This window comes from Calyptranema fuscum S582 (genome assembly GCF_055793305.1).
Window position 1 is genome coordinate 230,144 of record NZ_JBSLYH010000002.1, and the last position, 57,671, is coordinate 287,814.

Genomic DNA, 57,671 nt, shown 5'->3' on the forward strand with positions numbered 1-57,671 from the left:
GAGGAAGGATAAATTGGTTGTGATATGAAAGCTCTGCTTTCATATCACAACGTATACTCTCTATTGCTGTGGTAGTGGTATTCATATGATAATTTTTTGTGGCGCGGGCGTCGCCCGCGCCATAAAAAATTATTACTTTTTTAGGATTATCCCGTCGCTATATCAATGATTGAAAATTTGAAGCTAACTATGAGTATTCTGGATATTTTAAGAGCAGATTACGATCGCTTTCCTAAAGATCAAACCTATAGCATTTATGCCACAGATGTTTACTTCAAAGACCCGATGAATGAGTTTCGGGGGTGCGATCGCTATCAAAAAATGATTCATTTTATTGATACCTGGTTTCTCAATCCCCACATGCAGGTGCATGATATGCAACAACAGGGCAATCACATCCGCACCGATTGGACACTCAGCTGGAACACACCTCTTCCCTGGCAACCTCGTATTCATATTCCGGGCTGGAGTGAAATGACTCTGAATGATGCAGGGCAAATCATCACTCATCTTGATTTTTGGCACTGCACCAAACTGGACGTGATCAAGCAACATATCCCTGGCAGAAAACCATCATCGGAACCTGATTGACTGACAAACGTTCTGATGTAGATTGGTGTTGAATAGCGTGAAACCCAATATTCACAATGATTTTGATGGGTTACGCTAACGCTAACCCATCCGACGACAAGACTACGTCCTGATAGGTCAGATAGCTTCGACGTAAAATCTATCAAAATCAGCAAATGTTAATGGGACTTACGTGCTGATTGCAATACATCCAATAGCTGCATTACTTGCTTGGGTGACACCAGCGTATTCGCGCAGAGAATTCCAGAGGCTGCCACGGCAGGTACCCCAATTCCGGGAAGGGTGCTATCACCAACCCGATATAAGCCTGCAATCGGTGTTTGGGTGTTGGGAAACATACCTTGTCCGGCAGCGATCGCCGGACCATAGGTACCTTGATAGCGGCGCAAATAATGGGCATGGGTCAAGGGGGTACCAATCAGTTCTAAAACAATGCGCGATCGAATATCTGGAATCACCCGTTCCAGGGCACGGAATAAAGGTTCTGCCCGTTCTCGCTTGCGGGTTTCATAGTCTTGATCTCGATGCCACCCGGCATAGGCTTCCAGAGTATACGCATGAATGCTGTGATGTCCAGGCGGTGCTAAATTAGCATCCCAAACCGATGGAATCGAAATCATGCACGTATTTCCTGGCACGGTAATATCTTGGTCGGCATCATGGACGACAACATGATGGCCCGTCAGTCCCTCTAACCCATCGGCACGAATCCCCAGATGCACATGCATAAAGCTATCGACTGCGGGGGTTTGCAGTGCCGTTTGGCGATAGCTTGAAGGTAAGTCGTCGGGTTGCAGCAGGTGGGTGTAAGTGTCCCAAATGGTCGCATTGGAAATGACAATAGGAGCTTTCAACACATCACCATTTCGCAACCGGACACCGATCGCTTTACCGTGCACTACTAAAATTTGCTCGACATGGGCATTGAGACGTAAGCTGCCCCCCCATTTTTTTAAGCCCCGGACGAGGGCTTGCACGATCGCATCACTGCCACCCATGGGATAATCAACGACGGAATGCGATCGCTCTCCCATCATAAATGCCATTTCTGGGGCAACAGTACCCTGTGCTTTTAAGCCAGACAACAAAAAACATTCCAGATCAATCAGCCGTCGAACCCACGGATCACTCACCTCCTGGTCGAGCAAGGTGCCGACTGACGCTTGAATCAACCCGAGTTGGGGTAAGAGTTTGAGCATGGCTAACGGATAGCGGCTCAGGATCAGGTGTAACGCTTGCCTATCCGATCGCAATGCCAGGGTTGGGATCTGGCGTAAGCCGTCATAGAGTTTGAGTAATCGCCGTTCTAGTCGTTCGAATTGTTGCGCACCCTGAGGAGTAAACTGGGCGATCGCCGCTCGATAGGCGTCAGCATTCCCATAAACCGGCAACATACCATCCGGGAAATGGTAGTGTCCTAGAGGATCATAGGCGATCGCTTTGACCTCTTCGCCTAATACGTTTAAGACTTGCTGCACAGGATTGAGAGACTGGCGATCGCTCAATCCACAGTAAAAAGAAGGTCCCGAATCAAACTGAAACCCCTTGCGCGAAAACCCATGAGCCGCACCACCAGGGATACTATGACTTTCGCAAACCACCACCGATTGCCCATAGCGTGCCAATAATGCGGCTGCTACTAACCCCCCAATGCCACTACCAATGGCGATCGCATCTACGTCTTGCTCAGTCATTGTTATCCCCGTTGCATGGTGTGAGGTTGGTAGTCCTAAAAAAGGAATGATTTTTTGTGGCGCGGGCGACGCCCGCGCCACAAAAAATCATTACATGAATACCACGACCTGTGAGGTTCTTAACGTTGTTTTCGAGTTTAGACTAAACCCAGGGTCTGTTTTAAAAGTTGTTTTTTCGTGCGCTTTGCGCACGAAAAAACAACCCTCTTAGCGAGTTTTAAAACATGCCCTGGAGTAGTTTGAGGTCACATACAATGTTAGATCCCTTGGCAATAGGTACAGAAGGCGCAAGCCATCAGGTCACGGCTATTATTTCTCATACTGTCCGACCGGGACGTGAGCAAGGATATGAGGAATGGTTGCATGGTATTGCGGCAGCTGCCCACCAATTTAAAGGTCACATCGGAGTCAATGTCATTCGTCCATTGGATCATACACATCCCGAATATGTAGCCATTCTCAAATTTGATCATTACAACAACCTCAAAACCTGGCTGGAATCGAGTGTGCGGCAAGACTGGATAGAACGGTTGCAGCCTTTGATTGAAAAGCCAGAAGCGATTCAAACCTTGACTGGTCTAGAAACCTGGTTCACCCTTCCCAGCAAGCCGATGAAAGCGCCACCGCCTCGCTACAAAATGGCGATCGTGACCTGGCTGGGAGTATTTTGTACGATATCACTGCTCAATCAGTGGCTGGTGCCCCTACTTGCAGGGTTACCTGCAGTACTCAGAACCTTGATGGTTACAGGACTTACGGTTGTCTTGCTGACCTACGTGATCATGCCCCGCCTCACACAACTCTTACGCAAATGGCTGTACCCCATCTGATAACGCCCATTTCCTCTCCGAATCTTGTCTCAATGGCGTGAACTACAAGGTGTTGTGAGAGAACCGTAATCTATCCGGGCGCAAAGCGCCATATAATCCTCCAACCGCTAGATGCGCACTTCTAAACCTGGGGCGTAAACTAATCGCATTCCTAATTACAGACGAGCATCTGGAGGAAAGATGGATCTCATCACCTGGCTGATTGTCGGTCTCATTGCAGGCATACTGTCTAGTGTCGTAGCAGGTGGCATTGGCTACGGCATTGTTGGAGACATCGTTGTGGGCATTGTGGGTTCTTTTGTTGGTAGCTGGCTCTTTACCCAGATGGGACTCGCCTCACCGTTTCCTGGACTGGCTGGCACAATCTTTGTCGCCTTTGTTGGAGCTGTTGTGTTATTGCTGATTCTGCATTTGATTCAACGGGGGCGTACTGCCTGAAGTCTGAAGCGATCGCCATGAAGTGCCGGGTACTTGGCTGAGATGATTAAAGCCATGCATCTTTGAAGCGCAAGACCTGAGACATATCAATCCTCATGCAAACCTTGCTCAGGTAGTGTTTGAAGTTGAGAGGATGCTGTTGGCTGAGACTTTCCTGTTTGCTACGTGAAGGATCTGATTCATTCGATCCAGCACGTCAGAGTATGAAACATGAATTAGCACGACTCGCTTACAGCCATTTTCAATTACTTGAGCCACAGATTTTTTGAGGTGTGCCGCGTGGAGCGCGGTACACCTCAAAAAATCTAAACATATGCAAGCGCGAAGCGCTGTAATACATGAACGAAGTTAAAGGTGATGGGTTGAAAGGCGACGCTTTTCAACCCATCACTTTTGCGTCTGATATATAACACGGTAGATGAATGCTGTATATCGCTTTTCAATGGCGTGAAGCACAAGGTATTGAGAGCCGCGCAGAGTGCGGCTCTCAATACCCATAATTTATCCAGGTGCGAAGCCCTGGATTATGAAGCTTTGAGAGAATTTGTTAAAACTGAGGTATAAATTTATTCAAGTCGTGTGTGTGTTACGGACTTTGATGGCGATCGCCTCGGCAGCGCGAGTGATTGGAAAAAAGGTGCATCGATACCGTTTTAGCCATGTTGATGGCAGTGCATAAACCTGAAGTTTCCCCCACAAACCTATGTCGTTTCTGAAAGATTTAGTCACACCCGACACCATTGACCTGACCGCTCAATCTAGAGCTTTACTCGAAGTCATCGCCTTTCTATGGATTGTTCACCTGATTAATTGGTGTATTTGTCGAGGAGGTTTGAATGTAGTCTTCGGCATTCGTCCCCGCGAATTTTTAGCATTACCCGGTATCGTAACTGCCCACTTTTTACATAGCGCAGACCCTGATGAGCAAGATCTTGAGGGCATGAATGCTCATTTAGTGGGCAATACGTTGGTTTTTGCCCCTTTAGCATTGTTAATTATCCTGAATGGCATCGACTTGTTTTATTTTGTTACCCTTGCCATTGCATTGATTTGTGGGCTGGGTACCTGGTTGTTTGGACGTGAAAGCACCTGTCATGTGGGATCAAGTGGTATAGTCTACGGTTATTTTGGCTTCATTTTGTTGTATAGCCTCTTATCAGGTAGCCTGCTGCGATTTATCTTGGCTATTGTCGTGGGGATCTTTTATCGCAGAATGATTGAGACGATTGCAGGTGTTGATATCAGAGGGTGGCTCGTATACATCCTTTTTGCTCCAGTTTATATCTTTATTCCGGTTACAATCCGCTCCAATACTTCGTGGGAAATGCACTTGTTCGGTTTGCTTGGGGGCGTGTTTATGGCGTATCTTGTCAGCTATGCCCAGGTCACGGCTTGAGGCGAAAGTCCAGCCTTTTTGTTTAAAAAGAATAACAGAGAGTTAGTTTCTCAAAATCCACTGATATATCTATAACCATCACGCAATCTGGCATTGCTTACAGCGTTTGCGCTTGAGTAAGCCATCGTTATTTTTGTGAGAACCGCGCTGCGCGTGGCTCTCACAAAAATAGCCTGGTTTTACGCAATTGAAAATCGCTGCAATAACGAGACAAATTTAAATGTGAAACCAAAGATTTCACGTTCAAATTTGTCTTCAAAATCAGCCATGCCCGACATCTCGTAGGGGGTACGACAACAGGGTTTCCCTGCCATCCTCCGCTTCAGAGACGTGTGCAAAGCCTTTCCAGGGGTACGAGACTATCAACAGGTAACAACAAGATGCGCAATTCTCCATCCGGACAACATACCGTGGGATTCATCCATGCGATCGCCCCTCGTGTGGTTTTCTTATTCATGGCGGTTTATGGCGGATTGCCCGGTGCTGCACTGGCACAATCGGTCACCGCTGAACCCAACGGAGCAGGAACCGTTGTCCATCAGACGGGCAACACTATTACCATCCGGGGAGGGACTCGATCTGGGTCAAACCTGTTTCATAGTTTTGAGCAATTTGGGCTGAGTGCTAATGAAATTGCCGACTTTCGCTCTCGACCCAATATCGAAAATATCCTGGCACGGGTGATGGGGGGCGATGCTTCTTACATCAACGGATTACTAAGGGTAACGGGGGGCGATGCCAATCTATACTTGCTCAATCCGGCAGGCATTTTGTTTGGGGCAAATGCGCGTCTGGATCTACCTGCTTCTTTCTATGCCACTACTGCTACAGGCATTGGGTTAGGCGATCGCACCTTCAACGCTTTTGGTTCCAACAATTACGCCAACTTAACGGCACATCCCGATAGCTTTGCCTTTACCCTGGCGCAACCAGGGGCGATCGTGAATGCAGGCAATCTCACGGTCAACCCCGGCGAAAATCTATTTCTTGTCGCTGGCACGGTGATTAACACAGGCACCTTATCAGTCCGGGGAGGCACCCTGACGATCGCCGCCATTCCGGGAGTGAATCGGGTGCGGGTCAGTCAAGCAGGCAATTTGCTCAGCCTGGAATTACAGCCACCCAACGGCGGCTGGGATCAACGGGTGCATCCTATCCCCTTTGAACCGCTGTCCCTGCCAGCACTGTTGACAGGTGGGGAACTGGACAATGCTAACACGATCACAGTGAACCCAGATGGCACAATTCGTCTGGGTGGCTCAACCATTGCCATTCAACCTGGAACAGCGATCGCCTCTGGCACCCTGAATACGGCTACAGCCCGATCCTTTACGCCTGAAATTAATCTTTTGGGCGATCGCGTTGCTGTCATCGGTGCCGATCTGAATGCGTCTGCTGGTACTGACGGCGGAACAGTTCGCATTGGGGGCGACTATCACGGCGAGGGCACGGTGTTTAATGCCTCCCAGACCTTTGTCAGCGATGATTCCGGGATCACGGCGGATGCCTTGCGCCGAGGCAATGGCGGACGTGTTGTTGTCTGGGCAGATGATACAACTCAGTTTCTTGGCACGATTTCGGCACAAGGGGGGACACGATCGGGGGATGGTGGCTTTGTTGAAGTATCGGGTGCCCAAAACTTGTTATTTGACGGTCGTGTAAATCTGGCTGCCAGCCAGGGGCAACTGGGAACGCTGTTGCTCGACCCCACCAATATCACCATCTGGGATAGTCCAGACAGTGCGGGGGTTACAACTTCCCTCCCCACCATTTTTGCGTCGGATTTGTCTGGGGACATTTTCATCAATAGCTCGACCCTCTACTCTCAAACAGGAAATGTGGTGCTGGAAGCTACCAACGACATCACCGTGGACTCCAATGTTACGGTCGCTTTTCCGGTAGGCGGTGGCTCGATTACCTTGACGGCTGATGCCGATGCATCTGGAGAAGGGGATTTTGTTATGAATTCCGGCAGTCGGATATTGACCTCTGGGCGTAATCTCACCATTTCTGGACAAAATATTACAGTCACCGACATCAGTACGACCCATACCGTGCCTTCAGCAAATTCAGGGTCGTTGACACTCGCCGCAGAAGCCAGTATTGTAACGGGCGATTTGGAGTCGTTCTCGTCTTCAAGTTATGGAGATGCTGGTAATGGAGGAGCCGTTACTATCACTGCCGGGGGCGCTATTGAGACAGGTAACATCGACTCATCCTCATTCTCCTCTTTGGGAGATGCCGGGGATGGCGGTGCAATCAGGCTCTCCGCAGGAGACAGCATTATCACAGGAACTTTAGATTCATCATCGTCCTCAGACTTAGGCGATGTTGGCAATGGGGGAGTCATTACCATTGCCACAGACAGCACTATTACAACAGGCAATTTAGATTCATCTTCATCTTCTCTGGCAAATACTGGCAATGGAGGAACGATCGCCCTTACATCTGGGGGTGATATGGAAATAGGTAATGTGGACTCATTCTCGTCCTCATCCTCTGGTGGAGATACGGGGGATGGCGGTGCGATCGCTATCACCACAGATAGCAGTATGATAACGGGTAATTTAGATTCATCTTCGTCCTCCTCTAATGGCGATGCTGGAGATGGAGGCGGAATCACCTTATCTGCCGTGGATGATATAGAAACGGCAGATCTAGACTCGTCCTCGTTCGCTAATGGAGATGCTGGGAATGGTGGTGCAATCAGGCTTTCCACAGACGGCAGTATGCTCACAGGTAATTTAGACTCATCTTCGTCGTCTTCACATAGCGATGCTGGGGATGGAGGACGGGTCAGCTTATCCGCTGTGGGCGAGGTTGAAACAGGTAATCTAGACTCATTCTCATCCTCATTTTCGGATGGAGATGCGGGCGATGGTGGTGCGATCGCTATCACTACTTCGGGCAGTATTGTCATAGGAGATTTAAACTCGTCTTCGTCCTCTGAGGGCGGAGGTACGGGCAACGGCGGCGCGGTCAGGCTGAATGCAGAGGGTGATATCGAAACAGGTGACTTAATTTCGTCTTCTGGCTCTGGTTCTTCCACTACCGTATCTGGCTCTTCCTCCTCTTCTACTACGTTCGATGCTGGGGATGGCGGCGCGATCGCTATCACTACATCGGGCAGTATTGTCATAGGAGATTTAAACTCGTCTTCGTTCTCTGAGGGCGGAGGTACGGGCAATGGCGGCGCGGTCAGGCTGAATGCAGAGGGTGATATCGAAACAGGTGACTTAATTTCGTCTTCTGGCTCTGGTTCTTCCACTACCGTATCTGGCTCTTCCTCCTCCTCTACTACGTTCGATGCTGGGGATGGCGGCGCGATTGCCATTACGACATCGGGCAATATTGTCACAGGAGCGTTAGACGCGTCCTCATTCTCTGAAGGTGAAGATGCTGGGGATGGCGGTAGGATAGCTCTTACAGCCAGTAGTGGGTCTATTGAGTCGGGTGATCTGAATAGTTCCGGCAATAACGGTGGCAATATCATCGTCACGGCTGATAGTGCCATTACTCTGGGGGTCATCGATGCCAGCGGCTCCAGCCAAAATGGTGGCAATGTTACGCTTGACCCCAGCGGTGATGTTGAGGTGGCTTCGATCAATACCGAGGGGGGCGACGATGGTACAGGCGGTACCGTCGATATCACGGCGGGTGGGTTCTTCCGGGCAACCGATACATTTACCAACCGTGATGGCACAGACGCCAGCATTTCAACGGCTGGCGGACAGGGGGGTGGTGCCGTCATCATTCGGCACGGCGGCAATGGCGAAACTCCCTTTGTGATTGGCGAACCCTTTGGCAATAACGGTAGCCTGGGCGCGATTACGGATGGTGAATCAACCTTCAATGTGGGTGAATCGTTTGAAGGTAGTATTACTCGTGGCAATCTGCAACTGATTACGGAAGCAGAATCGGTTGATCCGTCAGGATGTGAACCCGGTGCAGGTTGTACGCCCGACGAAGATGTAGATGAGTCAGGATGCGAACTTGATGAAGATTGCATTCATGAGGATGAGGATGACGAGTTTGATGAAGATGATGAGTTTAGCGAGGGCGGAGAAGACTTCATAGAGATTCCAGATGAAACCTTTGCCCAACGTCCATTGCTTGCCATCCAAAGCCAAACTGGGGTGCAACCGGCACTGGTCTACGTCAGTTTTGTCTCACCGGATATCCCCGTCAGCATAGATTTGGGGCAACGTGATGCGATCGCCACGCAAGAGATGACTGATTTTCTCAATCGCCCAAACCCGACTGAATCCGTTCTACTAACCGCTCAACGACGCGAGGATGATGAACTAGAGTTATTGCTCGTGCCACCCAACGGAAAGATCATTCGCTATCGGGTTCCGGGTGTGACGCGGGCGATGGTGACTCAGACCAATCAGGAGTTGGTGCGAAATATTAGCCGTTATCGTTACTATCCCAACCTCTATCTAGAGCCAGCCCAACAGCTCTATCAATGGTTGATTGCACCGCTAGAAGCAGACTTGGCTGAGGAAAACATCCAGAATGTATCGTTTATCGTCGATACAGGCTTAAGAACCATGCCGATGGCAGTGCTGCATGATGGCAATCAGTTCCTCATAGAAAAATATAGCCTTGGGTTAATGCCCAGCCTTAGCCTTACCGATACCCAACATCGAGATATTCGTAATTTACCTGTATTGGCGATGGGTGCATCGGACTTTGCGGAGCTAGATGACCTTCCGGCAGTGCCATTAGAACTTAGCACCATTGCATCAGAAGTGCGCAATAGTGTGGCATTCCTCAACCAGGAGTTTACCGTTGCCAATTTGCTGAATCAGCGCTGGCTGACCCCTTATGGCATTGTGCATCTGGCAACCCATGCAACATTCCGTCCGGGTGCCCCACAAAACTCTTATATTCAATTTGGCGATCGCCAGTTGCCCTTTGATCAACTGCGACAGTTGCAACTCAACGATCCACCTGTCGAACTTTTGGTTCTAAGTGCCTGTCAGACTGCCGTTGGCGATACCTCGTCTGAGTTAGGATTTGGCGGGTTAGCAGTGCAGGCAGGGGTGCGATCGGTATTGGCGAGTCTGTGGTCGGTGAGCGACGTCGGGACTTTAGGATTCATGAGTGAGTTTTATCAACAATTGCAGCAAGCTCCGATCCGCTCTGAAGCTTTACGGCAAACCCAACTGGCGCTGTTGCATGGAGAGGTTCGCATTCAAGATGGACAGTTACTCTTGCCCAATAACGAAGCGATCGCCTTGCCGCCAGAGCTAGCAGAAGCCGACACCATAAACTTCTCCCATCCCTACTTTTGGGCATCCTTTACGATGATTGGTAATCCCTGGTAAAACGGGGGGACTAATCTGGTGGATAAATTTGAACGTGAACCCTTCGGGTTCACGTTCAAATTTATCCGATTATGAAGCAATGCCATAAAACGACGTGTTGCTGCCTGGGCTTGCCCAGGCAGCAACACAGGATGAGGGACTGAGAATAACCCAATTTATCTTCAAAACCAGAGTCTACTGAACGGGCGGGACGGTGTCGGTTTGCGGTTGCAATTCTAAGACAGGGGTTTGAGCCATTTCTTGCAAATGAAACAACCCCAAGAGTCCAATCCATTCCTGAGGATGCTCCGTCCGATGGAGTGCCAACTGGGTCAGCATTTCTTGCCAGATATCGTGATTCGCATAGATCATGTATTGATCAGAGGCAGGTGTAACAGCCAGTTGCTGACTGAGTTCGGCATCGGTTGCCACCCGCTCGACCCATCCCGACACAGCGTTGTCGTCGGATGGCATATCGGGGTTGACTACGACCGAAAAGATCCATTGATATTGCCGACCAACCTCTAAACCGGGTTGATTGGTTGGCACCTGAAAGCGAACAATTCCTGCGGTTTCCGGTAGCGCAACGGCGATCGGTTGTTCTAAAACCGGCATTTGGTTGTCATCCAGTAAGATGAACTCGGCAGAAAGAGGGGCTGAAGTGCGATCGCCTGTTGAAATGGCATCGGGTGACCAATAAAACCAGAAGCTGGGATACGCTTCTACCGTTGTCCCTAAAGAACTAGAGGGAACTAACGGAATCAAACCGCCTGATTGGGTGGTTTCACTGCGAATCGCACCTCCTCTAGATCGTCCCGACGCATTACCTTCAGACCGTTCTCGGCTAAAAATTCCTTGAATCCGTTCAGAGAAAGATTGGGCAGTGGCAGGCTGCGGCAGAGCAATAGTCAGGCATGTAGCAGAGCCCAGCAGTGCCAGAAGGACGATTCGGAAAACGTGACGATTTAACATTGTTTTATAAATGAGGCTGGGGAAATTAATCTAACGACGGCTGTAGCATCATATTGAGATCAGGCGGCTGGGGACTTGTAAACCAGTAATGTTTGCCTTTGAGGGTGTGTTAGGCGATCGCCGTAACGCACCGCAGGCATTTCCATGCTGACGCAAGTCCCACATGGGTATGGCGTTAAACGTAAAACTTGGAGTTTCCCGTTCAGCCATACTCATATCTGTGATGATAGCAATTACACTTACGATCTCCCAACCTGACTCGGTTGTATCAGGTTAGATTCTTTAAGATCACTGATTAGTTCACCGATGCTTCTTTTGGTGTTGCTGATGGTGGGGATGACGTTAAACGTAAAATGCATTCTTTTTGTGGCAGTGATAGCTTCGCTATCGCTGCCACAAAAAGAATGTATTTGATTCAATCCCTAGACCAAAACCGTACTTCAACAGCAGGCAATAGTATTAGATTCAAAATTAGATTCAAGCTGGCGATCGCACACAAAAAAGGGATGCAGTCAATACCTACATCCCCCTCTTCTATACCCCAAAAACTATGCTGAAAACACCCTGATTACACGGCTGTCCGTCGGGTAAACAGACCCCACAGGAAGATTGCGATAATGGCACCGATGATGGCAACAAACAGACCTGGCAAGCTAAATCCTACCGCTGTTAGTTGGAGTGACCCTGTAGACAAAAGTGTAAACAGAGAGCCACCGACGAAAGCGCCGATAATTCCCAATATCATGGTTCCTAAGATACCGCCACCTTGATGACCTGGGTAAATCGCCTTTGCGATCGCACCTGCAACCAGACCTAAAACAATCCAAGCTAAAATATTCATGGTTGAAATCCTTCTGAAGACCTCACGTTTATGTCCTTAATTTATCAATCAGCCTTGTTGGAACCTTCCATCGTGAGAGATAGTTGTTCAATTCAAAAGGTAGAGAAGAAAGGATATTACTTGATCTCGCACTTAAAATCAGATTGATGATGGGTCAAAAGCCTTTCAGAGCATGGCTTTCAACCTATTACCTGGTCTACTCAAGTGCGTCCGACACCAGGGGTGGCATCCCATAGCATTTGTCTCAACTATTGCCCGATCAAACGCCCAATCTAGAATTGCCCGATTGGCGAACACAATCAGTCTGCAAAGCCTACCTTTTTGGGTGTAGCAACTTCTGATTGCATCAAGTACAAGTAGCCGCGCAGAGCGCGACTCTCTCTCAATACCCCCCTACTCCATTGTTTCTTCATTGTTGGTCTATAGCGCTATGCAAGTTTGTTCAGTACTCCGCGCCCCACAACACTGACTGAATCAACCCGTACAGCGCTATATCGGTGAAACTCTGCGGTTAAAAATCCGTCGGTAGAAAAAGGAATCTGATAACTGCTCGTTCAACATGGCAAAATTTTAGATAACGTAGAACACAACCCCGTGACAATTAATGACGCGGGAGCGATGCTCTCGTCGATCTCATTATTTTTTCTCGTGGTTCCAGTCCTTCGGGCACGACACAACGTGCGTCTGTCCTGTAACGTTAAAAAGGGCATTGCGTCATCAGTCAGATAGGGTTGAGCAAAAAACCTGAGGGTTCCCGTTCCAATCTATCTGCCAAGGCAGCATTGCCTGAGAGCCATCTAAACCGTGATTAGAAGAGTTGAATTTCCTGGCATGACTGCAACTATCCCAACACTGCCCAGCCAATACGATCCCTCTACAACCGAAATCAAGTGGCAAAAGTATTGGGAATCCAAACAATGCTTCAGGGCAGACCCCAACGCAGGTGGAGAGCCTTTCTGTGTGGTCATTCCGCCGCCCAATGTCACGGGCAGCTTGCACATGGGGCACGCCTTTGAGAATGCCTTGATCGATGTTCTGGTTCGCTATCACCGGATGAAAGGGCGGAACACATTGTGGCTACCGGGAACAGATCATGCCAGCATTGCCGTGCAAACGATTCTAGAGCGAGAACTGCGTCAGCAGGGCAAAACCCGTGACCAGGTCGGGCGTGAGGCGTTTTTAGAACGGGCATGGCAGTGGAAGGAAGAATCAGGCGGCACCATTGTTGGGCAGTTGCGCCGCTTAGGTGTGTCGGTAGATTGGACTCGCGAACGCTTCACCATGGATGAAGGCTTGTCTAAGGCCGTTCTCACAGCCTTTACTCAGCTGTATAAAGAGGGGCTAATCTATCGAGGCAAATATATGGTCAACTGGTGCCCCGCCAGCCAGTCGGCTGTATCGGATCTGGAAGTAGAAAATGTCGAAGTCACTGGTAATCTCTGGCATTTTCGCTACCCTCTGACCGATGGATCGGGATATGTAGAAGTCGCCACCACACGCCCAGAAACCATGCTGGGTGATACGGCGGTTGCCGTGAACCCCAACGACGATCGCTACAGAGATTTGGTGGGCAAAACGCTGATGCTGCCGATTATGCAGCGCGAAATCCCCATCATTGCAGATGAGTATGTCGATGCGTCCTTTGGTACAGGGTGTGTTAAAGTCACGCCTGCTCATGATCCCAATGACTTTGACATGGGTCAACGGCACAATCTGCCGTTCATTAACCTGTTGCACAAAGACGGCACCTTAAATGAAAATGCAGGTCCATTTGCAGGGCAAGACCGCTTTGTGGCTCGCAAAAATGTGGTGCAACGGTTAGAAGAAGATGGCGTCCTGGTGCGAGTTGAAGAATATAAGCACACGGTGCCCTATAGCGATCGCGGCAAAGTTCCGGTAGAACCGCTGTTATCCACTCAATGGTTCGTCAAAATTCGCCCCATGGCAGACCGGGCACTTGAGTTTCTCGACCAAAAAAATGAACCCGTTTTCGTTCCCGATCGGTGGACGAAAGTGTATCGGGATTGGCTGGTAAGCTTGCGAGATTGGTGCATTTCACGTCAGCTGTGGTGGGGGCATCAGATCCCGGCCTGGTATGCCGTTAGCGAAACGGGCGGCGAAATAACGGATCATACTCCCTTCTTTGTTGCACCCAGTCTGGCAGAAGCCCGAGAACAGGCGATCGCCCAATTTGGTGAGAGCGTTCAGCTCGAACAAGATCCCGATGTGCTGGATACCTGGTTTTCTTCTGGTTTATGGCCCTTTTCAACGATGGGTTGGCCCCAAGAAACAGAAGACTTAGCGTTTTACTATCCCACCACCACCCTGGTAACAGGCTTTGACATCATTTTCTTCTGGGTTGCCCGCATGACAATGATGGCAGGGCATTTTATGGGCAATATGCCATTCCAGACGGTTTATATCCACGGTCTGGTGCGGGATGAAAACAATAAGAAGATGTCCAAGTCTTCTAACAATGGTATTGATCCCTTGATTTTGATCGACAAATATGGCACAGATGCCCTGCGCTATACGTTGATCCGGGAAGTTGTCGGAGCCGGACAAGATGTTCGGCTGGAATATAACCGCAAAACTGATGAATCTGTTTCCGTAGAAGCGTCGCGCAACTTTACCAATAAGCTGTGGAATGCTGCCCGGTTTGTAATGATGAACCTGGATGGGCAAACGCCTGGTCAATTGGGTCAGCCCGATGTGGATGCGTTGGAATTGAGCGATCGCTGGATTTTGTCGCGGTATCATCAGGTCGTCCAATCGGTCGAACATCACCTGGATCACTACGGCATGGGCGAATCGGCGAAAGAACTCTATGAGTTCATTTGGGGTGACTTCTGCGACTGGTATATCGAACTGGCAAAATCTAGACTCCAGCAAGACTCCCCGTCTCGCCGCGTAGCGCAGCAAACCCTGGCGCATGTGCTGGAGGGCATTTTGCGCTTGCTCCATCCCTTTACCCCTCACATTACCGAAGAAATTTGGCATACCCTCAACCAAATTGGCGAAGAACAAACGCTGGCATTGCAAGCCTACCCAACTGCCGACTCGTCGTTCATCAATCTGGATTTAGAGCAACGGTTTGAATTAATCATCGGCACTATCCGTACCATTCGCAATCTCCGGGCAGAAGCCGACATTAAACCGGGGATCAAGATTCAGACGTTATTACAAACCGAAAGCGATCGCGAACGTCAGATTCTTACGGCAGGTCAGTTCTATATCAAAGATCTGGCAAAGGTAGAACAGTTGACCATTGTCGAACCGGCTACCGCTGGTACAACCAGTAGCCCATCGTTGAGTGAATTCGGTGAGCAATTTCTCAGAGTGGTGCAGCAGTCTAAATCCTGGTTAAAAGACTACCGCAAGCCAGTTGTCAATCTGGCACTGCTGTTTCTGGTTTTGGTGGGTGCCAAGCTTACGATCGATATTTTATGGGCGATCGATAGCGTGCCAGTGTTACCCATCCTACTCAAACTGATTGGGTTGGTTTATACTCTCTGGTTTGTCTATCGCTATTTACTCAACTCCACCAGTCGTCAGGAGTTTGTTGCCAAGTTCAACACCCTTAAAGAAGAATTGGTGGGTCAGCCAGAAATGCCTTCAGCAGAGGTAATTCACCAGACAATGCCGAAAATGGCTAGTGCTGCCGTGGTTGAATCTGAGGCGATCAACCCCGAACCCCCCGCCACCCGTCAACAAATGGTTGCCGGGGTCGTCGGTACCGTTCAAGTTCTCATCCCTCTGGCAGGGGTCGTTGATGTCGATGCATTGCGGGGTAAGTTGCTTAAAGATTTAGCCAAGGTTGAGGCAGAGATTAAATCTCTAGGCGATCGCCTCAACAATCCCAAATTTGTTGAGAAAGCACCGGCTGATGTCGTTCAATCGGCAAGGGATACGCTTACCGAGGCAGAAAAACAGGCAGAAATTCTGCGGAGCAGACTGCAACAACTTTAGAATGAGGTAAAGTGTTCGTGTAGTCATCAGTCACCCGTTTACAGGAATGTCGAGGTCAAGGTCAATGATTTCGAGATGAGTCTCAAGGTTTGATTAATACCTGTGGATCTATCGAAATGACGAAGCTGAAAGCAAATTGATGACCCGTGTATCTAGCTTTGACTCTCCAGCTTTTCAGATGAAAAGCTCCTGGGTTTATCTACCAACTAACATATCTTTATAGAATCAAGACAGAGATGACCCTGTCTCTTAAAAGATATGCGAATATACTTTTTTTCAAGGATTCGTAATCTTTTGTGGCGATGCTACATCTGGCTCAGGTAGAAAAACGAGATCCTGAGGGCAAGGTTGAGTTTAAACTACTTGCCCAACAAAAGTCTGAGTATACTTGGACAGTCATTACTGATGCAGAATATGTTTTTGCCTCAGAAGGCGGGGACGACTGCAAAGAAGGCAGTTTGGTTCTCTTAGAACTTTCTAACACCCGGCAAGTTAAGCATATTCAAGATGCAACCGCCTGGGTACTTGCCCTGGTGGATCAATTTTTAGTCAGCGGCATTACGCCTGCAACCTTGCAGGAAGAAACAGAACGCGCCGAGCAGTGGCGTCAGGCACTCACCCTGCAAAGTCAAGAATTGGGTCGGCGCGCCTTAGAAATGGAAGCCCGTCGAGACCAAATTCAAGAGCTAGAAGAAAATTTAAAACGAGAGAAAAAACAACTTGAGCTGTTAGCAACCGAACTCAAGACGGACGAACAAGAATTAGATCAGCGGGCACTAGAGTTGGAGGCTCGCCAAGATCAAATTCAGCAGCTAGAAGAAAATTTAAGGCGAGAGAAAAAAAGGCTGGAATTACTGGCAGCCGAGCTGAAAACGAACATTAACATGAACCCGTAAGGATCTGCGGTTCAATAAAATTCCAGTTTGGGTGCGGCATGGCTTCGCCATGCCGCACCCAAACTGGAATTTTATTTGTATTTCTAGTCTCTAAACAGTCCCCAAAGGTTGCAAAACTCAGAGTCCGCATAGAATAGATGTTATTAACCAACATCATGGGGTGCGACTGAGTCGCACCCCATGATGTTGCTCGCTTAGTGCTGTCGGTTGGGTGATGCTACTGTGATTCAGCTATTTCTGTATGCCATCTATCGTCTGATCCACTGGATTCAGCCTGTTATTGTTCCTTTGTGCTTTGTGGTTGCCTGGGGCATGATTTTTATGGCAGTCTGGAGCCTTTGGGTAACGACGCAAGAGAGCGTTGCCAGGGCAAAACAGATGCATCAAGTCCCCTGTGCAAACTGTAAATATTTCACCAGAGACTATCACCTCAAATGTCCAATTCACCCCAGTCATGCTCTTTCGGAGATGGCGATCAATTGTCCTGACTATGAAACTACTCATCCAGCAGGATATTTCTAGAACATTCAGCCATGAAACACCTCTTCATTGGATTCATTCGCCTGTATCGCGTACTGATATCCCCGCTCTACCCGCCCGTCTGTCGTTTTCAGCCTACCTGCTCTCAATATGCCATTGAGGCGATCGCTCGTTTTGGACCGTGGCGCGGAAGCTTCATGGCAATTCGGCGCGTCTCTAAGTGCCATCCGTTTCATCCGGGTGGCTATGATCCTGTGCCCCCTCTGGCCACGGCAGGCGAACAGGGTGGCGATCGCCCAGACTCCGATGGGTCAAGTGAGACATAAATTAATTCAAAATATAGTGGTGGTATTCATCTAATGATTTTTTGTGGCGCGGGCGATGCCCGCGCCACAAAAAATCATTACTTTTTTAGGATTACCCAAACTATTAAGTGAGACCCAGGGCGATCGCCCTGCAAGTCTACACAGTTCCTTCTCCGGATAGCTGAACGAATTGCATTGCTCCCCCGAGGGGATAGATTCGACGCTTAAACTAAATCTGTATCAAACTCTTCATCTGCCTCTGAGTCTTCCATATCCTCATCATCCAGATCGTCTGAATCTTGATCTTCTGGGTCACCCACCATATTGGGGCTGATCAGCGTGATATCAAACTCATCGGGCGGCACTGTGGCAACAGCATCCCGTTTTAGTAAGTAATACAGCGCATGAACTTGAGGTCCAAAGACGATCTTGTCTTCATCTTGAAGGTCGTGAGCCTGTAGCTTGCGCCCATTGATTAGCAGCCCATTGGCGCTGGGCTTTCCTTTTAAATTACCGTCTACGATGCGGTAATAATAGCTGCCATCTTCATTGGGAAGCTGAACCAGGGTGGCGTGGCGACGAGAGACAAATTGAGAAATCAAGCGAATATCACACTTAGGATCTCTGCCAATAGAGTAAACAGGACTGTCTAGGATGAACTCTCGACGTCCCTTATTGTCTTCAATAATGAGCAGATGATTTTGTTGGGGTTCTGAGGTAGCCATCAATAAATCAGCGATACGACTACAACAACAGCCTATGGAAGCTGTCTGTCAAATGGTCGAGGCTATGGGTTAACAATGCAGTTTCCAGCCCAAAGCAAAAGGATCAAGATTCTGCCCAAAGCCGCTCAAACTTATGCTCGCTTAAGTATTAACTCAATTTAAGCGTTTCTCACTCTGAGAGCCTAACTGGGTTCCTAAAGTTCCAGATTTGATTTAAATCTACACCCTTCAATCTTGCTATTTCAAGAGTAGCACTCAACGAATCAAACACCACTGGAAAGGCGGATTGGGGGAAGATACCGATCAAAATTTAGACGGAGGAAATCGTCTGAGTAAGAGGGAGTTGGTGACAACACTGACTGAGCTAAACGCCATCAGTGCGCCTGCGGTTGCAGGGCTAAGAGTAATTCCTAAGGTCGGAACCAGGAACCCGGCTGCCGCAGGAATCCCTACGATATTGTATGCCAGTGCCCAAAAGAGATTTTGTCGAATCTTAGCAAAGGTTGCTTGACTCAGCCTGATTGATTCTACGACACCCAGGAGCCGATCGCGCATCAGAACAATTTCGGCAGTCTCAATCGCAGCGGCTGTGCCAGAGTGGAGAGAAATACTGACGTTCGCCTGAGCCAGTGCCGGAGAGTCGTTAATGCCATCGCCTACCATGGCAACATAGTTGCCTTGCTGCTGGAGTTGGGCGATCGCTTCTACTTTGCCATCGGGCCGTACATCCGATAAGACCTGCTCTGGCGATAACCCTAATGATTGGGCAATATGGTGCGCTGCTGCCGGGTGATCCCCAGTCAACAACATAATGTTCAACCCCATCTGGCGTAGTTGTGCGATCGTTGCTTTGGCATCGCTGCGTAAGGTATCTAAAACCGCGATGAGTCCGATTAGTACCTGATCCGCCGCTACATAAACGACGGTTTTACCGGCGTTTGTCAGGGTTTTAGCCGTTTGTAATGCCGCATCCTCGATGGCAATATGGTTTTGCTGCAACCATGCAGATGTCCCCAGCCATACAGTGTGTCCGGCAACCGATGCCGAAACACCAAACCCGGCTTGGGTCGCGAAACTGTGCGCTGTTAGCAACGGCAACTGTTTTTGCTGTGCCTGACTCAGGATCGCAGCCGAGAGCGGATGGCGAGTTCCACTTTCTACAGTTGCAGCCAGTTGCAACAGGTCTGATGCCGAAATGTGTGGGACTAAGGGAATACAATCTGTCACCGCCGGTTGTCCGGTGGTCAGGGTGCCCGTTTTATCAAACACAACGGTGGTCAGTCGATGCACTTTTTCTAAAACATCCCCCCCCCGAATCAAGATGCCACGTTCGGCTCCCAGGCTAGAGCCAACCAAAATAGCAGTGGGCGTCGCTAAACCCAGGGCACAGGGACAGGCAACGACCAGTACAGCGATCGCCAGTTTGAGGCTGAGCAATAGCCGAGGGTAGCTCGGTGCAATCTGCCCTGCATCCATGCCAGCCATCGCCTGGGTTGCCACGGTCACATCCTGACCCTGCATTCCAGAACCCTGCATTCCAGACATAGCGTGTTCTGCATGGGTTAGCATCTCTGTCCAGAGATTCGCGCCAACAAAATACCAAAAGACAAATGTCAGCAGGGCGATCGCCAATACGATGTAAGTAAAATAGCCTGCCACTGTATCTGCCAGTTTTTGCACAGGGGCTTTGCGGGTTTGCGCTGCTTCAACCAGGGCAATAATTTGCGAGAGGGTAGTATCTTTGCCCGTGCGCGTCGCTTGCATGGCGATCGCCCCCGATTGGTTAAGACTGCCTGCCGATAGCCAGTCCCCCGGTTGCTTTAATACGGGCATCGATTCTCCCGTTAGCATCGACTCATTGACTGTGGTTTCGCCTCGTTTTACCTGACCATCGACCGGAATTTTGTCGCCGGGTAAGACCTGTAACCATTCACCCACCTTCACCCGATCGGCAGGTAATTCAATAACGGTGCCCTGTTCATCCTGGATCAGACGGGCTAAATCTGGTTGTAAGCTGAGGAGTGACTGAAACGCAGCAGCAGCTTGCCCTCGGGCTCGTTGTTCTAGCGCCCGTCCCAGCAAGATAAAGCCCATGAGCATGACAGGCTCATCAAAGAAACAGTCCCAGCCCAACTGCGGTAATGCTAAGGCAACAACGCTCGTCGCATAGGATGCTAACGTGCCTAAGCCAACGAGGGTATTCATATTGGGCATGTTGTGCCGCAAGCCCTGCCACCCGGCTACCAAGATGGGACGACCGGGAACGATGAATGTGAGGGTCGCCAGTGCCCAGTGAAACCAGATGTCGCTGAGAATGGGCACGCCCCAGCCAAAATGTTTGAGATGCCCGATGGTGGAGAGGATCAGGAGAATCGCCGCGATCGCAACCTGACGAAACTGTTTTTGGGTTTCTTGCTGTTGTTTTTCGGCAGGGCTGAGAAGCGAGTGTTGTTCGACGGCGATCGCTTCGTCAGATGCCCACCGGACTTTGCTGGGAAATCCGCCGGTTGTTAGCGACTGAGCCAGAGTTGTAGCGTCGATCAGTTGGGGTTGGTATTCAACCATTGCCACTTCCGTGACCAAATTGACGGTTGCGGAGAGTACCCCAGCCTGCTCGCTCAATCGATTTTCAACCGCCTTAACACACCCTGCACACTTCATGCCACCGACATCTAAAGCAAGCGTTGCTGGAGAAGATGAAGAGGAGACGGGTGCCTTTTCTTCAGAAATGGTTTGCATACACAAGAGATAATGGTGGATTTAATAAACCCGGACGTTTATGTTTGGCAGCGCGGCGACGCCGCGCTGCCAAACATAAACGTCCGGATTTTAATTAATTTGTGATCCTAAGGTGAGGAACTGATTCTCATCACGGTTTGGATAGGCTCTTATTCAATATAAAGGGATTGCTGGGTCTGAGAATGGTTTTGCCTGGGAAACCTTCGGTTTTCTAGACAAAACTATTCCCGTATAGCAATCCTATTTGATTTGCGAAAATGATCAGTTGTGAAAGCGCCCGCCCTTCGGGCGGGCGCTTTCACAACTGACTCAGGATCACGATATCGGGCAATGCGCCATATCCTGTTTCATTGTGCTGTAGATGGAGATTGCCTGCGCTTGATTTTGCGACTGCTGCCAATTTGCTCAATCGTGCTCAATAGATTTGGTTCGAGTCGATAGTATATTGTTGTTTCTAGAAATGCAGCGTTTTGGGCAGATTTTTTTAAGTTTGGATGCGGAATTATGGAAATTATCCCAGCAATTGATTTGCTTGGCGGGCAGTGTGTGCGTCTATATCAGGGCGATTATCAGCGATCGCAGGTATTTGACGAAAATCCGGTCGCTGTTGCCCAGCAGTGGGTCGAGCAGGGAGCAACACGGCTGCATCTGGTCGATTTAGACGGTGCTAAAGCTGGACACCCGGTTAACCAATCGGTCATTGCCGCGATTACCCAGGCTGTCAATGTGCCCGTTCAGGTTGGGGGTGGGTTACGCGATCGCCAGAGTGTAGCAGAGTTGATCAGCCTGGGGGTGCAACGAGTGATTTTGGGCACCGTCGCGGTCGAAAAACCTGATCTGGTTGAAACGCTCTGTCAAGAATTTCCGGGACAGATTGTTGTGGGCATTGATGCTCGCAACGGCAAGGTCGCCACACGGGGATGGCTAGAAAATTCTGAAGTAGAGGCGATCGCCCTGGCGCAGCACATGGCAGGGTTGGGGGTGAGCAGCATCATTTACACCGATATCCATCGCGATGGCACCCTCCAGGGTCCCAATCAAGAGGCACTGCGAGAACTGGCTGAAGCGATTTCTATACCCGTGATTGCCTCCGGGGGAGTGAGTTCGGTTCGAGATTTGCTCAATCTATTGGCACTCGAAGCGATCGGTGTGACTGGGGCGATTGTCGGGCGGGCACTTTATACGGGGGAAGTCTCCTTAAAAGAAGCTAACAGAGCCGTAGGGCAGGGACGCTGGCAAGATGTTCCTACTGATCTGGGCTCCTCTAGTTTTGCCTGAGGATCAGGGATTCAAGAAAACCCAATTCTGTTGGAGAGAGGGACAGCGAAGCCGTCACTCTTGCTATAAATACGACTGTTCGCATTGGGTTTGAATCTCAAATAGGGCAGATACGTTTTGAGAGCCGCGCGTTCCGCGCGGCTCTCAAAACACATCTGCTTTATAGCCAGCTTTTACGCACTAATGGTGGATTTATACATAACATCCCGTGCGGTGACCAAGCCCTCGACCAGATGATCGATCTCTTCGCGAGTATGAATGGCATTAGCCGTGATCCGAATTCGAGGCTTGGCGATAAACCAAATGGGAGAAACCCAGATGCCATGGTCTTTCATCAAGATTCTGGCAAACACCTTCGGATTAATTTCGGGGGGCAAAATCACGGGGATGACGTTGGTTTCACCGATCGCTTCAAAATCATGATCGGCTAACCGCGATCGCAAATAGCGCGTATTTTCATGCAAGCGCCGCACTAACTCTGGGTGTTGACGCACTTGACGAATACTCTCTAGCGCTGCTGCCGTGGTTGGAGGAGGTAGAGAAATCGTCCCAATCGACGATGGCGACACATTGAGCAGAGGTTTGAGTTCGGCAACGTGGGTACTAATCGCAGCCCCAGCAGATGCCGCAAACTTAGAGAAGGTGGTCATGATCAACGGCACCACTCCTCGTTCGATGGCATGTTGAGGCAAGATGCCAAAGTGCTCATAGATGCCGCGTCCGGTTGCACCCAGCGCACCGCTGGCATGGGCTTCATCCATCACCAAGACACTGCCTTCATAGTTTTGCAGGATGTCGATCATCGCTGGCAACGGCGCAATATCACCATCCATGGAAAACACCGCATCAGAGACCACCATAATCCGGTCGTCTGGTCGGGCATAGCGCTGAAGTTTGCGGGTCAAATCTTCCATGTCACAGTGGCGATAGGCGCGCACCCGTACCCGTGGGCTATGACCGAATAATTTACCAGAGCGAGTTCCGGCATTGGCGATCGCCGAGACAATGCAACCGTGATTCAAAACATCCGTCAAGATCAAGGTTTCTCGGGTATGTTGGAACCCTGGAACCGGGATGGCTAGATGACAGAAAGCATCCATCAACGCCTGCATCGCCATCCAAGCATTCAAAAACAACTGGGTATGAGACAGATGTTTGAATTGCGAAATTTCATCTTCTAACTGTCGATGCAGGTCGATCCGACCACTGAGCACCGAGCAAGAACTGTTAGACGTGCCATATTGCAGAATTGAATCAATTGCAGCTTGCTGTACTGCCTTATTTTGCACTAATCCCAAAACGTCATTTGTGCAAAATGTCAGCGCAGTACGCCTGTCACCAGTTGCAGCATCTTCAATATCAACTAAATTGCCTTGCTTGCCATGGCAAATATATTCGTCTGGGTCAAGCCCACTTTCATACCAGCGCTGAACGTACTCTTTAACAACTTGCACAGTAAACTCCCCTCACCTTAACTTAGACCGCTTAATGTCTCCAAACATATTATGCTCGTGTGACTTGACCGCAGATTGGCTCTGATGTTCTCCAGCAGGGGCTAAAATCAGCTGTCCAGCATTGGCGCTGTGCTATCGAACGAAGTTGCCATTAACATTCAACTAAAAAATCAGAGATCTGCTCAGACCATTGACATCGGAGGATGCAACTCAATCTGAAAGCCATTGTCAACAAAATTTATGCAACTGAGCTTTCTGACCTCTGTTCAACCTGAGCCGAAGTCATAGCGTCAGGTGCTGTCACAGATCCTTTAATATTTCCATTCTGAGAATTTCCATTTTTATGACTCTGTGAATGACTAGATTGTTGCACAAATTGCTCGTACTGCCGGACGATTAACCGCTGGAGTGCAATGATAGCAGGGTTAACTTCAACATACCGACGTTGTGGATTCGCTTTATAGGTTCTTTGTTCACTTTCCATCATGTCAACATCTTGTTCTAAGAACGGCATGAACAGAAAACGAAGAATAAGTGGCACTATCAATGGCTTCAATAGCGACAAGATTCGTTTCGGCAAACGCACCTGATTAAGGAACAACAACGAGAACGAACGGGTTTCATGAGGTCCTACCGGAAGGCGCATGAGATATAGCGACGAGACTCCTTCCAGCGTGCTGTGGTAATGAGGATATTGGTAATGCACTGAAACCGTTCGCGTGGTTATACCATTGTCTTGGGAGCTGAGCCCCAAAACCTTTGTCAGCCATCCTTGATAGTGAACCCGGTAATCTGCCTTGACGGAAGACTCTGATTCTCGAAGTTTGAGCAGCAATGGGTCGAACCAACCTTGCAGGTTTTTGTGGAGAAAGCCGTGAAACACGTCCATCGTGTTCTCGTTGCAGATGGAGAAATGGGCGTTAAACAGACCTGTAATCGGAATCATCAAACAATTTGGGTTGGAATACTCAGGCACTTCGGGCAGTGGGCACGTCTCCGCCAGCGCTGGATCTCCTGGAAAAATCCAAACAATCCCATACTGTTCTTGAGCGGGGTAGCTGCGTGCCTGGGCACAAGGTAGTTTTTGATCGGGTGGGAAATAAGGGATATTAACACATTGGCCGGTGCTATCAAACTCCCAACCATGATAGGGGCAAACTAGCCTGTCACCCTCTACCTGACCTTTATGCAATTCAATGCCTTTGTGGGGGCAGGCATTTTCCATTGCATAGACAAGCCCGTCTGCACTGCGATAGAGTGCGATCGCCTGCTGCCAAACTGTAACTTGGATAACAGTTCCAGGTTTCAATGTGTTGGCCCAGGCGGCAGGATACCAGTAATTGGGATTAATTCCTACTTCACGAACTTTATTTTGAATCGTCTGCCCTGTCAGGGTGATCGCCAATTCCATGTGCTTTGCTCTTACCTCTTAACTAGCGAGTTAACTTAATTGACCTTACGCATGAGAGCTACAGAACAGAAAACCTGACCAGCAAATCTCACGGGGGGCAGGAAGACGCGTTAGTACTTTCTACCTAATGCATCTATGCACTCAACGTCTTGATCACAATGTTACTTTCTTTACAAAATTGTGAGATTGTAATTGAGTGATTACAACTTAATACTATTTAACGGGAACATAAATTATTAAGCCTTTGATACCCCCATAAGTCAATCCATCTTTCGCCCGAGAGTCCGTCATCCAAAACTACTGACGTCACCAGAACTAGTGTTGCAGAGTCTAAATTTTGCAATGTAGGGGGTGGAGGCGTTGCCTCCACGCAGGGGGTCTACCCCTGCACCCCGGTGCAAAATTTTGGGTTGAGTCTACTAGTGTTCCAAACCTAAATTTTGCAATGTGGGTTTGGGGGCGTAGCCTCCTCAAGGGGGCTACGCCCCCAAACCCACCTTCAAAACGTTTAATTTGGCGTACTAGATTATCGATCGATTCTGAGTTTTTAATCTACCAACTCATGGGTGTAGACATGGGGTGACTAGGGACACAGTTTGTAACTGTCCTATTTGGGCTGACTCTGGGAAAATCGATCCCTTATCCTAAAAAATATTCATCCATTTTTTTTTATGTTGCCTGCTGGCGAGACTTGTTCGGAATCTACTCATTCATTACAGACTCATTTACTGTCGTCTCAAAAACGAACCCGCATCTTTTTTATTCTGCTAGCGGCTGGTTGCTTAACCACGATGACGGGGGGAATTGTTTCTCCAGTTTTGCCAGAGATGGTGCAAGAACTTGACTTTGATCCGCGCTGGGCGGGGATGTTGGTGAGTGCCCATGCTCTGGCGATCGCCGTCTTTACACCCATTATGGGTATTGTGGCAGATCGAGTCGGCAAGTTGAAGGTAATGATTCCCTGTCTCTTCCTGTATGCCTTTTTTGGGATTTTGGGTGCCTTTATTCCGCAACTGGGGCTGCTCATCGTTGTCCGGGCATTGTTGGGAGTGACCAGCGGCGGCATTGCGGCTGCCAGTATTGGGTTGCTGAGTAATGTTTATGATGGAGACGAGCGATCGCGAATTTTGGGCTATGCCACTAGCGCCATGACTACTGCCAGCATTTTAATTCCCCTGGTAGGTGGCTGGGTTGGGCAAACCCATTGGCAACATTCATTTTACTTGTATGGGTTAGGCGTTCCGTTAGCCATCATTGCGACGCTGGGGTTGGACGAATCGCAGAATCGTCAGTCATCCATGGTAGCGGGCGAGCAGAAAGATCAACTGCTGAAAGCGATTCGCCATCCCAAAATTGCCGGTCTTTATTTTTTACTAGCTGCTGCCGCCTTAATTGTCTATGCCGTCGTCATCTATACGCCAATGTACCTGAAAGCGGTCATTGCTGCGGGACCTGAACTGAATGGCTTAGTCTTAGCCACTCGCGGCATGGGAGCGGTGATTGTCTCTGCGTTACTGGCAACGCGGGTTGCTAAGCTATTGGGACCTCGACAGGCGATCGCCCTTGGCTTTGTCTTGATGTCGCTCACGGTTGGCACCATTCCCTTTTTGACCCAGTTGCGATTGATCATTCCAACGGCTGTTCTATTCGGTGCTGGGTTTGGATTGATCACCCCCAATGCTTACAACACGTTGGCAACCTTATCGCCTCCCGATATTCGCGCCAGTGTCCTGGCGATCGGAACAGGGTTCAATTCCTTGGGGCAATTTATCTCGCCTCTGATTTTGGGGCATTTTCTTGATAAACACGCCGTGTATGGCGGTCTACCCATTGTCCTCTGGGTCACAGCGGCGATCGCACTAACTACAGCCGGTCTGAGTTTGACCCTGGCAAGAAATTCATCATGATGAAAAGAGTTGAGGTTGCGTGCCCGAAGGACACGCAACCTCAACTCTTTAATGAACTCTTTCTGGAACACGGGATAGTAGAGCCACAATAGACCAATATCCAGGATTCATGTAATGATTTTTTGTGGCGCGGGCGACGCCCGCGCCACAAAAAATCATTATTGTTTTAGGACTACCCCAGGCAGATTATTTCAGGTAGGCTTCAAATTGTTTTTCCCAGTTTTCGTGATTCGTCCGAGCCACCTGGACAATGGGTGATGCTGCAATCAGATTACTCACCAGCCAGTTGACCAGCGAGAGCGGAAACCGTAGCGGTCTGGCAATGTCGAGAAATAACACCACCCGATAGCCATCGGTGTCGTTCCAGACTTCGTGGAGAAAGGTGTCGTCAAAAATTAAACTTTTACCTTCTTCCCAATAGCGGATCTGATCGTCCACTCGAATTCGACATTTTTCTCTGGGTTCAGGGACTTTGAGCCCCAAGTGATAGCGAATGATGCCCTTATGCTTGCCGTAGTGTTCAGGGATGTGTTTACCTGGAGCCAAGATGGAGAAGAAGGCAACCTTTAATCCTGGAATTTTTTTCAGCAATTTGACGGTTTCAGGACAACGCTCACAATTTTTCTTAGCCTGAAACCCAAACGCATAGAAAAAGTACGTTTTCCACAAATTATCGCCAGCAATTTTTTTCTGACGCGGGGAAATTTCATCGAAATTGGGCAAACTGTCCGCATATTCCATCACCTGATCTAACTCCTGCCGGATCAGGTGCCAATTTGCCTCAAGTTCGTAAGACCAAGGAAATTGATCATTCGTGAAAAATACGGAATTGCCGACTTTAGAGTACTTGGCAACCAGTGCATCAATGCGTTGCATGGTTTCCTGACTCGGTGCAAATTTTTCCAGTTTTTTGAAAACCGGATTCATTAAAGCGTTCATTTCACTCCTTTTGCTCAGTCCAGATGCAGAAAAATATTGTAAAGGACTGCCCACACAAACGTGTTGTATACGTGGCAGACAGCCATCTGTCACAGGCTAGAAAGCCCAACAGGAGTGAAGGTCAGTACCTTCTCGACACCGCTGGCGATGGTCTAGATCTGTAGTTTAGCCTGTCCAATGGCTAGCCCAGTAAGCTCCCAGTCCTGACCCAATCCATCCCATTCCAACCATGAGAAGTAATGCCGCGATCGCCCGACCTAATCCGGCTCCGATCGCGCCTGCGGGAGGTGGCTCTGTTTGGCGATCGTCCAGCCAAACTATGAATTCGTACCCATAAGCACCGGCGATCGCCATTGCCACTGCCCCAACGATTGCGCCGATTGGAATCAAAAGTAGAAGCTCATTTGTCTAGATGTTTTGATATTAACTTTGTTGCTTTTGCTGGTCTTCTGCTTTTGCGATTTGAGTCACGTAAACTTCCACGTCACGGGCAATGATTTCTTCTATCTGATCCGCAAAAATGGTAAATGCTTCATTGTGGCTCTTGTAGGAGCGATAGGAACCGCATAGTTGAGAAAACTGCCAGCCTTGCGCTTTGAGTGATTCGACAGTGCGACGATAGTGATACCAGCGATCGCCATAATGAAAAAACTCTTCCACTGCTGTGCTGACAGCTACCACACTGCTCAATGCGATGGTCATTCCTTTGAATATGCGACGGCTCATAAGATTCCATCCTGGATCTATCCCAACCAGAACGGGTACCAGTACGCCCAAAATAATAGCAGTCAACCGCAATTGATAATGGCGATCGCGACAATGGGCTGCCTGTTTTTCCATCCATAGCACCTGGTCTAACCACCGCGATCGCATGAATTGGGTTTGGCGAGCATCTAGCCCCATCGTGTCAAACAATTGATTGAAATCTTTCTTTAAAAACTCAGGGTAAGTATCGGGCTGTTGCTGAGAATCTACCGTGAGTTGGGGATCTGAATTTGTCTGAGCCATAGAGATGATGGGGGATAGCTGCCGACCGTTTGATAGAAGGGAATGATTTAGATGCAGTAGACACCATTAAAAGTGTTACAACGGGGTACAGGGATGGAATCCCTATGTGGGGGCGTAGCCCCACCCCCGTGTTGCAAAATTTGGTGTTTGCAACAGTAGTGTTTCAAATCTAGTGTCAATGTTTTGGAAGGCTCGCTCTGCGAGCCTTCCAAAACATTGACACTAGATCTAGAGCATCACCGATTCAGGTTAGGAATCGTGGTTAGAAGTAGTTGCTAACATCGGTAGCTGGTCTGCTCCAGACGTAGCGATCGCGTCTTGATCATCATGATTCATTACGAGTCGAGCTGCAACACAGGATAACAAATCTTGCCATTTCGAACGTTCCAGCCATCCGACCAGCGAAATTTCAGGGCCTTCCCCGTCTAACTCAATTTCTTCTTCAGTCAGCAGATGCATTAATGCACCCGAGATCAGGAGATCGGCTTCAGCATCATTCATGCGATTGATATTAATCAGCAAGGTGATTTGATCACTATGGGGTGAGGTTAAAACAGCCCGTAGCAGGGTTAATAAATCCTGGAACAAGTCTGCTTCTGCTTGTTGCCAATCGGGGAACGCAATCCAGTTGATTTGGCGCAGTTTAAACTGCTTGCGCATGGCGGTTTGAGGATAATTTTGGAAGATTTGTTCAAACACAGCCCCCATCTTGGCGGAGTAACTGGCACTGTCTAGAAATGAAGGATTTGCCATCATTCCTTGCCGAATGCGATCGCGCATATGGTGTCTGAGGTTCGAATCCGTCCCAAGGGCGATCGCCTGGTTAATATAGTCAGCTTCATTTTCTGTAACCAGTTCAGGAATCTGAAGTTCTCGCAGAAATGCAGCTCCCATTCCCCCTCGGAATGAATGTCCGTCTAATGTCAAACTGGGTAATCCAATAGCAAGCGGATCAACCAACGATGTCACACCTGCAAAGGGAAACGAATCCAAATAGATGTCTGCCAATGCCAGCCGAGCTTTAACATCTGCCAGGTTAGGCACTGGATCCAGAATTAATACCCGATCGTCTTTAATGCCGTGTTGTGCCAGAGTATTCATCATCCGCTCTCGGAAAAGCCTTGCGGAGTAAGACATTGCCCAGTTTTGATTGAACGGATAAAGCATTAATTTGGCATGGGGTACAGCCTCTAAAATCTTTACCCAGGCTTGCTCTAATTCAGGAATAACTTTGTAGAAGTTGGCACCTGATGCATACACAATCTCGTGGTCTTTAATGCCTAAACTATGGCGACTGGGAGCTATTGTTGCCACTGGGTTCGCGTCTGAGCCAAAGTCATAACAGTGAGCGGGTCCCTCGATCAACATCAATGTTTCAGTATAGTGTTGGGGTGCATCATCGGGTTCTGTCAGTTGCCCTGAAATGTAATAGTCCATATGGCGCAACCCGGTCGTCACGCACGAACACACGCTGGTCGCTTGAACGCGTGCCAGACGATAGGATGCTAGCAACGTCACATCGCTGCACCCTGTGGTGACGTTAGACGCCACCAGAAGAATGTCTAAATCGGCAGCCCGAACTGTTTTGACCCGATTGACTAACCCTTGAGGTAACGCCACAACAGATGAAGCAAAGCTATAGCAATGCTTTTCCATTGCCGTGTCATGTTGATATAGCATGAACAACGTGACATCAAATTTTTCCGGATCGAGGTGCTTGAAGGTTGGTAAGGTGGCGTAAGTTTCGGTAAGAGAGCTAAAGTGGGTTGCCAGAATGCCTAACCGAATCTTTGAGCGATCGCCTGCTCGTTCAGGCAGCACATAGTCTACTTCAACATCGGTGTGATGGAGGGCAAATTCAATAATTTCACCCCGTTTGATATACAAATCACGCCAATTTTTGGTTGTGAAGTATAACGGCAATAGACACGCTTTAAATGCAGGCTTTGTTACAAATGTCAGAGCCGCATCAATGCACAGGGCTGAGTTCGGCTGACAAAGAATTTGCTGATGCAAGTAGTCGATCCACCGCTCTAAATACTTGCAGTGGCGATCGACCTGCCCTACCGTTTGAAAAATCTGGGGTGCAACGACGCGATACTGCATATAATCCGACAGCAACCATTTGGGTACTGCCATCAAATCAAAGGGCACCGTTAGTTCATAAGGATAGGCATACAACGTCAGAGCTAACCAGTGCTGTATCCCACCGGGAATGGCGACCCCTTCATTCAAAAAGGCAATTGTTTCATCGCGAAATTGGCGTTCTGATTCGGTCAGGGGTTCATCACGTAGCCCACTGCTCAACAATAGTTGGTGTGCCTGTCCCAGTGGACTATCATAAATGGCTTCTAATTCATCTTCCAGCAATTCTAACCAGTGTTCTGCCAAATGCTTGCGCACCCGCCGTAATTGACCGATGGCTAACAAGGCTGTGTTGGGCTGTTGACACTGTTGAATAACGTCTTCTAACTGCTTCAACGATTCTAAGCCAACCGATTCCAGGGCTGCAAATCCCTGAAGTGTTGCCTCGGCATGACGAACTGCATCCGCTCCAAAGTAATCGGGATGAAAGTCTACCAGTTTGGCATAGAGCTTGGCGCGCTTGTCTTCCACCCGATCAAGCATTGAACCTTGTAGTTTGCGGTAATTCACCACAACATCTCTGGTGCCCACAAAAGGAATCTGGTGAATATGGCAGTTAACCCAAAATTCCCAGTCTTCGTAGCCGTCGATGCCCTGCTTGTAGCCTTCCACGGTTTGCCAAACCGATTTGGGATACAACGAACAAGGATGCAACATATTTAGTTCTTTGATTCTTTCTGGAGAATACAAATCAGCGCTGATGATCTGTCGATCATCCTGTCCAAACATTCTGTAAGAACCAAAAGCGACACAGGCTTGCTCTTGTTCTAGACAAATGGCTAATAGTTTGGCGATCGCATCTTCAACCAGTATGTCGTCACCATCTAACGGCAAAATGTAATCTCCCTCAGCCACCTGAATGCCAGCATTGCGGGTGTCTGCGGGTCCACCATTGGCTTTATTGATCAGGCGAATGCGGCGTTCGGGATGGGCTGCAATTATTTCTTCAGCAATCTGTTTGCTGGTATCGGTGCTGCCATCATTAATGATGATGATCTCCCAATTGTCATAGGTTTGAGCAAACACACTGGCAACCGTCTCTTGAAGATAGGCTGATTGGTTGTAGCAGGGTATGACAACTGAAACCAGCGGATTGAGTTTGAGTTTAGATGGGGATTGAGGTTGAGCCGTGGGTTGAGCCGTGGGTGTCTGGACACTTGGACTGTGACCCAGCAGAGTTTCGACTTTTAATAATCCCGGCATCAGTTTTAAGGCTGCCTGTCCTGCTTGTCTGGCTAAGCCGATATCACCGAACCGTTCAGCCGTTTTTGCCAGGTGCCACAGCGTTTGAAAATGATTGCTGTCTTGGTCAAACGAATCAGATTTGCGGAACCAGACACCACTATGATCAATGCCACGTAAATCAAACGAAAGCTGATGCTGTCGCTCAAATTCTTGAATCGCTTGCTTGCAACCATCCCAAAAAAGGTAGTCATCAATCTGGATGGCACCCTGCCCATTCACCTGGTGGTAGAGATTGTTAAAGATATCTAGCGTCGATTGATACCAATCGGCATCGGCATGTAAGAAAGCAATTTCACCGATTTCAGCCCGATAACTGGGCAATGTATCAGCAAATAGTCCAGCACCCGGAATCACCAGATCTCTGACATGAAGGGCTTCACAGATCACCTCCAGGTTTACATCGAGCGGGGCACTCAGACTACCTGCCACCCAGGGTGTTTCTTCCACAGGAATGCCTCGCAGCCGGTCGGCAGCGGTCGGTTCGGGCATGCCAGCGAAGGTATCAAAGGCATAGAGTTTTCGGGGGCGCAAGCTATAGCGCTGAATCAATGTTGCCAATAATGCTGTTGAGCCACCTCGCCAAGTACCGCATTCCACAAAATTGCCGGGAATGTCGTCTAAACAGGTTTGTTTGGCAAGGGCATACAACGATAGCAGACGTGGTTCTTCGAGTAGAGTATAGGGCTGAATCACAGCATACAACTCGTCAAATTCGCGGCGATCGCTGATCAATAATTTTTCAGCAGAACCTGCCCACACCTGATGCTGTACGCTGTTGGCAATGTCTCCTTGCTGCCAATACAGGTGGCTGAGGGTGCGATGGGCGATCGCAGACGCAGGATTCATCGTTAAGATTTGCTGGTAAATGGCGATCGCTGGTTCAACTGCTCCTTGGGCAATGAATGCTCTGCCCTGTTGCAACCATCCGCGTAAAGTCTCTTTATCAAACGGGACAGTAACAGGCAACCCATCGGGCACAACCGTTGCATCGACATAACGACACAGTTGCGTCAGTAAGGTATCTGTTTGAGCGCTAGACTGAGGCTCTGAAGTAGCTTCAACCTCAGAAGGAATGGGTGTCTCCTTCACCTTTTTCAAGTAGCCATTGGTATTCCAGGTATGGTTGTAGCCAAAGAAATCGCAGTAGTTGCTATCAATCTCATAGTCGTCGCTATGAGCGTCCAGGAATTCCTTTAGCCCTTGATGGGGACCACTGTTATAGTCCTCATCCTGAAATAGGTCTGAAATAATGCCATCTTCGATAACGATGTATTCATCTGACTTGAGATAGGGATGGAAAAAATTTAGGATGTGATGGGTGGTTTCATAGGCATGGTCAGCATCATCAATTACCAACCAGGGACGAGGCAACTGATTGAGAAAATCAGCGGTTAATGTTTCTGCTAATGCTCGTCCATTTCCTGCCATAAAGGTGACACGAGGATGCAGCAGCCCTTTGACCTGAACAATATCGATGGAGTAAACATGCCCATCAATGCCAAAGTTGTTTAGCATATCGCCCATCCACAGGGCACTGCCCCCATCTTTAGAACCAATTTCAATGATGGTGCGAGGTTTCAGGTTCCATAGCAGCATGGGATAAATTGCCAGATCAAAGGGATTTTTGATCATCGGCACGCCCCGATAGCTGTAGTTTAGAGAGGCTCGATGCAACGACAACATCGTATCGCGGGGGAGTGCTGTATTCCAGGTGCGGTCTGCGGTTGGAATGGGGCTGACATTCGAGGTAAACAGAGCATTCGTCAGCTTCTCAACTTGCTCTCTGGCTTGGGCATGGTTGGGATTGGCAGCTAATTCTGCTTGAGCTGCCGCCAAGCCTTCGCGATGTCGCCCAACTTCACAGAGCAGTACCGAGTGCAGATAGTGCAGTTCGGGCACGAACACACCCATTTCAAGGGCTTGTTCAGATAGCCGCAATGCCTCGACTGGATCGCTGTTATTGAAGCTGGCAACCGCCTGTCGCATCAAGTCTCGCACGTGATCGGCGATCGCTTCTGGAGGTTGGGAAGAGGAGGGGAGGGGAGAGGGGGGGGATTGGGGAGAGGGGGAAGAAGGGGAAGGGGGGGAAGATGAGGGAGTGCGGGGGGTGGAGAGTCCGCTGACGGTGTAGTACGTCAGATGGGATGGCAGTTGCCAGTTAATGCTGGGGTCGGGTTGGTGCTGAACGGGTTGAACATTGCCACGCCATGCTACGCCCATAATTTGCATGGTTTGGTACACCATGGTATTCCAGCCCCGTTGCCGCAGATAGTCTAATCCCTGGGCTACATCGGGAGATGCCAGGTCATGGAAGAGAATCAACGCATCGGGTTCAGCCAGAGTTTCACAGGCGATCGCATCTTGTAGGGGACCCGGAGCGTCATGATTCCCGTCAATAAAGATCAACGACCACTTGCGCTGATGCTGGGTTGCCAGTTGCTCAACAGCTTGGGGACTATAACCGGGTAACAAATTGACGGAGTCTAAGACACCTGCCGTCTTTAAAGAACTGGTGACACTGTCATAAAATTCCACCCTGCCCAGCATCGGATCGATCACATCCAGTTTCACACCCGCCAGGGCTAGATGGCAGGCAGACCATCCCAACCAGCAGCCAATTTCTAACGCCCGCTGACCCTGAAACTGAAGGGCACTGTTGTAGAGAATGTGGGCTTCGTCACGGCTGAGAAACCCGACCATCTGCCAGCGTTCATCCACATACCAATTGTGCGGAATGTCTCGTCGCAAATATTGCCAGAGGCACGTTGCTGGATCGCCAACTATTTTATGGGGAAAGGCGGCGTCAGGGTTTACCCGTTTCATCCCCGGAGAAACATAATCGCGCTCCGGAAAATTGACCGTTGACGATGAGGTTGCCCCAGCATGGTTAGGGGTGGGGCTGGAAGAAGGAGGCTGGTGAGTAGGTTGCAAAGCGTGTTCCAGTACCTGAAGGGTTTCTTCCACCATACGACTTTGTTGGAACATCGTGTCTGCCCGTTGCTTGGCTGCCTGCCCAATTTTCTGTCTCAGTTCGGCATCGTCAGCCCACGCTTGAATCGTGCTCACCAGTTGGTCGATCGCAGCTTGTGAATCTTTCTTGGGGTTGGGTAAAATCTGACCCGTATCGCCCATCTCTTCTGGAATACCGCTGACTGCCGAGGCGATCACCGGCGTTCCTTTTGCCATTGCCTCCATGATAGACAGTGGCATTCCTTCTAATTCTGACGGCAAAATAAAGATATCAGCAGCATCATGCCAGTCTGCAATATCCCAGCGATGGCCTAAAAGCTTGACATGGTCATCCATGGATTCGGCAGCGATCGCCTCTTGCAACCATTGCTTCAGTTGCCCATCCCCTGCCCAGACAAAATAGAGCTTTGACCAGATAGGCGTCTCCATCAATTGAAGGATCGCATCTAACTGGTACTGAAACCCTTTAATTGCCTCTAACCGAGCCGTTGTCAGGCAAACAATGCCATCTTCGGGAATCCCTTGTTCTTGACGCAAGCGATCGCGCACGTCTGGATTACGGGGTGCAAAAAATCGCTCTGGTCTGCCGTAGTGGATGACGCGTCCTTTGTTTGCGGGAAGGTGAAATAGATCGCGTAGTAATTGCAAGTTGTCTTGCGAAACAGCGATCACCTCGCGCGCATACTCATACTGCCGTCCTAACATTTCTAAATAGACAGACGGATCAACCCCCATGCCAAAATGCTGCGCCAGATACGGTGCTACAAATCCAATCACCGAGACGAAGGGAATGCCCAAATGCAGAGCGACTTGCTTAGCGGCAAAATTGGAAATTGGGCAAGCATCGCTAAACAAAATTAAGTCGGGCTGGAGTCGAGACAAAATGCCCTGAGCATCGGCAGTATTGGTAAACGTGCGACCAAACTCTTTAACAGGATCGAAATCAAGCCATTCGTGCTGAACGCCCCGTTGTTTTTGTTCATCCACCAGCGGATTGGTATTGACACCCTGAACACTCGTTACCCGATATCCGTGCTCTACCAGACCTAAGAGAATGCTGTGATTGTATTGGGCGACGCCTCCAATACCAGGATCATCGGTGTAAAGCAGGATGTGTTGAGTCATAAACGGGGTCGGGAATGGGGGTTAAGAAAAAGGTTTAGGATTTATAGCGCTTCGCGCTGGGTTCGAACTAAGGCGATTTCCAGAAAAGGTATACCAACGAATCGTAAGGGCGAAGTATTCGAACCATGATTTTTCGCCATTTACCAGGGATTATCTAACGAATGCTTTGCCCTCATAGGGATAACATCGTTCTCAGAAATCTCCTCCATGATTTTTTGCAAGCCATGTCGTGTACACACCTCTTGAACGAGAAGTTACCATCCTGCTCGATCTCCCTAAATCCCCGTCATGAGATTTAGGGGGAACTGAAACAGGCTGCTATTCCCTATCTTATTCAGATCGTTCAGACGTGCGATCGCTGACTTGCTGTTTTACAGCACCGAGTTGCACGACATAGTCAGGGCGATCGGGATAAAGTTCAATCAGTTTCTCTAAGGGTGCGATCGCGGCAGCGGGATCATTCATCTGGATACGCGTATTCGCCAACCCTTCTAGAGCCGTTTGGTTATCGGGTTCTCGGTCTAATACAGCTTCATATCCGGTGGCTTGAGCCTCTAACGTATTGTTTTCTTCTGCGGGGGCGGTAGTTACCGTGGGCTGACCCGCATTGGTATAAAGCGCCAGCGTACTGGCACCCAGAGACCCCGTAAACATAAGCCCTGAAAACAAGATAAAAATACGTTGTTTCAACTGGCCTTTTGACGCTTTCTGAACCATGACGATTTTCCCTATGCAACGGTGAACAGCAAGAGATTCAAGATGAATCAGTTGCTAGCGGATGACCTTAGCTTGCCCACTCCGAGGAATGCAGTGATCAGGGGGGCGTCCTATAGCGCTACCGATTTAGAAAAAAGAAGAGGCAGAAACATCCGGAGAAGACAGTGCTAGTTTTGGGCGTGAATTTGAGGGTGAACCCTTCGGGTTCACCCTCAAATTCATCCCCGGATACTGAAATCTCTGCGGAGAAACGGGAGAAGCAATATCCATAGGGGAGGAGATGAATCCCCAGTGTTTTAGTGTAGATTTGCAGACCGCCCTTTTCATCAGTGTTTAGTCCGTTTTTTAGAACAATCAGTGAGAGATTAGGGGATTTATTGGGGTGCCGTAGATTTGGAGCGTGGTTCTAACGGGACGCTACTGAAATCGCTCAAAGCCAATAGAAGCAAGGCTTGCAACCTACAGACTTAGAATCTCCGTTCAGATTTAACAATAACTTTATCAAAATAAAGTACGGTTTATTGGTCAAGTTACTGTACTTTTCCCCTGAAGTGAGTTATCTTAATTCGACAAGGGGATAAATCCGGTTTCCCGACAGACTTACCGTAGATTTGAGAGGAGATATGAATGATTGGTAAATTTAGGCTAGGTTCATTAAAAAAATTCTTATCGCTATTTCTAGCCGGTGTGAGCTTAACGGTTGCGATCGCATCCTGCACGGCACCGTCATCGGATGGGGGTAGCTCGCCTCAGGCTTCAGCCTCCGCTCAACCCAAGTCGGTTGAACTGACGCTCGTCTCCTACGCCGTGACACAAGCCGCTTATGAAAAAATCATTCCTCAATTCATTGAAAAATGGAAAACTGAGCATAACCAGGAGGTTATTTTCAATCAGAGCTACGGCGGTTCTGGTTCCCAAGCGCGCGCCGTGATTGATGGACTGGAAGCCGATGTCCTGGCGCTGGCGCTGGCGCTCGATACCAAAAAAGTTGAAGATGCCGGGTTAATTGAAGCGGGCTGGGAAAGCGAAGCACCCAACGATGCGATCGCCTATAAGTCTGTTGCGGCACTGGTGACACGGGATGGCAACCCCAAAGGCGTCAGTGGTTGGTCAGACCTGTCGAAAGATGGACTGCAAATTATTACGGCTAACCCCAAAACCTCTGGAGGTGCCCGCTGGAACTTTATGGCACTGTGGGGTGCAATTACGCAAAAGGGTGGCGATGAGGCAGCGGCTTTAGACTACACCACCAAGGTGTATCAAGGTGTGCCTGTGTTGCCCAAAGATGCGCGGGAAGCTACCGATGTCTTCTTTAAGCAAGGTCAGGGAGATGTCTTAATTAACTACGAGAACGAAGTTCTTTTGGCGGGGTTGAATGGCGAAAAACTCCCGTATGTGGTTCCCACAGATGTCAATATTTCGATTGATAGCCCGATTGCGGTAGTCGATACCAATGTGGATAAGCACGGGACACGCGACGTCGCAGAAGCATTTGTGCAATTTTTGTTTACGCCCGAAGCACAACGAGAATTTGCCAACGTAGGGTTCCGGTCGATTGATGCTGCGATCGCAGAAGAATTTGCCGCGCAACATCCCAAAGTTGACAAGCTGTTTACCGTTCAAGACATGGGTGGTTGGGATACCGTGCAAACAAAATTCTTTGATGACGGTGCCATCTTTGACCAAATCCAGGCAAAGATTGGCAAGTAAGTTTTGATATTCATTCGCCATTCCAGTGATCCATTGATAGCCACTACACGTACTGGATCTGTAGCGATCGCCAACGGCTTAGCACAGGAGATGGGGCAGCCCCCTGATTGGACGCAACGCTTTATCCCCCTGTCATACGCTGAATGGCTAGCCCAGTCATACGTTGTCCGATTGGGCACGACTGGAGTGAGGCAGACACTATCCCATGCCAAAGGGGCAAAGCCGTTGCATGCACCACTCCAGACCCAGTTGCAAAATTTGTAATCCCAATCGTTCAAAAATTCAATTCTGCAAGGGGATTGAACAATAGGTGCCCTGACCGGGGCACACAGTTACACCCCCCCAGGTTGCAAACTATATGGTTTGCAACACCAGAACCCAACAACGAGGTTGCAAAGTAAGGCTATGGATTTTACACTCACCCTGCCCTTTACCCGCCAGCGCACACACTACCGAGTACATGACTATACTCAATGGATTCAAGGAGAAGAGTATATCTTAGACCCGGCACAGGAAGGCATTGGTTGCGACAAGCTATATATGACTAGCCAACGCAAAGGGATTAAGAACAACGACTATATTCTCCTAAAAACAGGAGAGTTTGTAGGGCGTTATGTGGTCGAACAAATTGACTATTATTGCGATCGCTCAGGCATGTGGATTGCCCTTTTAGCCTCTTGCTAACGGCATGAGCTGACATCGTATTCCCGTCAATCGGATCACCACAGGCATTAGGGCTGATGCAGTGCTACTGGAATGGCTGAAGCGAATCGGCATAGTTTTTGGAGCTTTAAAACACCATGACGACGTCTTCAGTGCAGCCAAAATCCGGCTGGAAGGGCTGGCTGCAAAAAATCACTCAATTATCTTTACCCTGGCGGGTGACGTGGGTTTATCTCGCCGTGATGTTATTTTTGCCCACCCTGGCGATGTTGCTCAAAGCCAGTACGCTGAGTCCCCCAGCCATCTGGAAAATAGCGACGGATCCCGTTGCCATGGCAACCTATAATGTCACCTTTTTTACGGCATTATTTGCCTCTCTGGTGAATGGATTGGCTGGAATTGCGATCGCCTGGGTTTTGGTTCGTTATCAGTTTTTTGGCAAGAAGATTTTAGATGCGGCAATCGATTTGCCCTTTGCCTTGCCAACCTCTGTCGCCGGACTGACGCTAGCAACGGTCTATAGCGACAATGGTTGGATCGGTTCTCTATTAGCGCCCTTTGGCATCAAAGTCGCCTTTACCCGATTGGGGGTTGGGGTTGCCATGATTTTTATCTCGCTCCCCTTTGTCGTGAGAACCGTACAGCCCGTTTTACAAGAAATAGAAGTGGAAATTGAAGAAGCTGCCTGGTGCCTTGGCGCATCGCGGTTTCAAACTTTCTGGCAGGTCGTGTTGCCTCCCCTCTTTCCGGCAGTGTTGACAGGGATTGCGCTAGGGTTTTCGCGCGCGGTCGGTGAATATGGCTCGATTGTGATTGTTGCGTCCAATATTCCATTTAAAGATTTGATCGCACCCGTCTTAGTATTTCAACGACTCGAACAGTATGACTATGCCGGAGCAACCGTAATTGGTTCGGTGATGTTGATTGTTTCGTTGGCTATTTTGCTCGCCATCAACCTACTACAAGCCTGGGGACGACGCTATGACTATTAATCGGACTCAGTTCAATTCTTCGGCACCTGATCCCACAACCATTCATCGTCCCTCTGCCAGTTGGACAGAGCATTTAGGAAAATATGCGTTGATTACAGGTGTGATCCTGTATCTGGGGCTGGTGTTATTTATTCCGGCACTCAATGTCTTTGTGCAGGCATTTAAGGGGGGTATCGGTGGATTTTTACACACCCTGACCGAGCGTAGCTTTCTGCATGCGGTGCAACTGACGTTGCTGATGGCGGCGATCGCTGTTCCGTTCAATACAGTGTTTGGTCTCTGTGCAGCCTGGGCGATCGCACGCCACAAATTTCCCGGTCGCACCTTACTGCTCAGCATCATTGATTTACCCTTCTCGATCTCACCCGTTGTCGCCGGACTGATGCTGGTTTTGTTATATGGGCGCAATGGCTGGTTTGGTTCTCTATTGGAACCTGCCAATATCAAAATCATCTTTGCCGTTCCGGGGATGGTGCTGGCAACAACCTTTGTCAGCTTGCCGTTTATTGCCCGTGAAGTGATCCCGGTGTTAGAAGAAGCTGGAGCCGACCAGGAAGAAGCTGCCCGAACCCTGGGCGCAAAAGATTGGCAAATTTTCTGGCGAGTTACCCTCCCAACCATTCGGTGGAGCCTGCTCTATGGATTGATTTTGACCAATGCCAGAGCCATGGGAGAATTTGGTGCTGTCTCCGTAGTGTCGGGTAATATTACGGGCAAAACTCAAACGCTGCCCTTATATGTCGAAGAAGCCTATAAACAATATCAAACCCAATCTTCCTATACAGCGGCTGTATTACTGGCTTGTTTAGCCGTTGTCACGTTGGTGTTGAAAGAGATTTTAGAACGCAAGACTCGCATCAAAGGCTTGCATTAAAGCTTGCACTGAAGGCGCAAGAACCGTCGCAGAGTGAAGTGGCTCCCACTCTGCGATTTTTTTGGATATAGCGCGTCGTGCCTGAATAAATTTCGGATGTTATAGCAATTGAAGGGTTAATTAGGACGGGGTGCAGGGGTGGAACCCCTGTCTGGGGGCGCAGCCCCCACACCCCACTATCCTAACCATCTACTCAATTGCTATAAGAGAGCCTCGCTTCGCGAGGCTCTTTCTTAACGCGTTGTACTTTACGCCATAGAGAATTGTGATAGGTGCTTACTATACAAATCCCTTATTTATGAGCGCCCTTGCCCAAAATTTGCTCTTTCAGCACATTGAAATCTTCCGCTAGCTCCTTACGGTTAGAGGCTCGTAACAGATAGCGATAAATGAACCAAGCAGAGTAGCCTAACCCAATCAATTCAAACGAAGGAGCCAACAGGGGAATATCGTTGACAGAATCTAGTAGAGCCAGGGTTAATTTGACGGCAATAATCGACCCGACGACCAAACCAATTGTAATGATGGGTCTCTTGTATTCGCCAAAAAAGTCGGACAGATAATCGGGCAGATCAGCCAGAACTTTTGAAGCTTTATCCATCATTTCCCGCCACTGCTCATTAGAGCCGGAGTCTGATGAAAATCGGGTCAGGGTTCCCGAATCTTCTGTACTGATATCAACTTTAATTTCATCAGCTGCAAAGTCTGATGCATTGGTCTCTTGTTTTACTTCAGGATCCATAGCTATACCTTGGAACGCTTTCAATTTAGAGTTTGTCTAGAGGTCGGTCTTGCTAACGACTATCCAAACACTCGCACAGAGTTTTGGATTTCAAATCACCCTCTGGTGTATTTGAATATAACGATCATTCTTTAGATGACGAATGGGGTGTAGGGTGGAAATCCCTACCTGGGGGTTCTATCCCCGACCCGTTTCACAAATGATTTGCGATCGCTATAGGTTCTCAAAGCAAGATATTAACAAGTTATGAAACTTGTGAATCTATAACAGTGCTTGCTTGGACATACATGACACTATTGCAGAGTGTCATGAATTGCAATACGTAAATTTGAAATGATTTTCTGAATCAGTCTAATGCTAAATTGGCGAAATGGCTCACCTGACACCCGATGAAATTGATCAGTATCGGTCTGAATTGGCAGATCATCCTGAAGCGCTAAGAGCGCTCGACATGATTGAGGACTGTGAAGGCGATTTGGAAGATGCGGCGATCGCCCTGGCATTGCATGTCGGGCAAGAACCCGATCGCTCCGATGATTGGCTGGATGGTTTGGCAAAACGGTGGCGTGTGTCGCTCTGCCAGTCAGAGTTGAAGCACCTGATCACCGAAAAGGCGATCGCCACTGCTATTCAACAGCTAAAGGAACAGACCGATTTACCCGCAACTCTGGCAACCGCCGTCATTTTCCATGTCCTAAAAACGGGGATCGACGATTTTTGTAAGCCCTTAGGAGAATTGCTTTGACGGCATTGGGACGAGTCTGCTGGAAAGCCGGATGGCTCATTGCCGGACTTTGCCTCGGCTTTGTGCCGACTCAGCCCAGTGTTGCCCAGTCGGCAGCAGCTGCCAATACCCTATGTCCCGCAGCGTTACCTGAGGCGATCGCCCAGATTACCGACCGCCCAGAATTTGATCGGATGCGCTGGGGCATTTTGGTGCAGCCGTTAGGGAGCGCCGAAACGCTCTATGCAGAAGATGCCACACAGTTTTTTGTACCTGCCTCAAATGCCAAATTATTCACCACTGCTGCTGTCTTAACGGCTTTGGGTGCCGATTTTCGCATTCGTACCTCGGTTTACCGTGCTACGGATGCCGCAACCGGGCGCGATCGCCTGATTCTGGTAGGACGGGGTGATCCCTCCCTCAGCGATGACCAACTGCGCGATCTGGCAGCTCAAGTCCGCCGTCAGGGCATTGACTCCATTGATCAACTGATTGCTGACGATCTCTACTTTACAGGCGATGCCGTCAATCCTAACTGGGAATGGGAAGATATTCAGGCGGGCTATGGTGCGCCTGTGAATAGTTTGATGTTAAATCGCAATGCGATCGCTCTGAGTCTCGTTCCACAAGCCGTGGGCGACCCATTACAAGTCGTTTGGGCAGATGCCTCAGAGGCACGACAATGGCGTATCGACAATCGATCCCGTACCGTCGCCGCCGGGGAGCCAGAGTTTGTCTCCGTTGGGCGCGACCTGAGTCAGCCGATTCTGATCGTCCAGGGGCAGTTGCAGGTCGGTGCCGAACCAGAAGATGCCGCGATCGCCATTCCTGACCCTACAACTTATGCCCTGCGGCGCTTTCGGCAAATCTTGGCAGATACCGGCATCTCGGTGCGACAAACAGCGGTGGCGTCCACGCCAATCCCCAACGACGCCGCAGAAATTGCGTTCGTGCTGTCGCCCCCTCTATCAGAATTGCTGATTGAAGCCAATCAAGACAGCGATAATCTTTATGCTGAAGCATTGCTGAGAATTTTGGGCGTCAACCACGCTGCTGCCAACTCATCCAGCACCAGTTTAGATAACGGGATCGCGGCGATCGCGACCACCCTTTCTCCGTTGGGAGTCGATCCCGAAAGCTATGCCCTGGCAGATGGATCGGGCTTATCGCGGCACAATCTCGCCAGTCCAGCCGCACTCGTCCAAACCTTACAAGCCATGGCGCGATCGCCTCAGGCGACACTTTACCGCAACTCTCTAGCGGTTGCCGGGGTAAGTGGCACGTTGCAATATCGCTTTCGTAATACCTCAGTTGCAGGGCATTTGCAGGGCAAAACGGGAGCATTAGGGGGCGTAGCTGCTCTATCGGGGTATCTCGACCCGCCCAACTATCCCCCCGTAGTCTTCAGCATTCTGGTGAACCAATTTGCCCAGCCCGTACGCACGATCCGTCCGACGATGGATGACATAGTGTTGCAGATTAACCGGCTCCAGACCTGTGCGAACGAGTAGACCCAATCAAAAACTTTGCAACACCAGAGATATAGCAATTGAATAGTTAATCAGGACGGGGTGCAGGGGTGGAACCCCTGTCCGGGGGCACCGCCCCCGCGCCCCTGTCCTAACCAGCCCTCTGGCTGCTATACCAGCGAAATTAAGCAAACTCGTCTCAAAAACAGGCTAAGACCTCGGAGGTTTTGAAAACCTCCAAGATCTTATGTCTTGTTGCCATCCTACTTCTGAGGGTTGATTCAATGCTAGGAGAATTCAGGGATCATTCAGAGATCTGGGCTGTCGGGGATGGATCATTAAAGATATTCACCTCTGTAGGTTTTCGGAGAGAAGCAGAGAATGGTTTATTAAAATTCTTTAAAAATCGATGAATTTTCCCAAAATCTTGCCTGTTCGTGCGCCATAACCTGTGTATGAGATTCAATACCTCGATAGCAATTGATGAGTAAACGTTACATAGTCTACTGAATTTTAATCAAATCTTTAAATTTCAGAAGGACTACGTAAAAGTTTCTTAGAATTTAAGTAAGATCAAGATAGGGTGCGTGAATTTACCAGGCGAACTTTATGAGTAGTTTCCCAAGAATTACTATTGCTATTATTGCGATCGCTGGAATTCAATGGGCGACCCTGGACAAGGCTGTTGCAATTCCAACGACTCAACCTGTCAATAGTCTGCGTCTTGCACCGCTCTCTGCATCGGACTCACTCCATCCGTCAACAGATGCTGATGACCCGATTTCCGTAATACTACGGGATTATCAACCTCCCGACGATACAGATGCTCCCGATAGTAGCCAGGGTTCTGGCACTCGCTGAAACATTTGTGAACCCACGACCTCTGCTTTCTGTTAAGAAAGTTTGCAGCTTACCTAAGGCGATCGCTAATAAAGCAGTACTCTACTGATCCACTCATTACCAATAAGCCTCAAAGTTGAGTTGGTCGTAAGGCAAAAATAAGGCTCTCAGTAAAATTGCTGGAATGCCAACGAGAGTATGAGTAAAAATTCAGCGCCACCCCAGATTATTGCTGGGGATCTCATGCTGATGTGAAGCGCAAACACTATCGCTTCTGTAGCTAATGCTTACAACTTCAATAAAACCTGAACGATTGAATGGTTGGAAGAGGCGTGGGGGTTATGTATTCGCATCCATTGCTAATCCTCTATTCCTTAGGATCGTGGATTTAATAAAGCCCGATTCTTTTTGAGAGAGCGGCGGCTCCGCCGCCGCTCTCTCAAAAAGAATTAGCAGATGTTTGCGGGGCAGCGTTGCTGCCCCGCAAACATCTTTTTAGTCGCGACGATTTTGCTTAAAGCTTCAGCACGATGCCGCTTCGTCCCGCCAGGGTTAGGCTAATCTGGGTTTCTTGCTCCGTCACCACAGCGGTGCCGTAGACCAGGTGTCCGGGTTGGCAATGGCTGGGGAGGCGATCGCGATCGAGTTGCACCATAACATCATCAATACCTGCGTTGACGACCACAAGCAACGTTTCTTCTAAATGCGATCGCACAAACGCATACGCCATGCCTTGAGCATATACACTCTGGTACGATCCGATTCGCAGGGCTGGGTACGTATGACGTAACCGAATCAGCTGGCGATGGTACTCAAATACATCTGACTTCCAGAAAGATTGGGTTGGAAATCCGCGCCGACAGTCTGGATCTAGCGTGCCTTCTAAACCGACTTCATCTCCGTAATAAATGCTGGGGGCACCCGGAAACGTAAACAACAATAGCGTGGCTAACTCAACGGTAGCGCGATCGCCCTGAGCAATGGAAATCAGTCGAGCGGTATCGTGGCTATCCAGTAAATTTAATTGCGTCAGTTGAATATCCCAGGGATAAAGTGCTAATAACGCTTGTATCTTGTCAGCATAGGCGCTGGCATCGAGTGGTGGATACGGATCATAGGAACGATCTTCAACTTGCGACAGGTCAACGCGATCGCCTGCTGTAAATGCGATCGTTGGTGCGGTAAATAAATAGTTCATTACCCCGTCAAATTGAGTTCCATCCAGCCATTGCCGTGCATCTCTCCAGACTTCTCCGACAATGTAGGCATCGGGATTCATCGCTTTGACGCGATCGCGAAACTCTTGCCAAAATCCGGGCGTTGTAATTTCAAATGGTACATCTAACCGCCAGCCATCAATGCCAAACTGTACCCAGTATTCAGCAATTTCCATAATGTATTCTCGCACTGCCGGATTGTCATGATTAAACTGCGGCAATGCCCGATTTCCTGCCCAACCCACGTAATTAGCGGGCAAACTCCCATCATAGGCAGAGAGTGGCCAACCTTCGACCTTAAACCAGTCGAGCCATGGAGAATAGGGTCCATTTTCTAAGATGTCATGAAAGAAGAAAAAACCTCGGCTGGCATGGTTAAATACCCCATCCAATACCACTTTAATATGGCGCTGATGGGCAGCTATGAGTAAGCGCTCAAATGCTACATTTCCACCCAATAACGGATCAATTTGGTAATAGTCATGGGTGTGGTAGCGGTGATTGCAAGCAGACTGAAAGATCGGCGTAAAGTAAATGGCATTGATCCCCAGATCGTGTAGATAATCCAGTTGCTCGATTACACCCCAGAGATCTCCTCCCTTATATCCCTGTAGCGTGGGTGGCGTTTCCCAGGATTCTAAAGGAATAGACCCAAACTTTTGTAGAGCCGCTTGACTGCCTTTGGCAAAGCGATCGGGAAAAATTTGATAGAAAACGGCATGTTTTACCCAATCGGGTGTTTGAATGTGCATTGAGTCTTCATCCTAATAAACAGGGCAACAGTAAACACCAATCTCTCATCCTGTGTGCTGAATGTGTGCTGGGGATAGGTGCTGTAGATGGGCACATCCCTTCTACCCCACACCATCCCAAAACTACTTCAGGCATAACTGAATCTTGATGCGAATTAGACTGTAAACCCAAAAAGTTCGCAGTCCAATTTAGACTCAAGCCCAGCAATGCCTCGCCATTCAAACGGCACGAGTGAGGCTGGTCGAACAGGGGACCCCCCTGAACTGAGAGTCAAATGCTCCCTTCACCCCTTGTAGCTCAAATTTTAGGATGGGTCTTCGTCCATAAGTTAGTCTCTATAGAAACTCTAGAGTGCTCATAATAGTGCGAATTAAAGTCGTTAACCGCTGACAACAAAATAGAAGTTGAACGTTCAATCATGTGAGACGATTGGGAATAGTCAACGTCTATCAAACAAACATTTTTAAGAAGAATGGGAGACAATCAGAAATTAACGGTTGTGGTCACAGGAGCTTCATCGGGAGTCGGTTTATATGCCGCAAAAGCGCTCGCCCGTAGAGGTTGCCATGTTGTGATGGCTTGCCGAGATTTGGATAAAGCCGAAAAAGCTGCTCAAACGGTCGGCATACCGAAAGACAGCTACACGGTCATGCATATTGATCTCGGTTCGCTAGCAAGCGTTCGCAAATTTGTGAATGATTTTAGAGCGAGTGGAAAATCGTTGGATGCGTTGGTCTGTAATGCAGCAATTTATTTACCCTTGCAGAAAGAACCCCTGCGTAGCCCCGACGGTTATGAACTGACCGTCGCAACCAATCATTTAGGGCATTTTCTGTTGTGCAATCTGATGTTGGAGGATTTGAAACGGTCATCGGCTCCCCAGCGAAGATTAGTGATTTTGGGAACCGTCACTGCCAATCCGAAAGAACTGGGGGGTAAAATTCCCATTCCAGCTCCTCCTGACCTCGGAGATCTTCAGGGTTTTGAAGCAGGGTTCAAAGCCCCAATTACGATGATCAATGGTAAGAAATTTAAGTCGGGTAAAGCGTATAAAGACAGCAAACTTTGTAATGTACTAACGATGCGAGAACTTCATCGCCGTTATTACACGTCCACTGGAATTGTGTTTAATTCGCTGTATCCAGGCTGTGTTGCCGAAACGCCGCTGTTTCGTAACCACTATCCGCTATTTCAGAAGATTTTTCCCTGGTTCCAAAAGAACATTACGGGTGGCTATGTCTCTCAAGACTTAGCGGGCGATCGCGTTGCAGCGGTAGCCGTTGATCCGGAATACAACCAGTCGGGGGTGTATTGGAGCTGGGGCAATCGCCAGAAAGAAGGTCGCAAGTCTTTCTCTCAGGAAGTCTCAGATGAAGCCAGCGATGACAACAAGGCAAAACGCCTGTGGGAACTGAGTGCCAAGCTAGTTGGGCTTGCCTAAGATTGCCAAACACAAAGATTCCCGGCATGTTTAAAATACAGGGAATCAGATCACTGAGTCTTTAGCTAAGGATCCTCCTTTTCGGGAGAGTGCGGCTCCGCCGCACTCTCCCGAAAAGATTTGGGGGTTAATTTTGTCAGACTCCCAAAGCAATGAAATGGGCGATCGCCTTTCTGCTTACGGCTCGCTATCGATGGATGGCATTGATGCTTGGCTTAGCCACCTCGTTCCATACCCTGGTCGGTGGGTGGGCATTTTTGACCGCTGTAGGGTGGATGCTGGTTCACCGCAAGCTATCCCTCAAACCGTGGCACCATAACGGCATTTTGCTGGGGATCTATGGCTGCGCCAGTGTTTTCTCAATTCAACCAGTGTTAGAGCATGTGTGGACGGCACCGCCACCGAGTCGGTTTACTCCGTCGTTTATCGGGGCAAATTTAAGCCGCACAACCGATCAACGCCCTCTAGTTGAAGATCGGCTCCTGGCAGGATATAGCGATCTGACAACCAACCAGGCAAAGCAATTAATGCAGAAATATCAAGCCCATTATTTGGCAACTCACCGAGAACATCGACTCAATTTGCCCAAACTCTACCAAAATTCTCGCTATATCGTTTATGGCGATCGCCCTGCCCAAACGAAACCCTTGGTGTGAGCTTAAAGATCATCCACGAATGAACCCGTCATGCTGGAGAACTGTCCATTTGCCATAGTTGACAATGCATAAAAAAGCCGCGCGACGCGCGGCTTTTTTATGCATCACCTATCACTACAAAGAGTCTGTAATAGGATGCAATTACAACCATTCCTGTTGGGTAAAACGCACAATCATTGTCAAAGCTGAAAAGAGTAGCCGACGCAGAAACAGAAAGAGTAAGAAATAATTCAGCCAGAAACCTCACGCACTCTCCTGCGTGCTAATAGCAAAATTGATCGGCTATAAAAGACTAGAAGTGAGGCAGAAGATTCTCACTTAGTCCGCTTTAATACCGGGTTAGCTGAAATGCCATCCAAGTATCTACTACTCAATTCACCTTTGCACTTCACCAAAAGTCGTTTGCTAAAAATCGCTAGTACCATACTCAGAATCAATTAAATCTTGATTTCTAGACATAAGTCCCCATATCTCAATGTTCCGACTATCTTCGAATCTAATAGCGCCTACTCGAATTAAAATACGGCGAAGCTCATTATCCTCAAAACCTGCAACATGATATTTAATCGCATCAAAGGTTCTTAGCTTCCATTTCGGATGCTCTAAGAGTTGACGAATTAAGCGTTCTGCTTGGTACTCAAGTAAAAATTGCCTTTCTATTTGCTTTACTTGCGATCGGGTTGTTACATAGACACTAAAAACTGCTACTCCTGATGAAACGATGGAAGAAATGATGGTGGTAGTAATCTCTGAACTCATTTTTTTGTTTAGCAAAAGATTTCATTAGGTACCATCACTCTAACTTAGGACCCAAGGACTTTACGTGGAGCCAGCTAACGATCGCATTTAGACGAATAAATTTCACATGCTCCCCAATTTGGTAGCTTAGGTAGAAATTTGCGTCGATTTCTACAACGATCGCACGTTGTTTTGTAGAACTACTTGATCCAGCTAATGCTTCTGGTTTGGTTAAGGATGGCGATCGCATGGACAACGCATAAAAAAGCTGCTCAATTTTGCGTCCTTTTCTGAAGTCTACCGTCTATCTGGATGAACCTGAACTTAGGAGAATTGAGATGACGTCTCAGAAATTAGACCAACTCCCTCGAACACTCACGGTTGAATTGCTGGCACTTGATTTGTCCACTTGCTCTCGCTGTGCGGGCTCGCTCTCTAATGTGGAACAAGCGATCGCCACGCTTCAGTCAGTTCTTGCCAGCACGGGCACAGCTATCCAGTTCCACAAAATTGTGGTGGAGTCAGAAGCGCAAGCCCAACAATTGCAATTTGTCAGTTCCCCCACCATTCGAGTCAATGGTCACGATATTATTCTAGAAACAACGGAGAGCCGTTGTGGTGACTGTTCAGACATTTCTGGCTCCCCAAACGGAACCGTGTGCCGCACCTGGTCTTATCAAGGGGAGACTTATACGGAAGCTCCTGTCGGTATGATTGTAGATGCAATTCTGCGGGCAATTTACCAGGCTGAAATTCCTCTCTCTAGCGTTTCCCCGGCATTCGAGGTACCGCAAAATCTGCAACAGTTCTTTCAAGCAAAAGCGGAAAAGATGACTGCTTGCTGTGGCGCAAAATCAACCATTTCCAGTGGCTGTGGTTGTGCATAAACAGAGGTAACAGCAGCGGAGAAATCAAGATGGCAGCAACAACACGTGATGTGAAAGTAGTTTGGCAGGCGTTTCACCAACGGTTACGAAGTTTCATCTTGCAACGGGTGAATAATCCTGCGGATGCGGATGACATTTTGCAAGAGGTGTTTGTTCGCATTTACCAGCGATTAACGACCGTTCGAGAGCGTGATCGTCTGCAAAGCTGGATTTTTCAGATTGCTCGCAATGCCATCATTGACTATTACCGTAAGGTCGATCGACAGCCTGAATTTACGTCTGAAGCTGCCCTGGCAACGTTAGCAATGGCTGAAGATCCAGAAGTCTTTAATCAGCAGATGGCGGATTGCCTGCGTCCTTTGCTGGAATATTTACCCGAGTCTTATCGAGATGCAATACAGCTTGCAGAATTTGAAGGCATGACTCAAGCTGCGATCGCCCAGGAATTAGGCATTTCTGTATCTGGTATGAAATCACGGGTGCAGCGTGGGCGACAAAAGCTCAAAGATTTGCTGCAAACCTGTTGCCAAATCGAGATGGATGCGACGGGAAACGTCATCGAATATGAAATGAAAGATCTGCCGATGTGTCGTTCCTGTGGTTTAGCAAAGTAATCTGCCCCAGAACCAAGGGGTAGAAGCACTCATTCTTCATTTTGACGATCTTCAATCATCGTCACCCATTTCCTGACAGATGTCAGGGAACGGGATCTGCTTGCCTATCAATCTAAATTCAACGGAGAAACCCTATGACTACTAAAGTACAGCACTCAAAACCCAAAATCCTTGCACCTGGCGAAGGTGACGCTCATCCTATGTTGACCCATCAGGTGGTGTGGAAGGTGATTGGAGACGATACCAATGGACAGTATGCGATGTTTGAAATGATCGATACTGCCGGGGGAGAAGCACCGTTGCATCGCCATCCTTGGGAGGAAACTTTCTACATTTTGGAGGGAGAAATCGAAATCCAGGTGGGCGATTGTCAACAAATTGTAAGGGCTGGTGCCATGAGTCACATCCCTGCCAATACGCTACATCGATTTAAGGTGCGTTCTCCCATGGCTCGCGCTTTGCATATTGTCTCACCCGCTTCCGCAGCAGCGTTCTATCAAGACGTTGGTACAGAAATCACCAGTTTTCCACCCGATTTGATTGCCTTCCAGGAAATTTGTGCGAAACATGGCTTGCAGCTTTCGGGAGGGGAATCATGACTGTAACGGAGATCGCTCCTGACCTGTATCGCATCTCTACCTATGTCCCAGAGCTAAATATCCAGTTCAATCAATTCCTGATTCGAGACGATGAGCCACTCCTGTTTCATACCGGACACAGGGCAATGTTTCCGCTGATTCGGGATGCGGTAGCCAGTATCCTCGATCCATCGAGCATCCGGTGGCTGGGGTTCAGCCATTTTGAAGCAGACGAGTGCGGATCGCTCAATGAATGGCTTCAGGAAGCCCCTGCTGCTGAACCCGTTTGTAGCAGGGTCGGGGCACTGGTCAGCATCAACGACTTTGCTACCCGTCCAGCGAAAGGCATGGCTGATGGTGAGGTTTTGCATACGGGCAAGTATCGTTTTCGCCTACTCCATACGCCGCATGTGCCGCACTGTTGGGAAGCAGGGCTATTCTTTGAAGAAGAGCACAAGACGCTGTTCTGTTCGGATCTGTTTCATCAGAACGGAGATGTGGAACCGTTGACGGAATCGGACATCCTGGAGCGGGTGCGTCAGACGTTAGTTGATTATCAGGCGAGTCCTTTTGCCAACTACATCCCTTACACACCGCACACTGAGCCAACGTTACACCGACTAGCCGATCTTCAGCCCAATACGATTGCTATTATGCACGGCTCAACTTTCAGCGGCAATGGGGAATGTGCCTTGCGGGATTTAGCGACGGTGATGCGCGAGGTTCTGAATGTCGTGCCCTAGTCAACTAACGCGCATTTAGACAGACGAATTCCACATCCCTTTACTTTGGTGACTCAGGTAGAACTTGGCGTCGATTCCTACAGCGATCGCACTTTGTTTTACATATAGCAGTCGAGGGGTTGGTGAGGACAACGGTTGTGTGAGAACCCGCGCGGAGCACGGGTTCTCACACTTAACTAAAAAAGCCGCGCGTCGCGCGGCTTTTTTGCATCACATCGATTAAATTAGCTGCGTTGAATTTCGGCAAGGATGGCATCCAGGATGTCTTGTGCGCCTTCCTGACGTAGGCGTTTTGCCAGTTCAATGCCCAACGTTTCTGCGGTGTCAGCAGGGCCAGAAATTTCTCCTTGCACCAACTGTTTGCCATCCAAGCTGGCAACGATGCCGGTGAGGGTGAGGGTGTCTCCGGTAAACGCGGTATTGACGCCAATGGGCACCTGGCATCCACCTTCCAGTTCGCGCAAAAATGACCGTTCGGCATAGCATCGCTGAGCGGTGGGTTTGTGTTCTAGCGCTTTCAGGAGTGAAAGAATTTCGGCATCGTCTGCACGGCACTCAATGCCAAGTGCGCCTTGACCAACCGCATGCAGCGAAATGTCAGAGGGGATGACTTGATGAATGCGATCGCTCATACCCAACCGTTGCAAGCCTGCTGCTGCCAAAATCAGGGCGTCATATTCTCCCGCATCCAGTTTTGCCAGACGGGTGTTGAGGTTTCCCCGTACATCTTTAAAACTTAGATGAGGATAATGGTGCCGCAGTTGCGCCAACCGTCGCAGTGAGGAGGTTCCAATTACAGCACCGGCGGGCAGGGTAGCCAGTTGCTTATCGCTGTGCTGTTCATGCACAACCAGCGCATCTGCCGGATCTTCGCGTTCGGTCACACAACCCAGCACCAAGCCATCTGGCAAATGGGTGGGCAAATCTTTGAGAGAATGCACTGCGAAATCAATCTCGCCCTGAAGCATTCCTACTTCCAACTCTTTTGTAAACAGCCCTTTGTCGCCAATTTTTGCCAGCGCTACGTCCAGGATTTTGTCTCCCTGCGTACTCATGGTGTGAACTTCAAAGGTGCGATCTGGAAAAGCTTTTTGGAGTTGCTCTTGAACCCAATAGGTTTGCACTAAAGCCAACTGGCTTTTGCGGGAACCGATGCGGATAGTACGAGGAGGACTAGCAATCATTATGTAAAGCGTCGTTAAGAAAAACAGCGAAATGTTAAGCGGGAACTAGACTTCACCACTCAATCAGCTTACCGCAGGACGGACCTCTGCAATCGTCTGATTTCGCCAATCGCTCATCCGTGTTAACGGTAGTGTTAGCGGTTAGATATTCGTGCCCAGGCTGTTCAAAAATCAGATGGAACGTGCGATGATCTCATCCTTATGCAAACGCTCAGTCTATGCGATTAGGTGGGTGTGGCGTAACGTCAACCGTGCTGATGTTGAGGATACTTTTGCCGGCGAAACCAAACGATTTCGCCGGCAAAAGTATCCTCAATCCTACCGATTCTCTAAAATCTCACTACAGCCATGGCAGAAAGGTGATGAAGCCATTATTCAACATTCAGAGTTTTTTGATCGGGCGATCGCCGCTGATTGTCCTGCGGTTTATGGCGATCGCTTTGGTGCTGTTGGGAATTGGGTTTCGCTTTGTCAATTTAGGGCACAAGGTCTATTGGGCAGATGAGGTTAATACCTCGTTACGCATGTCGGGCTACACCGAAACGGAAGTGGTGCAACATCTTTATACAGGGGAGGTTAAGGGTGTAGAAGACTTGCTGCACTATCAGCATCCCAACCCCGAAAAAAGCTTAGGAGATGCCCTGGTCGTTTTGCAAAGCAAGGCAGAACACGCACCGTTGTACTTTTTGTTGGCGCGATTTTGGACTCAGGCGTTGCCGTATTCTGCGGCGACGATTCGAGCGTTGTCGGCGGTGATCAGCCTGCTAGTTTTTCCCTGTCTTTACTGGCTGTGTTTAGAATTATGGCGATCGCCTCGGGTTGGCTGGATGGCGATGGCACTGGTTGCGGTTTCACCGTTGCATGTGTTGTATGCCCAGGAAGCTCGTCAGTACAGTTTGTGGACGGTGACTATTTTGCTGTCGAGTGCAACCTTGTTATGGGCAAAACGTAGCAAAACTCGTTGGGCTTGGGTGACGTATGCGCTGACGATTGCTCTGGGGTTGTATACACATTTATTATTTGCTCTGGTGGCGATCGCCCATGCATTTTATATGGCTGTGATCACGGAGGGACGCAATTACCGCTTGATTCGGGCTTACCTGCTGGCAACAGCGGCAGGGGCAGCAACCTTTATTCCCTGGCTAATGGTTATGTTGAGCCGGATGGGTGAGATTCAAGCCAGTACTGAATCACTGGATGATTCATCCTCTATCTCTCGGTTGATTGATCTGTGGTTTCTCAACCTCAACCGTGCCTTGATTGATTCAGAGCTGGGAGCAGCCAATGTGTTGCTGGTTTTGTGGATTGCCTATGTGCTGTATTTTCTTTGCCGCCATGCGCCTGGGCGCATTAGCTGGTTTGTTGTCTTACTCATCGGCATCCCCTTTCTGGCGCTGGCATTACCCGATTTAATTATTGGTGGACAGCGATCGCTGCGGGTTCGTTACCTGTTTCCATCCTTCCTCGGCATTCAAATGGCGATCGCCTACTTGTTTACCACCCAACTTTTTTCGACCCGAAACCGCCCAACGATGCCGACCATCGCTTCATCGCTGCACCCTTTTAATATCGTTCGTCGCTACCGCTGGCATCTACTTCTCACGCTCTTCCTATTGACTAATATCTGGGCGTGTGGTCTGAGCGCTCAGGCAGAAGTCTGGTGGAATAAAAGTTCCACCAAATCTGATTTTCTGCCGCCCGTTGCCCATTTGATTAACCAGAGCGATCGCCCATTGGTGGTCAGTGATGCCGACCCGATCACATTTTTATCGCTCAGCTATTTATTTGATGCTGATGTGCAGGTGATATTGGTTAGTCATCCACGTCAATTGCCATTTCTCCGGTTATCGCATCCGACCTTTTTGCTATCGCCGTCTAGAGGATTGCGGGCTAAGGTAACGCAAGAGCAAAAAGCCGAGTTGCAATCGCTGTATGAGGAAAATGGTAAACCATTGCTCTGGCACGTTCACTAAGGATCGTGGATTAAATAAGATCGAATATTGGATCGTTTGTAGGGGCGAACGGCCGTTCGCCCCTACAACCAATCATCGGAGTTATTTAATTCCCATTCCTAAGGATCACAGATTAACCTGTCAATTTTTTATGAAGACGTGCCAAACCTATGACCCCCTGTAGTCTCCCTTGGCAAGGGGGACAGCGACAACTGGGGGTAAATCAGGCACAGCCTCATATCAAAACGCTATGAGAGAGCCGTGCGGAGCACGGCTCTCTCGCAACGTGGGTATGGCTATAACGATTGGGCTGTCGAAGTCAGAATATCCTCAATTTGTTCAGGGGTCAGGGTCGGATTAGCACTCAGCATCAGGGCAGCGATCGCCGCTACGGCTGGTGTGGCATACGAAGTCCCTGAAGCCTTTTTATACATCGTATTGTCTTCTAAATCAGTTGAGTAAACATTTACCCCTGGAGCCACCAGATAATCAATCGGTCTATTTCCGGCTGGGTTAGAGAAGTTGGCAAAGTTCTGATTGCGATTGACTGCACCCACCGCTATTCCGTAATTATTTCTGGCTGCAAACCAGGCAGGATCAAGGGGTTTCTGGGAGCCATACTGCCGATTATTGCCAGCAGCTAGCACCACTAAAACTCCCTGCTGCCGGGCAGATTTAATAGCTTGTTTTAAGACAGGTTGAGTCTCAGCAACGCCTCCAATACTAATGTTGATAATATCTGCTCCATTTTGGACGGCGTAATTGATGCCCTTGGCAATCACCGAATCAAAAGCAGAGGGCAACCCTGTAAAGGAGTCTCCTGAAACTTTAATCGGCATGACCTGAGCATCTGGAGCAATCCCAATATCTCGATCGGTGATAACTCCTGCCACAAAGGTGCCATGACCACTCAGATCAAACGGAGAATTATCATGATTGACAAAATCCCAGCCACACACATCATCGACATACCCATTGCCATCATCATCAATACCATTGCCCGAGATTTCACCGGGATTCGTCCAGATGCTATCGGTCAGAAAAGGATTGAAGTAGTCAACCCCTGAATCCAACACGGCAACCACTACATTTTGCCCTTTAAATCCTTTTGCCCATACTTCAGGTGCCTTTACCGCATCCACACCCCACTGACTTAATGCAGAACTATCAGGAACATTGGCAAAAGAATCTTGCTGAATTGCCGCTGCTACGGCTTTAGCCGCATTAACTAAACCATTGCCAGATAAATATTTCCAGGGTTTCTTAGTAGACGTCAGTTGCAATTTATAAGAAGTTGATTGACGACCTACAATCTTAATTCTGTAGGTGCCTGCCGCCAGAATGGTGTTGATCTGCTCTTTGCGATCGCCCGATAGGCTAGAGCGATTAACAACCTTTTGATTGCGATCTAACACCAACACATCAGCATTTTTTTTCAATTTCGATAGGGAAATTTGAATACTGCTACGTTGGGTTAATTTAAACCGGAAAAAATCAAATTTATCTT

General features: G+C 48.9%; 45 protein-coding genes (2 of these 45 running past the window's edge). 27 read left to right on the top strand and 18 right to left on the bottom strand.

From position 1 onward, the window contains the following. A protein-coding gene (locus tag ACR6Z4_RS02500; protein ID WP_479715630.1) for a hypothetical protein crosses the window boundary here: on the top strand, positions 1-12 show its 3' end. The gene continues 555 nt to the left of window position 1, outside the view; only the last 12 of its 567 coding nucleotides appear in the window; its start codon lies off the left edge, out of view; the stop codon is at positions 10-12. A 177-nt stretch (positions 13-189) separates the two neighbouring features. Further along, positions 190-591, top strand: coding sequence for a DUF2358 domain-containing protein (locus tag ACR6Z4_RS02505; protein ID WP_479715631.1), 402 nt, complete (start codon positions 190-192; stop codon positions 589-591). A 158-nt stretch (positions 592-749) separates the two neighbouring features. On the opposite strand, the gene ACR6Z4_RS02510 is transcribed toward ACR6Z4_RS02505, so the two are convergent. After that, the gene (locus ACR6Z4_RS02510; RefSeq protein ID WP_479715632.1) at positions 750-2,285 is read right to left on the bottom strand and encodes a phytoene desaturase family protein; all 1,536 of its coding nucleotides are present in this window, start codon (positions 2,283-2,285) and stop codon (positions 750-752) included. Positions 2,286-2,539: 254 nt separating this feature from the next. Here ACR6Z4_RS02510 and ACR6Z4_RS02515 point away from each other — a divergent pair, with 254 nt between their 5' ends. The 4 genes from ACR6Z4_RS02515 (at position 2,540) to ACR6Z4_RS02530 (ending at position 10,282) form a co-directional block, all read left to right on the top strand. Beyond that, positions 2,540-3,115: an antibiotic biosynthesis monooxygenase gene (locus ACR6Z4_RS02515; RefSeq protein WP_479715633.1), complete on the top strand. Its 576-nt coding sequence runs from the start codon at positions 2,540-2,542 to the stop codon at positions 3,113-3,115. A gap of 180 nt (positions 3,116-3,295) precedes the next feature. Beyond that, positions 3,296-3,553: a GlsB/YeaQ/YmgE family stress response membrane protein gene (locus ACR6Z4_RS02520; protein WP_479715634.1), complete on the top strand. Its 258-nt coding sequence runs from the start codon at positions 3,296-3,298 to the stop codon at positions 3,551-3,553. A gap of 703 nt (positions 3,554-4,256) precedes the next feature. Then, positions 4,257-4,949: a rhomboid family intramembrane serine protease gene (locus ACR6Z4_RS02525; protein WP_479715635.1), complete on the top strand. Its 693-nt coding sequence runs from the start codon at positions 4,257-4,259 to the stop codon at positions 4,947-4,949. Between the two features lie 380 nt (positions 4,950-5,329). Then, a complete protein-coding gene (locus ACR6Z4_RS02530; RefSeq protein WP_479715636.1) occupies positions 5,330-10,282 on the top strand; it encodes a CHAT domain-containing protein in 4,953 nt (1,650 codons plus the stop codon). A gap of 174 nt (positions 10,283-10,456) precedes the next feature. On the opposite strand, the gene ACR6Z4_RS02535 is transcribed toward ACR6Z4_RS02530, so the two are convergent. The 3 genes from ACR6Z4_RS02535 to ACR6Z4_RS02545 all read right to left on the bottom strand — a co-directional run bounded on the left by ACR6Z4_RS02535 (position 10,457) and on the right by ACR6Z4_RS02545 (position 12,074). Continuing rightward, on the bottom strand, positions 10,457-11,233 hold the full coding sequence (locus ACR6Z4_RS02535) for a DUF928 domain-containing protein (RefSeq protein ID WP_479715637.1): 777 nt from the start codon (positions 11,231-11,233) through the stop codon (positions 10,457-10,459). 48 nt (positions 11,234-11,281) lie between these two features. Further along, positions 11,282-11,443: a hypothetical protein gene (locus ACR6Z4_RS02540; RefSeq protein WP_479715638.1), complete on the bottom strand. Its 162-nt coding sequence runs from the start codon at positions 11,441-11,443 to the stop codon at positions 11,282-11,284. Between the two features lie 358 nt (positions 11,444-11,801). Next, a complete protein-coding gene (locus tag ACR6Z4_RS02545) occupies positions 11,802-12,074 on the bottom strand; it encodes a GlsB/YeaQ/YmgE family stress response membrane protein (protein ID WP_479715639.1) in 273 nt (90 codons plus the stop codon). An 831-nt stretch (positions 12,075-12,905) separates the two neighbouring features. Here ACR6Z4_RS02545 and ACR6Z4_RS02550 point away from each other — a divergent pair. The 4 genes from ACR6Z4_RS02550 (at position 12,906) to yidD (ending at position 17,745) form a co-directional block, all read left to right on the top strand. Beyond that, positions 12,906-16,043, top strand: coding sequence for a valine--tRNA ligase (locus ACR6Z4_RS02550; RefSeq protein ID WP_479715640.1), 3,138 nt, complete (start codon positions 12,906-12,908; stop codon positions 16,041-16,043). Between the two features lie 302 nt (positions 16,044-16,345). Next, the gene (locus ACR6Z4_RS02555; RefSeq protein WP_479715725.1) at positions 16,346-16,939 is read left to right on the top strand and encodes a hypothetical protein; all 594 of its coding nucleotides are present in this window, start codon (positions 16,346-16,348) and stop codon (positions 16,937-16,939) included. A gap of 222 nt (positions 16,940-17,161) precedes the next feature. Continuing rightward, complete coding sequence (locus ACR6Z4_RS02560; protein ID WP_479715641.1) at positions 17,162-17,461, top strand: hypothetical protein; 300 nt, start codon at positions 17,162-17,164, stop codon at positions 17,459-17,461. A gap of 11 nt (positions 17,462-17,472) precedes the next feature. After that, positions 17,473-17,745 (top strand): membrane protein insertion efficiency factor YidD, encoded by a 273-nt coding sequence (gene yidD / locus ACR6Z4_RS02565; RefSeq protein ID WP_479715642.1) that lies wholly within the window; start codon positions 17,473-17,475, stop codon positions 17,743-17,745. A 203-nt stretch (positions 17,746-17,948) separates the two neighbouring features. On the opposite strand, the gene ACR6Z4_RS02570 is transcribed toward yidD, so the two are convergent. Together ACR6Z4_RS02570 and ACR6Z4_RS02575 are read right to left on the bottom strand one after the other, a co-directional pair. Beyond that, positions 17,949-18,449 (bottom strand): FHA domain-containing protein, encoded by a 501-nt coding sequence (locus ACR6Z4_RS02570; RefSeq protein WP_479715643.1) that lies wholly within the window; start codon positions 18,447-18,449, stop codon positions 17,949-17,951. A gap of 303 nt (positions 18,450-18,752) precedes the next feature. Next, positions 18,753-21,188 (bottom strand): heavy metal translocating P-type ATPase, encoded by a 2,436-nt coding sequence (locus ACR6Z4_RS02575; RefSeq protein ID WP_479715644.1) that lies wholly within the window; start codon positions 21,186-21,188, stop codon positions 18,753-18,755. Positions 21,189-21,692: 504 nt separating this feature from the next. Between ACR6Z4_RS02575 and hisA the strand changes: the two genes are divergently transcribed. Further along, positions 21,693-22,466: a 1-(5-phosphoribosyl)-5-[(5-phosphoribosylamino)methylideneamino]imidazole-4-carboxamide isomerase gene (hisA, locus tag ACR6Z4_RS02580; protein ID WP_479715645.1), complete on the top strand. Its 774-nt coding sequence runs from the start codon at positions 21,693-21,695 to the stop codon at positions 22,464-22,466. Between the two features lie 173 nt (positions 22,467-22,639). Here the strand turns inward: hisA and ACR6Z4_RS02585 are convergent, their stop codons facing one another. Further along, positions 22,640-23,920, bottom strand: coding sequence for an aminotransferase class I/II-fold pyridoxal phosphate-dependent enzyme (locus ACR6Z4_RS02585; protein WP_479715646.1), 1,281 nt, complete (start codon positions 23,918-23,920; stop codon positions 22,640-22,642). Positions 23,921-24,158: 238 nt separating this feature from the next. Next, complete coding sequence (locus ACR6Z4_RS02590; RefSeq protein ID WP_479715647.1) at positions 24,159-25,331, bottom strand: aromatic ring-hydroxylating dioxygenase subunit alpha; 1,173 nt, start codon at positions 25,329-25,331, stop codon at positions 24,159-24,161. 671 nt (positions 25,332-26,002) lie between these two features. Here ACR6Z4_RS02590 and ACR6Z4_RS02595 point away from each other — a divergent pair. Then, on the top strand, positions 26,003-27,238 hold the full coding sequence (locus ACR6Z4_RS02595; protein WP_479715648.1) for an MFS transporter: 1,236 nt from the start codon (positions 26,003-26,005) through the stop codon (positions 27,236-27,238). Positions 27,239-27,424: 186 nt separating this feature from the next. Here ACR6Z4_RS02595 and ACR6Z4_RS02600 read toward each other — a convergent pair whose 3' ends face one another. The 5 genes from ACR6Z4_RS02600 to ACR6Z4_RS02620 all read right to left on the bottom strand — a co-directional run bounded on the left by ACR6Z4_RS02600 (position 27,425) and on the right by ACR6Z4_RS02620 (position 37,324). After that, the gene (locus ACR6Z4_RS02600) at positions 27,425-28,177 is read right to left on the bottom strand and encodes an aspartyl/asparaginyl beta-hydroxylase domain-containing protein (protein WP_479715649.1); all 753 of its coding nucleotides are present in this window, start codon (positions 28,175-28,177) and stop codon (positions 27,425-27,427) included. Positions 28,178-28,342: 165 nt separating this feature from the next. Next, positions 28,343-28,567 (bottom strand): hypothetical protein, encoded by a 225-nt coding sequence (locus ACR6Z4_RS02605; protein WP_479715650.1) that lies wholly within the window; start codon positions 28,565-28,567, stop codon positions 28,343-28,345. Between the two features lie 33 nt (positions 28,568-28,600). After that, complete coding sequence (locus ACR6Z4_RS02610) at positions 28,601-29,185, bottom strand: DUF4231 domain-containing protein (protein ID WP_479715651.1); 585 nt, start codon at positions 29,183-29,185, stop codon at positions 28,601-28,603. A 249-nt stretch (positions 29,186-29,434) separates the two neighbouring features. Further along, positions 29,435-36,670 carry a CmcI family methyltransferase gene (locus ACR6Z4_RS02615; RefSeq protein WP_479715652.1) on the bottom strand — a complete coding sequence of 2,412 codons (7,236 nt, stop codon included), beginning with the start codon at positions 36,668-36,670 and terminating at the stop codon, positions 29,435-29,437. A 330-nt stretch (positions 36,671-37,000) separates the two neighbouring features. Beyond that, the gene (locus ACR6Z4_RS02620) at positions 37,001-37,324 is read right to left on the bottom strand and encodes a tetratricopeptide repeat protein (protein WP_479715653.1); all 324 of its coding nucleotides are present in this window, start codon (positions 37,322-37,324) and stop codon (positions 37,001-37,003) included. A 690-nt stretch (positions 37,325-38,014) separates the two neighbouring features. Here ACR6Z4_RS02620 and ACR6Z4_RS02625 point away from each other — a divergent pair. The 5 genes from ACR6Z4_RS02625 (at position 38,015) to cysW (ending at position 41,626) form a co-directional block, all read left to right on the top strand. Next, positions 38,015-39,097, top strand: coding sequence for a sulfate ABC transporter substrate-binding protein (locus ACR6Z4_RS02625; protein WP_479715654.1), 1,083 nt, complete (start codon positions 38,015-38,017; stop codon positions 39,095-39,097). A 33-nt stretch (positions 39,098-39,130) separates the two neighbouring features. After that, on the top strand, positions 39,131-39,361 hold the full coding sequence (locus tag ACR6Z4_RS02630) for a hypothetical protein (protein ID WP_479715655.1): 231 nt from the start codon (positions 39,131-39,133) through the stop codon (positions 39,359-39,361). A gap of 141 nt (positions 39,362-39,502) precedes the next feature. Then, a complete protein-coding gene (locus ACR6Z4_RS02635) occupies positions 39,503-39,781 on the top strand; it encodes a hypothetical protein (protein ID WP_479715656.1) in 279 nt (92 codons plus the stop codon). A 116-nt stretch (positions 39,782-39,897) separates the two neighbouring features. After that, the gene (cysT, locus tag ACR6Z4_RS02640) at positions 39,898-40,752 is read left to right on the top strand and encodes a sulfate ABC transporter permease subunit CysT (RefSeq protein WP_479715657.1); all 855 of its coding nucleotides are present in this window, start codon (positions 39,898-39,900) and stop codon (positions 40,750-40,752) included. Further along, on the top strand, positions 40,742-41,626 hold the full coding sequence (gene cysW, locus ACR6Z4_RS02645; protein WP_479715658.1) for a sulfate ABC transporter permease subunit CysW: 885 nt from the start codon (positions 40,742-40,744) through the stop codon (positions 41,624-41,626). The genes cysT and cysW overlap by 11 nt, the downstream gene beginning before the upstream one ends. A 292-nt stretch (positions 41,627-41,918) precedes the next feature. Here the strand turns inward: cysW and ACR6Z4_RS02650 are convergent, their stop codons facing one another. After that, positions 41,919-42,368, bottom strand: a complete 450-nt coding sequence (locus tag ACR6Z4_RS02650; protein WP_479715659.1) for a CAAD domain-containing protein — start codon at positions 42,366-42,368, stop codon at positions 41,919-41,921. Positions 42,369-42,738: 370 nt separating this feature from the next. Between ACR6Z4_RS02650 and ACR6Z4_RS02655 the strand changes: the two genes are divergently transcribed. The 3 genes from ACR6Z4_RS02655 to ACR6Z4_RS02665 all read left to right on the top strand — a co-directional run bounded on the left by ACR6Z4_RS02655 (position 42,739) and on the right by ACR6Z4_RS02665 (position 45,422). Beyond that, the gene (locus ACR6Z4_RS02655) at positions 42,739-43,113 is read left to right on the top strand and encodes a hypothetical protein (protein WP_479715660.1); all 375 of its coding nucleotides are present in this window, start codon (positions 42,739-42,741) and stop codon (positions 43,111-43,113) included. Continuing rightward, on the top strand, positions 43,110-44,603 hold the full coding sequence (gene dacB, locus ACR6Z4_RS02660) for a D-alanyl-D-alanine carboxypeptidase/D-alanyl-D-alanine endopeptidase (protein ID WP_479715661.1): 1,494 nt from the start codon (positions 43,110-43,112) through the stop codon (positions 44,601-44,603). The genes ACR6Z4_RS02655 and dacB overlap by 4 nt, the downstream gene beginning before the upstream one ends. Before the next feature lie 567 nt (positions 44,604-45,170). Beyond that, entirely contained in the window at positions 45,171-45,422 is a 252-nt protein-coding gene (locus ACR6Z4_RS02665; protein ID WP_479715662.1) for a hypothetical protein, read from the top strand. A gap of 493 nt (positions 45,423-45,915) precedes the next feature. Here ACR6Z4_RS02665 and ACR6Z4_RS02670 read toward each other — a convergent pair whose 3' ends face one another. Then, positions 45,916-47,370 (bottom strand): glycoside hydrolase family 13 protein, encoded by a 1,455-nt coding sequence (locus tag ACR6Z4_RS02670; RefSeq protein ID WP_479715663.1) that lies wholly within the window; start codon positions 47,368-47,370, stop codon positions 45,916-45,918. 473 nt (positions 47,371-47,843) lie between these two features. Here ACR6Z4_RS02670 and ACR6Z4_RS02675 point away from each other — a divergent pair, with 473 nt between their 5' ends. Together ACR6Z4_RS02675 and ACR6Z4_RS02680 are read left to right on the top strand one after the other, a co-directional pair. Further along, positions 47,844-48,812 carry a protochlorophyllide reductase gene (locus tag ACR6Z4_RS02675; RefSeq protein ID WP_479715664.1) on the top strand — a complete coding sequence of 323 codons (969 nt, stop codon included), beginning with the start codon at positions 47,844-47,846 and terminating at the stop codon, positions 48,810-48,812. A gap of 152 nt (positions 48,813-48,964) precedes the next feature. Further along, positions 48,965-49,468, top strand: a complete 504-nt coding sequence (locus ACR6Z4_RS02680; protein ID WP_479715665.1) for a hypothetical protein — start codon at positions 48,965-48,967, stop codon at positions 49,466-49,468. A gap of 405 nt (positions 49,469-49,873) precedes the next feature. Here the strand turns inward: ACR6Z4_RS02680 and ACR6Z4_RS02685 are convergent, their stop codons facing one another. Then, positions 49,874-50,227, bottom strand: coding sequence for a hypothetical protein (locus ACR6Z4_RS02685; protein WP_479715666.1), 354 nt, complete (start codon positions 50,225-50,227; stop codon positions 49,874-49,876). Positions 50,228-50,544: 317 nt separating this feature from the next. Between ACR6Z4_RS02685 and ACR6Z4_RS02690 the strand changes: the two genes are divergently transcribed. The 4 genes from ACR6Z4_RS02690 to ACR6Z4_RS02705 all read left to right on the top strand — a co-directional run bounded on the left by ACR6Z4_RS02690 (position 50,545) and on the right by ACR6Z4_RS02705 (position 53,028). Continuing rightward, the gene (locus tag ACR6Z4_RS02690; protein ID WP_479715667.1) at positions 50,545-51,093 is read left to right on the top strand and encodes a DUF2703 domain-containing protein; all 549 of its coding nucleotides are present in this window, start codon (positions 50,545-50,547) and stop codon (positions 51,091-51,093) included. A 29-nt stretch (positions 51,094-51,122) separates the two neighbouring features. Beyond that, positions 51,123-51,707, top strand: a complete 585-nt coding sequence (gene sigZ / locus ACR6Z4_RS02695; protein WP_479715668.1) for an RNA polymerase sigma factor SigZ — start codon at positions 51,123-51,125, stop codon at positions 51,705-51,707. Positions 51,708-51,841: 134 nt separating this feature from the next. Beyond that, positions 51,842-52,306: a cupin domain-containing protein gene (locus ACR6Z4_RS02700; RefSeq protein WP_479715669.1), complete on the top strand. Its 465-nt coding sequence runs from the start codon at positions 51,842-51,844 to the stop codon at positions 52,304-52,306. Next, positions 52,303-53,028 (top strand): oxygen-binding di-iron domain-containing protein, encoded by a 726-nt coding sequence (locus ACR6Z4_RS02705; RefSeq protein WP_479715670.1) that lies wholly within the window; start codon positions 52,303-52,305, stop codon positions 53,026-53,028. Before ACR6Z4_RS02700 ends, ACR6Z4_RS02705 begins: the two co-directional genes overlap by 4 nt. Before the next feature lie 224 nt (positions 53,029-53,252). Here the strand turns inward: ACR6Z4_RS02705 and hemC are convergent, their stop codons facing one another. Continuing rightward, the gene (gene hemC, locus ACR6Z4_RS02710) at positions 53,253-54,212 is read right to left on the bottom strand and encodes a hydroxymethylbilane synthase (RefSeq protein ID WP_479715671.1); all 960 of its coding nucleotides are present in this window, start codon (positions 54,210-54,212) and stop codon (positions 53,253-53,255) included. A gap of 362 nt (positions 54,213-54,574) precedes the next feature. Between hemC and ACR6Z4_RS02715 the strand changes: the two genes are divergently transcribed. After that, positions 54,575-56,185, top strand: coding sequence for a glycosyltransferase family 39 protein (locus tag ACR6Z4_RS02715; RefSeq protein ID WP_479715672.1), 1,611 nt, complete (start codon positions 54,575-54,577; stop codon positions 56,183-56,185). Between the two features lie 275 nt (positions 56,186-56,460). Here the strand turns inward: ACR6Z4_RS02715 and ACR6Z4_RS02720 are convergent, their stop codons facing one another. Next, positions 56,461-57,671: the 3' portion of a S8 family serine peptidase gene (locus ACR6Z4_RS02720; RefSeq protein ID WP_479715673.1), read on the bottom strand. 82 nt of this gene lie beyond the right edge of the window; only the last 1,211 of its 1,293 coding nucleotides appear in the window; the start codon falls outside the window, past its right edge — the gene reads right to left on this strand; the stop codon is at positions 56,461-56,463.

Coding starts and splice junctions, on each gene's coding strand:
- ACR6Z4_RS02505 (WP_479715631.1), top strand. CDS start 190: ATGAGTATTCTGGATATTTTAAGAGCAGATTACGATCGCTTTCCTAAA.
- ACR6Z4_RS02510 (WP_479715632.1), bottom strand. CDS start 2,285: ATGACTGAGCAAGACGTAGATGCGATCGCCATTGGTAGTGGCATTGGG.
- ACR6Z4_RS02515 (WP_479715633.1), top strand. CDS start 2,540: ATGTTAGATCCCTTGGCAATAGGTACAGAAGGCGCAAGCCATCAGGTC.
- ACR6Z4_RS02520 (WP_479715634.1), top strand. CDS start 3,296: ATGGATCTCATCACCTGGCTGATTGTCGGTCTCATTGCAGGCATACTG.
- ACR6Z4_RS02525 (WP_479715635.1), top strand. CDS start 4,257: ATGTCGTTTCTGAAAGATTTAGTCACACCCGACACCATTGACCTGACC.
- ACR6Z4_RS02530 (WP_479715636.1), top strand. CDS start 5,330: ATGCGCAATTCTCCATCCGGACAACATACCGTGGGATTCATCCATGCG.
- ACR6Z4_RS02535 (WP_479715637.1), bottom strand. CDS start 11,233: ATGTTAAATCGTCACGTTTTCCGAATCGTCCTTCTGGCACTGCTGGGC.
- ACR6Z4_RS02540 (WP_479715638.1), bottom strand. CDS start 11,443: ATGGCTGAACGGGAAACTCCAAGTTTTACGTTTAACGCCATACCCATG.
- ACR6Z4_RS02545 (WP_479715639.1), bottom strand. CDS start 12,074: ATGAATATTTTAGCTTGGATTGTTTTAGGTCTGGTTGCAGGTGCGATC.
- ACR6Z4_RS02550 (WP_479715640.1), top strand. CDS start 12,906: ATGACTGCAACTATCCCAACACTGCCCAGCCAATACGATCCCTCTACA.
- ACR6Z4_RS02555 (WP_479715725.1), top strand. CDS start 16,346: ATGCTACATCTGGCTCAGGTAGAAAAACGAGATCCTGAGGGCAAGGTT.
- yidD (WP_479715642.1), top strand. CDS start 17,473: ATGAAACACCTCTTCATTGGATTCATTCGCCTGTATCGCGTACTGATA.
- ACR6Z4_RS02570 (WP_479715643.1), bottom strand. CDS start 18,449: ATGGCTACCTCAGAACCCCAACAAAATCATCTGCTCATTATTGAAGAC.
- ACR6Z4_RS02575 (WP_479715644.1), bottom strand. CDS start 21,188: ATGCAAACCATTTCTGAAGAAAAGGCACCCGTCTCCTCTTCATCTTCT.
- hisA (WP_479715645.1), top strand. CDS start 21,693: ATGGAAATTATCCCAGCAATTGATTTGCTTGGCGGGCAGTGTGTGCGT.
- ACR6Z4_RS02590 (WP_479715647.1), bottom strand. CDS start 25,331: ATGGAATTGGCGATCACCCTGACAGGGCAGACGATTCAAAATAAAGTT.
- ACR6Z4_RS02595 (WP_479715648.1), top strand. CDS start 26,003: ATGTTGCCTGCTGGCGAGACTTGTTCGGAATCTACTCATTCATTACAG.
- ACR6Z4_RS02600 (WP_479715649.1), bottom strand. CDS start 28,177: ATGAACGCTTTAATGAATCCGGTTTTCAAAAAACTGGAAAAATTTGCA.
- ACR6Z4_RS02610 (WP_479715651.1), bottom strand. CDS start 29,185: ATGGCTCAGACAAATTCAGATCCCCAACTCACGGTAGATTCTCAGCAA.
- ACR6Z4_RS02615 (WP_479715652.1), bottom strand. CDS start 36,670: ATGACTCAACACATCCTGCTTTACACCGATGATCCTGGTATTGGAGGC.
- ACR6Z4_RS02620 (WP_479715653.1), bottom strand. CDS start 37,324: ATGTTTACGGGGTCTCTGGGTGCCAGTACGCTGGCGCTTTATACCAAT.
- ACR6Z4_RS02625 (WP_479715654.1), top strand. CDS start 38,015: ATGATTGGTAAATTTAGGCTAGGTTCATTAAAAAAATTCTTATCGCTA.
- ACR6Z4_RS02635 (WP_479715656.1), top strand. CDS start 39,503: ATGGATTTTACACTCACCCTGCCCTTTACCCGCCAGCGCACACACTAC.
- cysT (WP_479715657.1), top strand. CDS start 39,898: ATGACGACGTCTTCAGTGCAGCCAAAATCCGGCTGGAAGGGCTGGCTG.
- cysW (WP_479715658.1), top strand. CDS start 40,742: ATGACTATTAATCGGACTCAGTTCAATTCTTCGGCACCTGATCCCACA.
- ACR6Z4_RS02650 (WP_479715659.1), bottom strand. CDS start 42,368: ATGGATCCTGAAGTAAAACAAGAGACCAATGCATCAGACTTTGCAGCT.
- ACR6Z4_RS02655 (WP_479715660.1), top strand. CDS start 42,739: ATGGCTCACCTGACACCCGATGAAATTGATCAGTATCGGTCTGAATTG.
- ACR6Z4_RS02665 (WP_479715662.1), top strand. CDS start 45,171: ATGAGTAGTTTCCCAAGAATTACTATTGCTATTATTGCGATCGCTGGA.
- ACR6Z4_RS02670 (WP_479715663.1), bottom strand. CDS start 47,370: ATGCACATTCAAACACCCGATTGGGTAAAACATGCCGTTTTCTATCAA.
- ACR6Z4_RS02675 (WP_479715664.1), top strand. CDS start 47,844: ATGGGAGACAATCAGAAATTAACGGTTGTGGTCACAGGAGCTTCATCG.
- ACR6Z4_RS02680 (WP_479715665.1), top strand. CDS start 48,965: ATGAAATGGGCGATCGCCTTTCTGCTTACGGCTCGCTATCGATGGATG.
- ACR6Z4_RS02685 (WP_479715666.1), bottom strand. CDS start 50,227: ATGAGTTCAGAGATTACTACCACCATCATTTCTTCCATCGTTTCATCA.
- ACR6Z4_RS02690 (WP_479715667.1), top strand. CDS start 50,545: ATGACGTCTCAGAAATTAGACCAACTCCCTCGAACACTCACGGTTGAA.
- sigZ (WP_479715668.1), top strand. CDS start 51,123: ATGGCAGCAACAACACGTGATGTGAAAGTAGTTTGGCAGGCGTTTCAC.
- ACR6Z4_RS02700 (WP_479715669.1), top strand. CDS start 51,842: ATGACTACTAAAGTACAGCACTCAAAACCCAAAATCCTTGCACCTGGC.
- ACR6Z4_RS02705 (WP_479715670.1), top strand. CDS start 52,303: ATGACTGTAACGGAGATCGCTCCTGACCTGTATCGCATCTCTACCTAT.
- hemC (WP_479715671.1), bottom strand. CDS start 54,212: ATGATTGCTAGTCCTCCTCGTACTATCCGCATCGGTTCCCGCAAAAGC.
- ACR6Z4_RS02715 (WP_479715672.1), top strand. CDS start 54,575: ATGAAGCCATTATTCAACATTCAGAGTTTTTTGATCGGGCGATCGCCG.